We start from the raw sequence: 57,671 nt of genomic DNA, 5'->3' as shown, positions 1-57,671 counted from the left end.
AATGGTGCAAACGCTGCGGTTACGACGTTCGCAGTAACGATTGAAATTAAATACAATAGTATTCTCACAAAAAACACTCTCCCTTTAAAATCTAAGATGAACAACAAAAAACAGCACCTCTAAGAGAAATGCCGCTTCATCTTAGTTTTTTTAGCGAGGGGTGCTACAACCTCGACCGCTATGAGCGGATTTTTATTTAAGATTTATTTATTTTACACTTTTCCTATCAATCTGTCGATACCTTTTTTATATTTACCTAACCTCTCTCTAGACCTCATTTCTAAAAATAATCTCCTTATAATCGGAGTTTTAACATAAACGGAAATAAAGGACTTTTTGGAAAATATCTAGAATAAAATAAGAAATAGGAAAATTTAACTAGATTTTACATAACTAGTTCCGTATGTTCGAGATTGTTAACTGAATTGGAGGTTAAAAAATGGCAGATGAAAAAATGGTAATAGGTGCTGGAACAAACTATCCGCTAAATGGGAAATTAAGCATTCCAAATGAACGGAACGGGTTGATTCCTGGTGTTATATTGGTTCATGGGTCAGGCCCAGGGAATATGGATTCTAAAGCGGGGAATACCTACTTATTTAAAGACCTTGCTGAAGGTTTATCGGAAAAAGGAATTGCCGTTCTTCGTTATGACAAGAGAACATTTGTATATGGTAAAGAAATGAAAGACGATACTAGAATGTCAGCAAAAGAAGAAACGATTGAAGATGCCATACTAGCAGCTGAACTTTTACGTAAAGATTCACGGATTGATCCAAACAAAGTATTTATTATTGGTCATAGTTTTGGCGGGATGCTAGCACCACGAATTGATACAGAAGGTGGAAATTTTACAGGATTGATTTTGATGGCCGGTTCTCCAAGAAAATTTGAGGAAATTATGTTGTCCCAAAATGATGATCTTTTAGATTCATTGAATTGGTTTTTAAAAATGATAGCGAGAAAACAAATAGCATCATTATCAGCAAAGTTTGAAAACATTTACAGCCTTACCGATGAAGAAGCAAAAGCCACCAAAGTGTTAGGAAAATACGTTAGAGCATACTATTTCAAAGAAATGGGCGAACATCCATCCAGTAATTATCTGCGGAATTTGGATAAACCTGTCTTGATTTTACAAGGAGAAAAAGATGTTCAAGCAAGGGTTGAAGAAGATTTCGAGAGTTATAAGAAAATATTGGTTGATAAACGAAATGCGACCTTTAAACTTTATCCTAACTTGAATCATTTGTTTATGCCTTCTATATATGGAAATATTCTAAAAGCACAAAAAGAGTATAAAGTTGCCCAAAATGTAGATAAACAAGTCATCAATGACATTTCCGACTGGATTCACTCTATTGCGTAAATACTTGGATCGTCTTACTCACAAGACGATCCTTATTTTTATATCACAGCTATTATTTTAACGATTAGAGTTTGAGATATTTATAATGGGCGGTATCTGCTGTTTTCTCTCCGTTCCAATCCAAACTAAACCTAGAATAATAACTAATCCACCAACGATTTGTGTAATCCAAATTGCTTCATTAAAGAATAACGCACCCGCGACAGCAGCAGCTGCTGGTACGAAATAACGGAAGAAATTTGCTTTGGCGGCGCCCACGTGTTTCATACAGATATTCCAGACAACAAATGCAGCGACAGTGCATAGTAACACATTATACGCAACGGCTCCCCACGTAATAATGGTGAGATTCCCCCATTGGATGATGTTCCATTTATCAACGGTAAACGGTACCAAAAATACTGATCCAAATAAGACATACCATGTGGTTACCCGCAGAGGTGAGTACTTTTTCATCAGCGGCATGCATGCCAGATTAAATAGTGCACCAATTAAGCTGATACCTAAAGCAATGTAGTTTCCTATCATATATTTAGAACTAATGTCAAAACCGTCTTTTCCCCCTAGAATAATCAACGTTACTCCTACTAAAGCAATAAATCCGCCTATTGCCACTCTGACGCTTATTCTTTCACGCGTAAATAATGGTGCAAAAAGAGCTGCAAAAATCGGCCAAGGTGCAACATTTAATAAAGAAGCGTTTGCAAGGGTTGTATATTTGATAGAGTACATAACCATAATTTCTAAAGCCGTCACGCCAATCAAACCTATAATAGCTAGTTTGAGTAAGTCACGTTTCTCCACTTTTACACTGCCTTCTGTCCACTTTAAAATAATAAATAAGACAGGCAATGCTAGACCAAATCGAAGAAATACAAACACCTCGGCAGGAAACACCTCCATTGCCCACCGTGAAACCCCAAAATTGATTCCCCAAACAATAGACACAAAAATTAATCCTAAATAATAAAACGTAGTCGATTTCATGTTTTCGCCTTCCATTCAGCCTAAAAATAAACACATGCAACTATTATCTCAAATAACTATAACCATGGACTAGTAAAATTTTTCGTAACAGCCAGAAAATTATATATAATTTAAAAGCCGACTATCCTTTCCGATGATAGTAAAGGTAAGCCGGCTTTTATATACAATCTTAAACGCCCCAACAAAAACGGATACTTACAACGCTGTAATCGCATCCAAGGCTATTTTCATTTCAGCTTCCACCGCGTTCGTGACCAAGTCATTGTGTGGATTGTATTCATCTCGAAGCTCGGCATCCGCATAGCCGTCAATCGCCATAATCGCCCCAGACTTTACCCCTTTTAAAGCAGCAATAACAAATAAAGCGGAGTTTTCCATGTCGACTGCTACAACACCCGCTTTTTTATAAAGCTGATGTGGAAATTCGAGGACTCCTGAATAAAAGGCATCAAGTGTGAGGGTAATCCCCTCCTTTACAGGAATGTCTCCCCCCGTTAAAGCTGCCGCATTCATTAATGCCTCGATAACTTTACGATCTGCAACGGCTGGGAATCCAGGAGGAACAATTTGTTTCGTTAATCCATCACAGCTCACCGCAGCGGTGCTGACCACCAAACTTCCCGGTGTAACATCTTTTTGATAAGAACCAGCTGTTCCTACTCGAATGATGGACTGTACGCCGCCCATAATCAGTTCTTCAAAACAAACGGCTGCACCAGGTGCTCCAACACCATGGCTCACTACAGCCACCTGTTTCCCATTCCAGCCTCCGCTGTATGTGTGGTACTCACGATTTTGAGCAAGTAGGACAGGATTATCCAATAACTCTGAAATAATTTTCGCACGACCAGGGTCTCCACATACCAAAACTCGTTCTGGCAGGATATCTGATGTTACTTTTAGATTTGGCAATTGTTTAGTCAAAGTCTTTTCTCTCCCATTCATCCTCTGGTATTGGCAGGTCTTCACCTGAGAATCTTTCCTCTTTAAACGGATCACCATTGATGTGAAAACCGTTTTGTTCCCAGAACCCTGGCTGGTTTTCAACAATAAACTCAATTCCGCGGATCCATTTTACACTTTTCCAAAAATAAAGATGTGGTACCACCAGCCTTAGCGGCCATCCATGCTTAGCTGATAATGGTTCTCCTTCAAAGGAGTGCGCCAAAATAACGTCCTCTTTGAGCAAATCCTCCAAAGCAATATTAGCTGTATAATCTTGATCAGCATGCAGCATTACATACTTACTTTTAGCAGTCACACCAATTTCCTTAAGAAAATCACTGAATTTAACACCAGTAAAACGATTGTCAAAGCGAGACCAGCGGGTTACACAGTGGATGTCAACCTTAATATCGGTCTGTGGCATTTCTTTGATTTGATCATAAGAAAGTACGGCCTCTTCGACCCCTTCACCGAATACCTTTAAATCCCATTTTTTCATATCATACTCTGGCACGTCTCCTTCATGGAGAATCGGGAAACGTTCTGTTAGTGCCTGGCCAGGCGGCAGACGCTTTGCCAGCTTGGGGTCGACGGCTGGAACTCTTGTCTTTTTAATTCTTTCTGCTTTATTCATGAAATTATCCTCCTTGTCCTTACCTAGAGCTTTGCTGCCCTGAAAGCTGTGAATCTGCCCCGCGGTCTTTTAGGAAGAACATCGCGAAGATGGTGATAATATATGGCAGCATCGCTGTAAATTGGGTCGGCATTGAAAAGCCTTGAAGTCTGATGCTCAGTGCATCCATCAGTCCAAATAAAAGACTAGACCCAACGATCCCGATTGGATGGGATTGACCCAACATCATCGCCACTAGTGCGATGAATCCTCTACCTGCCGTCATGCCCTCTGTAAACATTGTTACTTGTCCAAGTGAGAGCTGGGCTCCTGCCAAACCGCAAAGGATTCCACACGCAACAATGGCACCATATTGTAAAAGTGTAACCTTTAAGCCAAGGCTTCTGGCTGCAGCTTCATTTTTGCCCACCGCAAGGACTCGGAAGCCGGTAACGGTACGGTAAAAGAAAATGTACAACAATATCGCTGCCAGGAACGCAATATATACAAGTGGTGAATGACCAGAGAGAAGTTTGCCGACAACGGGAATCCCTTCAATTACCGGAATATCTAATTTCGGAAGGCCTTCCATGTTTTTATCATAAAAAGCCCCTTTTACATCAAAAATGGCTCGAAGTCCAAACGTAGTCAAACCGAGAACTAAAAAGTTGATGGCAATACCTGCTACGATTGGGTTTGCTTTCAAACGAATGGCTGCCAAACCGAATAACAATGAAACAAGTACCGAACCCAGCGCACCTGTTAAAACGGCCACAAGCACACTCCCACTATAGTAATTTCCAACAATGGCAGAAAAAGCACCTGCTAAAATTAACCCTTCAAGGCCAACATTAAAGATTCCAACGCGAGCACATAGGGCCCCTCCTAAAGCTGCTAAAAGAATAGGACTAATCATTCGAATCGCCGATGTAAAAAAGGAGAGATCAAGCAGCTCCATGGATGTCACGACCTTTCTTCTTTACTTTCCACCAATTCATGGTGATTTTAGCTGTTACAAAAAGAATAAGCACACCCTGAATCACGCTGGCAATTTCAAGCGGAACCTCTGTATTACGTTCCATTCCCATTGCCCCTGTTTGGAGTGCAGCAAGCAGAATCGAAGCAACCGCTGTACCAAGAGGATTCGAGTTTGCCAAAAGGGCTGCCATCAGTCCAGTCCAAGCATAACCTGGTACGGTCAGGGAACCTTCCACATAACGATATTGTGAACCGAGAACTTCTACTGTCCCTGCTAGTCCTGCAATCCCGCCGCTAAAGAACATGCTGTACAACAGCACCTTTATTTTGTTGATCCCGCCATACTCAGCAAAAAATGGGTTATAGCCTAGCATTCTTACTTCATATCCCGCTGAGGTGAATCGAAGTATAATAAATAGAATAATCGCTAAAACAATGGCGATCACAAATCCCATATGAACACTCATACCTGGGAATAGCTTAGGCAGCCATGCCACCTGGTCAATCATCGGCGTCTGCGCTAAAGCAGCCGAACCACTTTTGTCTTGAAACGGGTGCGAAACTAAATAACCGGCAAATAATACCGCTACATAGTTTAACAGTAAGGTAGAAATCAATAATTGAACTTTAAATCTCGTTTCCATCCATCCCGCAAGAAGCGACCATAAGCCCCCTGCTAAGAATCCAGCCGCCAATGCAGCTAGTATTTTAATGATTCCAGATCCAGGAACATATAAAGCAGCAAGGGCAGCACTGACAGCACCTAACACCATTTGCCCTTCTGCCCCCATATTGAATACACCAGCACGAAAGGCGATGGCCAGCCCTAAACCGATCAATATAATAGGAGTGGCGCGCGCAAATGTAGCAGTAACAAAGTAAAAGTTACCAAATGCCCCGTCCCACATGACTTTATAGGTTTCTAATACCGAAGCCCCTACTAAACTTATCGCAACAGCACCTGTCAGGAGGCCGATTAACACGGCCGTAAGAGGCTGTACCAACGATTTAAGCAGTTGTTGTAGTTTTCGCTTGCGATTCATTCTAGTTTCCTCCTGCCATAAGTACGCTTAATTTCTCTTCCGTCGCTTCTTTTCGATTAAGGATGTCAACAATTTTTCCTTCATACATAACAGCAATTCTATCTGATAACGTCAGTATTTCCGTTAACTCGGATGAGACGAGAAGGACTCCGTCTCCATTATTTCGTTTCTCTATGATCGCTTCATGAATATATTCCATAGCGCCGATATCTACACCACGTGTTGGTTCTGCAGCAATGAGGAAATCTGTTTCAAATCCAAGTTCACGGGCGACAATTAATTTTTGCAAATTTCCGCCTGATAGGTTTCCGGATTTTTCATCTAAGGAAGGTGTTTTAATTTCAAAACGGTCAATCCATCCTTTAAGAAGCTCGCGGAATCCATTTAGTCGAATGAAGGAAGATTGATTGAAGGTTTTCTTTCGATAATACCCCATTAAACCTGTTTCTTCGACAGTCGCTTCCTTCGCCGCTCCCCATAGGTAACGGTCTTCAGGAATATGGGCAAGACCCGCACTTCTTCGATTTGCTACAGATGTGCCATCCAAGATTGTCTCCCCTAAGCGAATACTGCCATTATCGATTTTTCTTAAACCTGTAATCGCCAGGATTAGTTCGGACTGACCATTCCCTGAAACCCCTGCAATTCCGACAATTTCTCCACGGTGTACGGTTAAAGAAAGATCATCCAAAATGGGTTTCTCCTCTTTCCCGCCAATGGTGAGGTTGTCGACTACTAGAAGAGGTTCACCGTCCAATTGGACTCGTTGTGTAAGCTTTTGGAGCTCACGTCCAACCATCAAGGTAGCTAACTGTTCAACATCTGTATGTTGTTTTAACACATTTCCTGTCACCCGGCCATTTCTTAGCACGGTAATTTGGTCCGCTACCTTCATTACCTCTGGAAGCTTATGGGTAATAAGAATAATACTCTTACCCTGAAGTGCTAAAAATTCAATGGTTTTTAAAAGTTCCTCAACCTCAAGAGGCGTCAACACCGCTGTAGGTTCGTCGAGGATAATAATATCCGCACCCTGATATAACACTTTTAATATTTCAATCCGCTGCTGTTCCCCTATTGAGCAATCCCCTGCTTTTTTCAATGGGTTAACATTGATTTTATACTGATCGCTTAGTTCCTTTACTTTTTCGGCCGCAGCTTTTCTATTAAAGAAACCATTCCGTTTCGGTTCATGGCCAATAACAATGTTCTCTGTTACCGTAAAATCAGAGAATAACATGAAGTGCTGATGTACCATACCAATTCCATTTTCAATCGCATCAAGCGGGCCCGAAAATTTGACGTTCCTGCCATTAAGTATAATTTCTCCGCTGGTCGGCTGTTCAAGACCATAAAGCATCCGCATGAGGGTCGTTTTGCCGGCACCATTTTCGCCGACAATGGCCAAAACCTCTCCTTTTTTCAGATGTATTGAAATCTTGTCATTCGCAAGAAACTCACCGTACTTTTTGGTCATTTCCTTCATTTCTAACACATAGGTCATGGTTTGCCCCCCTTTAAAAATCGAAACCGACTACATCATTGTGCAGTCGGTTTACTTTTTTCAGATTAATTGCTCAGTGGATTTTTGATTTCTCTTTTTCCAGATACAATTTCTTCGTGAAGTGCTTTTACTTGGTCAATCACTTCTTGTCCAACAAAGCTGTTAAGCGGAGTTTTGCTTTCATGTGTTACATATGTTAAGCCAACGCCCTTTTCCTTCAAGCCATACTCGACAACACCTGATTTAAAATTACCATTTGCAAATGCTTTTATCGTTTCATATGCAGCTGCGTCTGTTCCTTTCAGCTGTGAAAGAACCACGTGCTCAGGATCTACCTCAGTACGATCAACGTCCTGACCAGAAGTAAAGAATCCTTGCTCTTTAGCTGCTTCAAATACACCTAAATCTCCGACTGCAGCAGCACCCGCCACGAAGTCTGCCCCTTTAGAAGCTTGTAACAAAGCTAATTCTTTTGCTTTTGCAGGATCTGTAAATCCTCCAACATAGTTTACTAAGAACTCAGCGTCTGGATTGGTTTCCTTTAACCCTTGTTCAAACGCAACTGACCATTTTTTCATTAGTGGAATATCCATTGCCACTACCATACCCACTTTGTCGGTTTTGGTAGAAAGACCTGCTGCAGCTCCTAGTAGGAACGCCGCTTCGTGCTCTCTGAAATTTACACTTTGAACATTTGGAAGATCTACAACCGTATCAATAATCGCAAATTGGCGATCTGGATTCTCGGTTGCTACCTTCTTCAATGCATCCTCTGATTCAAAGGATGAGGTAATGATTAAATCATATCCTTCTGCAACAGCTACGCGAAGGTTTTCTTCGATCGCTGAATGATCCGTAGATTCGATTGTGTTTACTTCCACTCCAAATTCTTCGGCCGCTTTTTTTGCGCCTTCATCCATTTGCTGGAAGAATGGGTTAACCCCAATTTTCTCAGGCAGAACAAGTGCGATTTTCTTCTTATCCTCTTTGTTTGACGAAGTATCTTTCCCAGATGATTCTTGTGCCCCACATCCTGCTACAAGCATGACTAAAGCTAGTACGATAAGTGAAAGTAGTTTTCTCATGATGTTCCCCCTGTGTAATATTTCGTTTTTATTACTATTTGTCTACTAATTTACTAAAAAAGTTTAAATATAGCAATACAAAATCGAACATTTTTTAAATATTTTATTTTAATGTTCGTGTTTTGCTGTTTCAGCCCATAAAAAAACCTCTTCCGAAAGATAGGAAGAGGGTTTATGACGATACTCTTCCTTATCTTTCAGAACGAACTCGTTCTGTAGGATTTGGCACCATACTATATAAATATAGCGGTTGCCGGGCGTCATCGGGCCAGTCCCTCTGCCTCTCTGGATAAGGTAAACGATATGTATGAAACGTAAACATTATAAACATCATAACAATAATAAAAACTAGATTTATTATATTTTAAAAGTTTTAAAATTACAATACTTTTTAAATAGTAAAAAAACAAACTGCTTTTCAACAGTTTGTTTTAGTGGAGAATTATTGCTGCAGCAATTTTTCAATATGTTGTATGGCACCTTTAAGCCGTCTCTCATAATCACCCATCAAGATCTTATAGTCAATATCATGCTTATTTAATAAATCCTTTAGGTGCTGATTGTTTTGGTCCCTAACTTTCTCCTCGCCATGAACACGCAAGCCGTCATCCACCCATTTTACATCGGGCTCCAGGAAAAGCCATAGATCATAATCTTGTAGTTTTGCGATTTCATCAAGTATCGTCTGATCTGCTTCATTATATAGATGGGAGTAAAATTGAGTTACGATGGCTTCGGTGTCGATAAACACAAGCTTATTTGCTTTTTCAATTGCTTTAAATTCTTCCATCTTATGCCCATAAGCAATTCGTTGATAATCTTCTTTCACCATAATTCCGTCGCAGCCGCCTAATTCTTCACATAAAGACCGCCCATATTCCTCTACATAGGTAGTGTTATAGATTTTGGCAAGGTTTCGAGTTAAGGTTGATTTCCCACAGCTTTCTGTCCCAATTAACACAATCTTTTTTATAAAATAAGGCCGAACAATATCAGGAATAAACTCCCAATGTTTAAAGACACCCTCGTTACGAATGGTTGTAGCTGAGATGTTTACTTGTGAGCGCATGGGATCAATCAGTTTATGCTCTGCACCAGGATATAATTCTTTAAACATCTCATTATATTCATGCTCTGAACTAAACACGTAATCGATTGGCTTTCCAATTTTTCTTTTTATGAATTGTGCTCCTTCTGCCCAATCGTAGTTGTCGTTATCTTGATCATCTTCCATGCTTATTACTTTTACATATGGCATATCTTTGGTTAATTGCGAAAGCCAGCGTAACCGGATTTGAGCTGGAATATAGTTCATTTTTGTATTCTTACAAAGCTCTCTGTCTCGTAATTCGCTATGAGATAAAACAACATACAGTTCATCCACCATCGTTGAGGCGTGAACAATGGCATAAACATGACCAAGGTGCAGGGGCAAGAATTTTCCTCCGATAAACCCAATTGTCATTTAAGCCGCCTCCTGAATTTGTTTGATTGATAACTTTCTCCAGTTCACATAGCCGTAAATGCTATTGACCAGAAATGCTGACCACATGACTAACATGGAGACCTCATTTCCACCTTGAGAGATAAGTGCACCCAGCCATAAGAAGATCGATAATATATTGACTGAAATCCATAATAGCCATTGTTCCGTATACCGTTTCAACATCAAAATTTGTGCTGCAATCGATAAAACATTTGTGGCTGAATCCGTCCATACAAGATTGCCGCCTAGGTATTTTAAGAAAAAGCCATATCCAATCGTAAGAATGAGGATCGATAACAACGTATAGAACCAGCCGGTTTTTGTAAGACTTTTTACAATGACATCTTCCCCTTTTACACCCTGTTCGGTTTTGTTCTTTTTCCACAAATAGATTCCGATAAATTGTACCGGAAAATAAAACAGCGCATTTAACATCACTTCACCGTAAAGACCATAGCCATATGCGATATAGGCGTAGGTTAATGTTTGGACAATCCCAAAATAGTAATTAGCGATTTTCCCCTTAGCAACCAAAACGACGCAAAGCATACCGCTTATAGATGAAATAAAGCCTAGTAGTGAGTCTGACCAAGCAAAGAACAAGTAAATGTTAATTAAAGTAAAGGTTAACAACCATCCTATTTCAAATCGCGTCCAATTCTTGAATATCCCCATTTGTATCTCTCCTCTACCCTTTTAATTTATTTCTATAAACAGAAACAATTGGTTGATAATCGGTAAACCGGTACAGCTGCGCTGGTGTTTTTGAATAGGCATTGGATTTCTTTGGTTTTCCGTTTTCCAAAACCGCTTCAATAAAGGGCAATGTGGGTGCTTTCCTAAAAAATGCGGCATCTGTCGAGATGGCTGGATCATCCAATACGGTTAATAAAACGCCTTGCAGCTCTGATAGCACGAATACTTCCGGAAGGAAATGTTTTGCAAGTGTGGTGAGGGCCATATCCTTCTTAATAAACCATAGGGCGTCATCAATAATGCTGCGATGGTCGAATGCAAGATTAAGGGCTAGAGCCTCTTCCATAGAAAAGAGTTGAATATCTTGAGCATCATAAGTAGTTTTGCGGTTCTTTAAGGAAGATTCATTCGCTATGACATAATGAGCATTTGAGATAATCCAGCCTCTTTTGTCCCGACTTGGGGAATCATAAACGCCAAAATGTTTGATTCGCAGTCCATCCACTCCTGTCTCTTCCTTAAGTTTGCGTTCTGCAGCTTGTAATGCAGTCTCATACGGTTGAACGAATCCACCTGGCAGTGCCCACTTTCCTGCTTCAATATTGGGGTTTCCTTCATGATCCTGCTCACTTCTTTTAATCAGCATAATCTTCAAACTTTTTATGGGTGGCCTATATTCCCCATTACTTTCGGATGTTATGGTAAAGACAGCAATATCACTGGTGTAACCATCTGGTGTTTGGAATTTGTTTTTCATATTATTTTTTCACCTCGTTTTAATTAACAATTTGTTAATCGTTAATTAAAATATATTCCAAAATTTGTTTTTCGTCAAGTAACAAATTTATGTGCCAATCCCCGATATACGTTCCAAACCGACCGTGCAGGGTTTAGGGAGCATCAAAAATAGCCTAGAGTCAGTTTCCCCTAGGCTAAGAATTTTTAGTTAGTTTTTGTGTTACCAAGTCCAATTCGTGATGGAAAGTAACATTAAAGCAGCGGCTGCTAATGCAATATTCTTTAGAAATTGATTCATCTCGCCTACTCTGGCGTTCTGATCGGTTTCTTTCCAGAAATTATGCATCATGAAAGCTGAAACAACGAGGAAAATTACTAATAAGTAAAGCCCCCATTCTACCCAGTATGCTGTGAGGATACTTAATCCTCCTGCCAGGAGCATTAATCCGGTTACCACAACAGATAGTCCTGGTGCTGGTACTCCCTTATAGGATGCATACTGCTTCAAACCTTGAAATTGGATGAAATGATTTAGACCTGAATAAGCAAAATAAAGACCAAATACTGCCCGACCAACCAGCCATAGCCAATCCATTCAGACATCATCCTTTCATGAGGTTACTTACTTTCTATATATATATATACATTAATTTGTTTAAATATTCGTTCACTTCAGGATTTTCGTTATGGTGACACCCAAAATTAACCACCTCTGGGGAGACCCTCCTAATGACTATAATCCATTTTACATGATATAGTTATAACCGTAGTCGAGAGACACCAACATGAAATGGTGAGTAATCGCGGCTCATGTATAATGAGTTGAGGAAAGTCCAGGCTCGCCCGGTGCTGAGATGCCCGGAGTGTTCGTGCCATCTGCAAAGGTGGGCAGCAGTCTTTACTGCTGACGGCGGGGAAATGATGCTACGTCCATCATGGATATGCTCTTAGTACCCTGAAAGTGCCACAGTGACGAATTCTTCTGGAAACGGAAGAAATGGAACGGGTAAACCCCGCGAGCGAGCAACCCAAACTTTGGTAGGGGCACCATCCTGAGGGAAATGAACCAAACGGATGGATCGGTCATTTTTGACTGATAGTCATATGATTACACCTGTTGTGCGAGATTGGCATCGTTTGAGCACGAAGGAACAGAACCTGGCTTACAGCCATTTCATGCGCCAGCTTTATAAATATAACATAAGTAATAGTCTAGCCTATACATACCGTGCTAGACGGGGAGTTGGCGGTGCCCTATTACCCGCAATCCGCCATAGCGGGGTTGAACTCCTGCCCGAGGTTTGAACATGTAAGGTCTGCCTTGTAAAAAATAGTGTTGAAAAACTGGGTCCTGCGCAATGGTACCTATGAATCTGGTCAGGTCCGGAAGGAAGCAGCCATAAGTAGTCACTACTATGTGCCGTGGGTCAGCCTAGTTTGAGCTATTCTTTACAAGTAACGCTTGGTTGTTCTCATCAGAGGCAGGTGCACGGTGTTACATATACGAAAAAATAGTGACAGGTTCCATTCAAATTTGAATGGTGCCTGTCACTTTTATTTTATATCCAAATGAGAAATGTTTACTTTTTCTAATAACAATTGTGAGGGTTCGGCCGCATATAAATACAACTTATGCATCGGTCTTGTCATCGCTACATACAATAGTTTAATATCCAACTCTTCTTCACGATACGCTTCTTCCAAAGCTACGATCAGGACGGCATCAAATTCCAATCCTTTTGAAAGATAGGATGGTACGATGACGACACATCCTTTTTTCATATCTTCTTTTTCTTCTAACAGCTGAATTGGCAGATCGCTTTTCTCGAGCATTTTAAATATTCTCAAGCACTCATTGTCGTTTTTTCCAATAATCGCTATGGAGTTGAGCTCTTGCTCTTTCAGTAATTGAATATCTTGTTCGAGTAATTCTTTTACCTTTTGAAGGTTGGCAGGGTTGATTTTTTTAAAGAGTGGTTTGTCTCCGTGACGAATGACCGGTTGTACAATTGGCAAGTCTTTGCCCATAATGGAAAGAATCTCATTCGCTAAATGCATGATTTCAACCGTTGTTCGATAACTTTTTTGTAAGGCATGATAATTCGCATTTGGAAAAATTTCCGTAACTAAAGGCTCCCAGCTGTCCAATCCTCGATAGGAATGAATCCCCTGCGCTAAGTCTCCCACAATCGTAAACAAATCTGTCTCGAATCCTTCTTTCATCGCAGCAAATTGGAAATAGCTGTAGTCCTGTGCTTCATCGATGAAAATACTCTTCATTTTATAGGGTTCATCAATGCCCTCAAGTTTCGCTTTCATATAAAATAATGGAGCTAAATCCTCGAGTTCCATTGCCTTTTTGGCAAAGACCTTTTGATTATAGAGGCTTAGTTTCTTGCAATCTTTTTCTGTGAGCGTGTGTGAATATTTTTGTAAAAGTTCTGGCGATGTCATCAGTTCCTTATATAAGGTGAAAATATCTTTTCTTACGAAAGGATCCATATAATTCTTGATAGCCGCCTTTGACTCCTGCTCTACTGTACGAATTCGTTTTTCTTTTGTATCCATGATGGTGACGACTTTTTCTCTTCTTTTATCTGCGTCCATCCTGGTACTATATAGCGCCTTTTCTAAAGCTTCGTCATACTTTCTATTAATCTTGGTTAGGATGATCGATTTTTTTAATCGTAAATCATTGGCTAATAAATTTTTTATTTTATCCAGCCTTTTATAGATTGGTAAGTAATTAAATTCTTTTAAAAATAGTTTATTAATTTTTTGCCCTCTCATCAGAAGCGATTTTTCAATAATAAAATCCTTTGTTGGTGAAAGATTGTGTTCGATTTCTTTTACATAATTGTCGATTAGTACTTTAAAATCCAAGGATCCCTTATAACCCGACACCCACTGTAACCATTTAGATTTTCCTTCCCCTTTCATAAGGGCCAATAATTTTGAGTTTGGCGTTAATAATTTAATTTTCTTCCCCAGACTACTTCTCATAAAATCAATATAGGTGGTTTGCTTAATCTTGTTTACCCCTAAATCAGGCAAAACAGCAGAAATATAATCAATAAACAATCGGTTTGGTGCAAGAATCATTAATTTTTCTGGAGGAAATCGATATCCTGAAGAATAGAGAAAGTAAGAAATTCTATGGAGTGCAATCGTTGTTTTACCGCTTCCAGCAGCTCCTTGAACGATAATCGGATGTTTAAGAGAGGCGCGAATGACGTCATTTTGTTCATTTTGAATGGTCGCAACAATTTCGGTTAAGCGATTGTCTGCTTTACCAGATAGGGATTTCTGTAATAGCTCATCATGAGTTGTTAAATCGATATCTCTGATTTCTTTTAGAAAACCGTCCTCAATTTCATATTGTCTTTTAAGAGTTAAATAACCACTCTGGGTTTCGCCATAGGCGTCATAGGTGACTTCCCCTAGCCGGCCATCATAGTAAACATTTGCGATCGGAGAACGCCAATCAACGATAATAGGGATTTGATTTACACGGTCAAACAGTGAGGCTTTCCCAATATACAAGATTTCTTCATCGGTATCACCGCTGCTTTTAAAATTAATTCTCGAAAAGTACGGTTTTCCAATGACGCTTGCCAATCTTTCCAATTCACTCTGTGCCAATTCTAAATACTGGGCATTCGTTAGCAAGGTCATGTAACTTAAACTACTATCTGAAGTATCCAGATCAGCAAAAGCTTCCTTCAGATTTTCTACGAATTGTTCTTTATTTCCCTTTGACATTTCCAAAACATTTTTTATGTATTCTTTGGTAAACTCTAAGCGCTCAACTTCTAATTGATAATCCTTGTGGTCACGAACTGATTTTTGTTTTTTGGAACTCATTCTCTTAAACCATCCCCTCTCCCAATCAACATTCAGGTATAGCCGAACAGACACAAAAAGAAACATCTACAACGATTTTGCAGATGCTTTCATTCATAGTGGAGCTATATTTTACCATTTAAAAGTTGTAATTTCAAATTATTTGTTAAATTCTATCAACCTTTGTAATATAAGAGAACAATTAGGAAAATGATCAATCCAATGACGAAAAGAGGCCCAAGTCCTGTGCTGTACACAATATAAATTTTAATATGAAGAACCGCGTGAACGATCAGAATGATGAGTAAGCAAAATAGCAAAAATATGGTTATTTGTACATTTCTATTTCGATTCCGATTCAAAGACTTTGCTCCCTTCTTGAATCTTACAGGGATGGACAGACTTACTTTTATATAAATATTTTACTTATGTTTGAATTATTCCTTCTCATATAACTCTATAATTGAAGCTTGAAACTTTGTTGGTGTTTTTCCGTATATACATAGAATCCTATTAATAAACGATAAAGATGGAGTGGACTTTATGAATCAGGTAGAATCTATAGATTATTTAAAAGATGAATTGAAAAAGATTGAAACGTGGGAAAAGGAACAGAAGGATTTATGGTTTTGGGAAAAGATTGGCCGATTGCCATTCATGCTGCTTGATAAGCTAACCCCAACATTTATTCAGGATAAAATCGGCTTGGCCATCGATGAATTAGGGAATTACATCCAAACAGGCGGACAATACTTAATCAAGGAAGAAAATATACTGAAGAAATTTGCGCCTGATTTGAGAACCGATGAGCTTCAAATTGGATTACTTGAACAGGTTCCGATAAGCAAAATGGATGAAGTTGCCGAAGATCTAAGAAATTCCCGTTCCAAAATGGCAACGGTACAAGGTGCAACGACGGGGATTGGTGGACTGTTTACACTGGCGATTGATATTCCCGTGTTATTAGGATTATCACTCAAAGTCCTCCAAGAGATTTCGATTTGTTATGGTTATGACCCTAAGGAAAAATCAGAAAGAATTTTTATCGTGAAATGCCTGCAATTTACGTCCTCCGATATAGTCGGAAAAAAGGCGATTCTAGAGGAACTTTCATCCTTTAATCAAGGAAAGCAGAATCAACAAATGGTTTCACAATTGCAAGGATGGCGTGAAGTGGTTACCACCTACCGAGATTCATTTGGATGGAAGAAGCTATTTCAAATGATTCCGATTGCGGGAATGATTTTTGGTGCGTTTATTAATCGCTCGTCTATCAATGATGTTGCCGAAGCAGGTAAAATGTTATTCCGAAAAAGAAGAATATTGGAGCGTCTGAATCAGATTGAACAGGGTTAAATCGTCTAGATGTTTTGTCTGCTAAAAAAAGTGCCTGGCACCTTCCAATGGATTGGGCAGTGCCTGGCACTAAAATGATATCTCTTACTGTCAAAATGGACAGATGTATACATCAAATCATTTCTTCAATAATTGAACTTCCCTCAGTAGCTTCAGCGTCATGCCACTTCCATTTTTCATAGAGTCTAATTCTTCCATCCGGCAAGATGGTTGGTGTAGAAATACATTTCCCACCTCTAAGTTCATCCTTTGAATTCACGTGATTGTATCTGAATTCCAAGCTCCCATTTTCCATGACCAACCCAATTAATGTCCCCTGGATGATTTCTCCACCACTGTAGGTTGCCGAGATGATGGAGCCTTCTTGTTTATATTGAAAGATGGTTTGTGAAGAAACTTCTCCATTATCAGTATTTTCAATCGAAACAAACTTACGCCCATTATAATTTATCCTCATTTCCAACCTCTCCTTTTTTAGAATATTTTTTATCATACCATTTATTGCCTAGACATACCTCTAAAAACGAAAAAGATAGAGTCGCAGCTCTATCCTTTATTTTGTCCTCTTATTAAATTTGAGAATGAGGTTTTGTCGTCAACACTGAAGAAAATCCTTTTGATATTTTTTGATTTTCCAAACATGGTTTTATCTACAATTGGTTGGTCTAAAAGTATTTCAAAGGTTGGATCATCTAAGCTGAACAACGATAGATCAAGAACTTCTTTATTCTTTCTATCGTCTTGATAGAGGCTTCCGCTCTTAATCTCTTTAATATTCTCTATCGATATGGTCACCTTAGGACGAACGCCTATTTTCAGGAAAAGTTGATTGTTTTTTATCATGATGGGATTATTGATAACTGCTTTTAAATCAACGATGAGGAAAACAATAACCGAGACTGATAGAATCAAATGAATCCAGTGAAGGATCGGACTCCATTTATATAAAAGATACGATACACCTGCTGTTTCTACTACCATAACAGCTGCCATCGCCCAAATGAAGCCGATATATCCAGATTGTTTGTGATACGTGAAACTGATTTCTTCATAACATTGATTCCCTCCCAGTTCTGCTGTCTGTACCATCATTCACAACCCCACCCTTCCATTTTTACTAAAGGATAATTTTTATTAATATTTTATTTATCTAAACATTTAACATAACTTAATTATAGTGTATATTTATTTTATAATCAATAAAAAGTTAAATACTTACAAATATAAATCGCAGGATACTTGAATTGTCTGAAAACGGTTGATTTGTGAAAAGCTAATAGATGAAATAGGGGGAATTGAATGCAGAAACGTTACCTTTTTGCTCTATATAGCTTTATTCTAATTTTTCTAATATGTGGGTGTGGACAGGAACCGCTGGAATACAAAGATATAACGCAACGAAAAGAAAACCTCGTGGAAAAGCCGGTACGTAAGGAAAAAAAGAACTTGTACCACTGTAATAACTAAAAATTAGAGATAAATCTTAACATAGGAAAACTCGCCACGATCTTTCAGTGAGTTTTCCTCATTTTTACCACTTGGATTCCCTCTAATGGATTTTTTCCTCCTCAATTTAATCGAACCGCACCGTGTCTAAACCATCCACAATATCCTCCAATTCTGTAAGAAAGTTTAGTTGTACAGGAGCAGGGATTTGTTCCATCCATTTTTTTATTTCAGGTAACTCCTCAGCCTCTTCAATATTTTTAGGCTTTGGATCAAGTGTCTCCCACCATTTCTTCAATTCATCGATAAATTCATAAAAGTAGCGTTCAAACCTTTCCGCCCATTCTGCCCCTTCGTCACCCGAAGTCTTTTGCATCATACTCCAAGCTTCCATTGTTGTTTCAAAGTACTCATCTATTTTCTTCATGTTACATTCCTTTCAACCAATTGTTTTATTTTTTGCTACTGTACTTTTATCCCCAAAGTTTCCTCTCAACAATGTCGCCAACTCTTAAAGATAATGTTATTTTTCTCCTTTATTGGTATTTCCCTTAATTTTACCATTTAACTATAAAAATTGAATCAATGTACCCTTAATACATGTGAAATCCCAAAAAGTAAACATAGAAAATAATCCTTTTCTGCTTTAAAATAATATAGAGAATTTAAAAAACTGAGGTGAGTCATCATGTTTGAATTATCCTACATCGAATGGTTTGTCGTTATTTTAAGTACAGTTTTAATAGGATTTACAAAAACAGGTGTATCCAGCATGGGTATTCTCGTTGCCACAATTCTTATGTACGTATTTCCTGCAAAAGAATCTATCGGAATTCTATTGCCTATGCTAGTGGTTGGTGACCTGTTTGCTGTCTTTTTTTATCGTCGAAGTGTGGTTTGGAAATATCTCATTTCATTGATTCCTTGGGTATTGATTGGAATCGTGATTGGTTATTTTGTCCTTAACCAGATCAACAGCGATCAGTTAAAACCTCTGATTGGTATTATCGTATTAGCACTTATTATCTTGCATATCAGTCGTGAACGATTTGGAGAAAAGTTTACAAAGGTACTGCCAAAGTCCTTATGGTTTACTCTTTCCATGGGAATCTTAGCAGGATTTACAACGATGATCGGTAACGCTGCAGGCGGCGTAATGGCCATTTATTTATTAATGAAAGGCTTGCCGAAAAATGAGTTTGTTGGGACAGGGGCATGGTTTTTCATGTTCGTGAATTTGATTAAAATTCCTTTTTATATCAGTTTAGGGTTAATTACCATTGATTCTATTACCTTTAATATGTGGTTGATTCCTACTATTCTAATAGGTGCTTTTATCGGAATTAAAGTGGTACCTCTGATTCCACAAAAAGCCTTCCAGACACTTATTCTTGGATTTGCCTTGATCGGTGCCTTAAGACTTATCATAGTTTAATAGTAAAAAAGTAACCATTCTTTTAGGGATGGTTACTTTTTTGTCTGTTACTTATAGGTAATAGTTCTTTACCATTTCACCCATGACCCAGTTCGTTCTGGCACCTGTCCGTCCGGTGCTTGGGCATTTGCTGCTAGCAGTTGTTAAGTCTGCTACAATCGTTTCCACTAGGGGTTGGTGAACGTGCTGCGGCCGTTCAAAACTCCACTCTTCTGTTCCCTGCTCCGTGGTCAATCGAATGGGTTCGTCTCCAAACGTGGAAAAGGTAATCTTCCCTTTGCTTCCTACAATTTCATTTATATCCTCATTCTCAAATGCAGTAAAACACCATTTTCCTACACCATGAACACCAGATTCAAACAAATATGTACCTGAGACAATATCTTCTGCAGAATAATAACCAGCTTGGTTTGAGGCAAATCCTTGGACTGACTTTATCGGTCCCAGCAAAAAGTCGAGTATATCTAGGGTATGACTGGCTAAGTCAAAAAACAATCCTCCACCCGCCAATTCAGGTTGAACACGCCAAGAGAGCTGTTCAGGTCCTTTCCCCGCTTCCAAATCTTTTTGATATTGTGTGGCAGATACGAACCGAACCTCGCCAATGGCCCCATTTTCCAACATCTCTTTTATTTTTAAAAATCGTGGTTGTGCTCTGCGGTAATACGCCACATATAATGGGACCTCCGCGTTTTCACATGCTGCAATCATTTCTTGGCATTCCGCATAATTGCGCGCCATCGGCTTTTCTACATAAACAGGTTTCCCCGCCTTAGCTGCCTTTATGGTATATTCCATATGAAATCCAGGAGGTGTTGCAATATAGACGACATCGACATCTGGATCGTTAATGAGTGCGTCAGCATCGTCATACCATTTGGGAACATGATGACGTTCCGCATAGTCTTTTGCAAGCTCCCCTGTTCTGCGCATGACCGCAACCAACTCAGAGTTGTTAATTTTTTGGAATGCTGGTCCGCTTTTTACTTCTGTGACATCTCCGCAACCGATAATTCCCCAACGAACTTTATCCAACTTCATGACGTTTCCCCCGCTCTGCAACGTTTCTATTCTACTTCTCTATAAATGTTAATTTCGCTACTTTCTCGTAGTTCTCGAAGCCCTGGTACAATTCTTTTAACATGTTCGGTTTGATTATGTTGATTTAAAGACTCTTCATCGACCCATTCTTCAAGCATAGTAACAATTGATGAGTCATTGATATCCTGATGTAGAGCATAAGTGATACAACCCTCTTCTTTTCTGGTTTCTGCCACTAATTCTTTAGCTTGAATGAGATAATCCTCGACTGACACACCTGGTTTCAATTTGGCTTTTGCTACTACTTTTATCATTTCATTTACTCCTCTCGTAGGGTTGATACGCATTTCTTTCATACCGTTAATTTGCACAACGATAACCACTTCACACTCTATTTTGCACAATTTTCAAACAAGTAACAACTTGTTTCTTGATTTTTTTATAGTTTTCATTAATGAATTAATATATTTGCCTAAAGTGGTCCTTTAGCTCTTTTTCAGAAAGAATGATTTTGCCGTCTAAGTTCTTTGTTTGCAAAACGAATTCTTTTACACCAATAAACTCTGATTCGGATATAAGAAAAAAAGTTGTTCCTTTTTTATGAATACCTTTGTAATTTTTCATTAATTTATATCTCTTCATTTTTATCCCTCAGTCTGTGTGCTTGATTGTTATTTTACAGACTGTTTACAAATCATACAAGAAAAGAGCAGAAGGCATCTGCTCTTTTCTCAGGTATGTTTCTCATTTTGCTGCTTCAAATTGGGGAGGCTGCTCCATCCATTTTCGTTCAATCATTAAATTCATTCCGTCTTCTCCAAAAGCTGCTGTTTTGGTCAGAAAATTGGCGTACATGGCACTAATATCCCTACGCATAGTAGTTGAAATTCCAGCACCATATGCTACCATACCTAGATTGGATAGTACACCGACTATAAATAACATTAATTGATCAGAAAATGGTGCAACTGTTGAATCTGTGACACTTTGGTCCCACGTACTGGCCGTTGGTACTTCACTTTCTTCTAATACATCATGAATGGAGCTTACGATGTGCTTGCACATGTTCTTTCCGCGAAGAAAATACTCGCGAAGTTCGGAATCCTGTGTTACTTTTGAAAAACCACTGCACATTTGCATTCCCATTTCATTCTGGATGATATTAATCATCAAATGTGTGACTTCGGTTCCTAACAATGAACGTCTTCGTCCCAGCCATCCTGTCAGAAAATTTTCTTTGTTAACAAAATCCACTTCAGATGGATAATTCATATACGGCATTCTTACATATATCCCTTTTTCCTGCATTTTACTGACAACATTATTATATAGATCAGACACTTCGTCCAAATGCTTTTTAAATAGCTGTCGAACGTCTTCTCTGGCGGAAACAGTTAAACCCGCTGTATGTGAAGCAACCCCAAATTTGCTGATTTGAAGGATACACTGTATGTAATAGAGATCAGAGAACAGTTTCTCAGCTTCAGGAACAACATGTTTCTCAGCATCGTATCCTTCAGGTATAGCGATTTGCTCCTTTGAAAATAATTGTTCAATTTCTATTATATGTGTTTCGGCTAACCGCTTTGTTTCTTCAATTAGTTTTCGAATATCAGGATCCGTACAGGTTTCTAAAAAGTGCGTCATCATGCAGATTACCACGGTGATATTTATATAGTTTGCCCATAGTGCAGATATCTCAGCACTTGTTAGTTTTACTATTTCTATTTTATTTGTCATCAAAAATCCCTCCATGATAGATAGAATTCCCAAACCAATGTTAGATATTTATACATAAAGGACCAGTAAAGAAGGATTTATTATTTCTAAATAGAACATTATGAAGGTTAACTTTAAAAGGTGGAGGAAAACAATATGGTTATGCAGAGAGTCAGTTTGATTACGATTGGAGCCTATCATTTACCTGAATTACGGTCTTTTTATCAAAGTTTAGGCTGGGAAGAAACAGAAATAAGCTCTGACAATTATGCTGTATTTAAAACAGCCGGCGTTCTATTATCCATTTTTCCTATAGCGGAATTAGCAAAAGACGCAGGAGTGGAATTCGCACAAAAACAAGAAACTTTTCATGGTGTGACGTTAGCTATAAATGTAGATACTGCTAGTCAGGTTGACGAAACAATTGAGGAAATTAGGCAGGCAGGCGGAAAAATTCTTAGAGAACCAAGCGACGCATTCTGGGGAGGAAGAACAGCGTATTTCGCTGACCCCGAAAACAACCTCTGGGAAGTAGCATGGAACCCTTCCTCACTATTCGATGAAAGAGGAGCCTTGATCTCGTTTTAAAACTCCTGAATAACCAGAGCGATTACTAAAAAGTAATCGCTCTTCCATTGTCCGCAAAACAACTGTCCGCCTGAGGTGGACAATGTCCACGAGCGGTGCCTGTCACCGCTTACTATCACCCTTTACTCGCCTATTTTGAGCCCCTTTTGCTTGATTTGTAAAACATGCTCCCTCCAGTCTGCATACAATGATCATGAACTACCATAGTGAGGGGGTGAATTACATGAGTAATGGGCATTCTTCCTGTGGCATTTTGGGTCTTTTCCTTGGATTTTTAACAGGGTTAGTTTGGTTGCTGCTTTGCACTACTGGTGTTATTACTACTTTCCTTACTCTCCTTACTCTAGGCGCACTTGCTAATATTTTTAACATCCTCATTTCCTTAATCGGCTTCCTTGTTGTCATTATTTTTGGTTTACTCATCTTCAAAAAGGTTTGGCGCTTTTACTTTAAAAAGTGAATTCTGCTGTACTTTTTAAAACCAAACTAATTTTTATACGACAGTCTCCTTAAAGAGACTGTTTTTTTGATGTTCGTTAAATACTTTTCAACAAAAATTGCTAATCATGCTATTTCTGTTGATATATGGTAAAATAGAACTAATATCTTCCATTAGGTAAAGGGGTTTAGCCTCCTTTATTGTATAGGAATACAGGTAACACCATTTTACTGTGGGTTATCTTATTTCTGTATGGAAGGTTTATTTTTTATATTTAGGAGGAGTTATAAATGAAACAATTAATGAAGTTTTGCAAAAAGTTCAATCCAAGTTTGGGGGTTATCTACTATGAACCATAGTCTACATCTAACTAAGGATTACTATGTTCAACAGTTGAATTATATAGACGATAATATCAAGGAATTAACGAACCTTTATCTTTCTTCCACTCCTATACAAGAACGATTAAAACACTTTTTTAATTTATATGTGTTAGAAGTTGAAGACTTATTAAAAACGAATAAAAGAAATGAAATTATTTCATTTTTTCCAAAGGTTTTTATCGGGACAAAGGTTACGGTGTTATACGATGAGGAAGATGAAACAGAGGATTATGTAATTTGTTACCCAGAACAGTCAGATCCGGATTTAGGCTATATATCCTTTTTATCTCCAGTAGGCAGGCAGCTGCTTTTTAAGAACCTCGGTGACAAGGTATCTATAAAAATTCCAACCGGGGAACTATTGGTAACCATTAAAGAAATTTCATTTGTCGGCCAGCTTTTGGATTTTGAGCGAAAGACAAAAGAGGCTTAAGGAATGAAAACAAACCTTCCGCCAATTTTGGTGGAAGGTCTTTCGTTTATTTACGTTCCAGTTAGACTTGCCTCAAACATTTCTATAATTTCTATGAATCTTGAAGCTTCCCTAAATGTATGGTCCGCTAAGAGAGGATGTATATTGCTCTTAATCCGACATTCTTCGATTAAGTCTCTTGCTGTTTTCTTGAAATCCCTTAATGAAGCAACCGATACTTTATTTTGGTTTAACATTTGACCAAGCAATGGTTTGGTTTCCGATTGAGGCCGCATGTATTCTAAATCTACTGCCTGAAACAACAATTTATCAAAATCATTACTAAACTCTCTCGCTTGATCTACTAATTTTCTTTCTGAAGGATCTAACAGATGCCCGATAAACTTTGCGTGGTCCGCCATGATTTTTAAGAAAAATACATTTTCTTGTATAACCGTATCTGGTGTCGGGGCTAATTTTCCCTCATTCAATTCTTTTAACCGATTCGCAAAATAGGCAGCCTCTCGGCTAATATGGTCAATCAATAAAGGAAAATTGTTGTGTCTAATTTGACAACGCAACGTTAAATCCAAGACCTTCCTTTTATACGCATAAATCGAAGCTGCTGCCTGATACACCTCAGTATTAAAAGCTTGAACTTGACGTAAGTCAGAATTTACCGTAAATCTAGAAAGCTTCTCCTCAATCCTCTCGAATAAATCCATAAACTGCTGGGCTTCTTCAATTAATTGTTTCTGTTCAAACGTGAACCCAAGACTTAAAAATAATGAATGTTCTTTCATAATCCTTGACCAAAATTTAATTTCGTCTAACGACCGAGCAACAATGGGATTTGCCATAGCTGACCCTCCTTAACTATACACTCCCTCCTATATATATGAGCTGATTGTTAGTCCATATTACCAGTTTCCTTTCTCGGCATTTATTACAGATTTGTGAATAAAAAAAGCTAAGGCAAATCACCTTAGCTTAATAAATAAATTTATTAATATTTCAAACCATGTCCAAGCTTATAGACATTACCATCACTGTCTTTATAAGCATAAGAAAGTCCTTCAGGCATATACTTGTCCTTATCGTAGCCTGGTACATCATTTGGCGATACACAATCCCCATTTTCATCGACAGCAATCACTTCTTCACTTGCCGGTAATGTAATAGGTAATACACCCACTGGCTGGAACTCACCAGCGATTACCTCAAATTGCGGCTTAAAGAAGGTATCGTAACCAGCAACAACTGCATCAGCTAAAGGTTCAGCATTTCCTATGATCCATGGTAATGTAACATTCACGCTGATGACAACCTTACCACCACGCTCATGGATGTTGTCACAAACTGCTTTTAAATGCTCTAATCCACTTAATGTGGTTTCTTGGTATTCCGCGCCATCTAATGCTTTTAACGTTTTATTCTCGCATAATTCTAGTTCTAAAAGTCCAGGTGTCGCATTAAAATAAGATCCTGACTTTGGCTGCAAGAATAAAATGGCTACATCTGCATCTTCATGGTTATCTGTTAACGTAAAAGTAGCAAGTTCCTTGCATTCTTTCCTCGCCTGTTCCGTATACGTAGCTGCAAGTTCTGGATCCTTATGGAAAACTTCCACATAAACCTTCTTATTCGCGAGCTTTTCAGCACTTAAAGGTAAAGTCATATTAGAATTTTTAAGAACGGTTACAGATTTCTTGTGCGCTTCGTATGCCGCTTCCCAATGCTTTGGAGTGCTAACGACTTCAGTCGCATACTCTGGAGATACATACGTACGATCATCAAAGATTCCTAACGTAAACATTTCTGTAAGAAGTCTTACATTCGCTTCGTTGATACGCTTTTCACTAATCCAGCCTTTTTCGATTGCAATTTTAAGGTTTTCAATATCATTGGTATCTGCAACTATATCTGTCCCGGCATTGATGGCTTTTGCAAAACGTTCCGCTTCTGTTTTATCTTCAACGCCCCAGCTCATTTTATTGGTAATACCGCTATCACTATTGATATAGCCTTTAAACCCAAGCTTTCCTCTAAGGATATGTTGTAAGAAGTAGTGATTGAACGTAAAACCAACCTCTTCGAATGGAATATCTTCTCCTTCGAATTCTTGAACCACACTCTTACTGATACTTGGAATTGAATAATATGGCATGATGGAAGATGTTCCATGTTCAACCGCTGCTCTAAATGGCGGTAAATGATATTTTTCTAAACTACCTGGTGTTGGATATAGATTCCATTTTCCTTCTGCATAGTGAGGATCAAAACCATTTTCCCTTGCACCACCACCTGGGAAATGCTTCGTTGTCATGGCAATACTGTTCTTCCCTAACTCTTTTCCCTGGAATCCGTCGATAATACGGCCAATTACTTCAGAAATAAATTCCGGGTCTTCCCCAAATGTACCATATGTACGCTGCCATCTAGGGTCTGTCGCTGTATCGGCCATATACATATACCCTTTTCTGATTCCTGTAGCGTCCCATTCATCATGTGCAATTTGAGCAAATTCACTAATGAGTGAAGCATCGCCGCCATTTTTGATATCTCCCATAGCTGCAGCAGCAAGCCCTAACGTTCCTGGCCATGTTGAAAAAATCCCCACTGCATCGTTCATACCAAAGATGGATTCACCATTTTCATTTCGTGAATTGGAAGTGATTAAGACCGGAATGCCAAGACGAGTTCCCTCTGCTACTTCATTCATTTTATTGATCCACTCTGCCATTTGTGCCGGACGATGATTGTCTCTGTGGATGAAGTGACGTAAATGCATATTTTCAATGGTGTGTGTTGTTCCATAAATTTTCGAAACCGCAAAGATATTTTCACCTTTTTCAACGATTGCTTCATCAAGCACTCCATCATGACTAGTCTTACTCTTATCTTCTTGAGAAAGGCCCATTTTACGCGTATTAATCAGCATCATGCCAATCTTTTCATCGATATTCATCAATGTGACTAGGTTCTCAGCCCGCTCTTTCGGACTTAAACGCCAGTCCTTATAAGGTTCTAGCTTCCCGCTATTATTTAAATCTTTAAATTTTAACCCATCTACCTCGATGATGTTTTTTACTCTAACTTCTAATTTTGGTTGTTTATGATTACTTCCCAATGTAATGCCTCCTAAACTGGTTTAATCCCCTACAGTTAATATTAGCAATTTGGCGAGGCTTCCACACCCAATATTGTTGTCTTTTATATAAAATCGCAACTATCCTATCAAATAATTTTTACTCTATGAGGCAGTTTAGTGAAAGAATGATTTTTTAAAAATAAATGCCCGACCAATTTGGAAGGGCAATTCTCTTGTTATTTTTGTTTTGCAATTTCTATTCTATTGGGTGCAAGCGGAGGTTGTTCTAACCATTTATTTTTGACCATTACTTTAAACCAATTTTTTGTCACCATAAGATTTTGTAAAATAGTTGCCTCATAAGTGGTCACGAGATCTGTACGCATGGCTGTTGCCAGACCTGCCCCATGATAGGTTTGTGCAGCTTGAAATAAAAATCCCATGTGATACATTAATAACTTATCAGAAAATGGAGAGTCCGTTGAAATGGTCACTTCCGTTTCCAATGATTTTGGAACTGGTAAGTTATCTCCCTGGAGTATTTTTGCTAATGCTTTTATTTGTCCATCGGCAGTCTTCTCCGATTGGGATAAAAATTTTTTTACTTCATTGGATTCCGCCACTTGGCTGAATGCAATAGAAAGGGTTTTAGCCAAAATGCTTTTTTTCAGGTTTATAGAAATACTTATAATTTCAGTAGCCGCAAGCGTTCTCCCTTTCCCCAAAAATCCATCTTTAAAATCATAGCTTGAAATGAATTGTGGGTGTTCATAGGCATAATATAATGGGTCTCTCTGAAAAAGTCCTTTATCAAGCAATAACTCAATTGTTTGGTGATACATCTTTTTCGCATCGTTATCGCATGAATCGTAAAAATCCCTTAAGTCTTTTCTAACAGAAATGCTGAATGCAGTGGTATGCCCTAACAATCCATGTAATGTCATAATATGTAAATAATTCAGGCAGAATGCATCTGAAAACAATCTCTGTTTTCCTAAGAATAGGTCGGATTCATTAAATCCAATTGGAACAGGAAATCCTTCATTCTCAATAAAAGCAATAATTTGCCTCTTTTGTTTTTCGAATGTCTTAAGAGCATCATTAAAAACTCTTTTTATTGCTTCATCTTCAATAATAGAGTACATATATCTATTTACTACATCTACCGATGTTCCGTTTACATACTCTCCCCACAAAGAACCAAGTTCAGAAGCTGTTAATTTTAATTTTTCCGCATCCAATTTTTTCACCTCAATAAGTATATTTCCCTATTTTCAGAAGAGATATGACTTCTTGGTTTTAGAGTGAGGCTATACCAGTTCAATGGAGAAATTAAATTGTGAAGAATTGTACTTAAAGAAACCTTATCTATTTGTTAACTGCGTTTATACTCCGTAGCTGTCATTCCTGTTATTTCCTTAAAGATTTTACAAAAATAATTATAACTGCTAAAACCGACCTGCAAACCAATTTCTGTTGTCGATAACCGGCCAAGATCAATAAGAAATTTTGCTTCGTCGATTCGCTTTCTTTGGATATAATCAATCACCGATAGATTCGTTTCTGCCTTGAATTTTTTCGCGAGATACGTTCGATTAAATCCTATTTCATCTGCAACGTATTGTAAATTTATCGAATCATTAAAATGAAGGTTTATATACATTAACGCTTTTTTTACAACCGGACTATACCCTAAAATAGCGAAATGTTTAACCGCCTCACAATATTCATCGATCATACTGACATCAATGGTATTTAATTCAGACATGGCCACCGCTGACTCAATCTTTAGTGCGAATTTTTCCGAAATGGCGTGCAAATATTGTGGTTCAACACCGCCTCTTCCAGCCGCGATCCTATACATGGTATTACCTGAAAAGGTAATATTTTTTCTTGCACGTAATGGGTTCCCTGGCACTCGATATAAAAAATCACCTGTATGATGATCAAGCATTGCTTTCATCGCATTTTCTTTATCGCCGATTTCGATGTAGTACAATAGTTTCTTTTCTGCCTCATACCTTTGTTTTATTTCAATTCCACCTTGGTCATAATCCTCAGGCTCGACATCAAGACGATATTGCTCGCCGCTGTTATTAGATGCAATGATGTGTGCATTAACATGTGGGTTAATCACTACATTGACGATCAAATCACCTATTGCTAAGTAGGTGTGTGCTAATAAAGGTAATGTTTTATAATAGGTTTCTAATGGTTTTAGCCAATTATTATCAAGATTATTTTCCTTTATTACATTCCAGATTATATGGTCAGTGACCCGTTCATTCAAGAAGGGTCCAACCACAACCATCCCCTTATACCGTTTATCTTCGTTTATAGGTACAGCCAAATAAGATAGTTGAAAAGAATCCGTTTGATAACAAAAACTATCTTTATTTGCCTGTCTTAATTCTTTTTGCATTTCCACTAGCATTCTTTTTTGGGCCTCAACGACCATAATAGGTTCATTATCATCTGCAATATGTATGATTGTCTTCAATTCCTCATCTATTGCTTGTACACCTATTTGAAAGGCCTTATTAATTTGCCAGCATTTCCTTATCAGTTCTTCCAACTTAATCACCTAAACAAATCATATCAAATCACTAACTAAGCTAACAAGTTGAAGATTGTCAAAACAAAAAAGTTGGTTCCTACCATTAGTAGAGAACCAACTTACCTGTCGCAAAACACTTACATGATTTCCGATTCTAATGTGAATCCTTCTACGACTACATCATCATCAATTTCCAGCATGAGGCACCGTTTTCCTTGGAACATTATATATTTTACATATTTTAGTTCTTTCGGGCTTAGTGATAAATTTGCAACCTTTGTTTCAATTTTTATCGTCTTAGGCAGTAAACTGCTTGCTTTAAGTTCATGTTTCTCATCGTCCAAGATTGCCTTAAAAGCGTGTTCCACTTTGGCAGTATCGACATTTTCCACACCGCTGACCGTTAAAATTCGTTCGATATCCCGGGAATCCAACATCGGAGCTTCACTTTCCTCTTTTTCTTTGCTCTCTTGGACCACCCGATCAATTTCCTCATACACATTCGAAATGACCTGTGATTCGACTTTGTCACCGATTACTTTATTAAGGATGATTTCGAAGCTGTCCTTTTCTTCTAATGCTGTAATGATTTCCTCACAATTGAGTACCTCTTCCATAAATGTCTCATCTGGTTGATTGGCCTTACCCGCACAATAAAGAATATGGTTCACATCGGCAGCATTGTCATTGAAAGCCGGGAACAAAAAGCCTGTCATCGGAGAAGCTAAATTAATGATTGGATCGAAAGCATTACTCGATCTAAACTCTCTTTCCACATAATCAAATACCAAAGCTCTTTTTGGCTGATCCGTTTTATTCAGACTGCAAAGGATAAACTCGTTTGAATAAACTTCATCATCCCCGCCCTCTTCAGATTCTTGGTCTCGTTTCTTCGTTGCTTTTCGATACTCACCACGAATGAACGTTACCACTGTATCAAATTCATAAACCGTATGAGCGAACATCTTTGCAACGATTTGGTGCATTTGATCAATCCAATCATCGGTAGTTGCTGCCTGCAAACCGTCGAAGAGGATCATTTGGGTACTGTCTTCCACGTCCCGTTTAAATTTTAGTTCAAATAGTTTTGCATCGAGTTGTCCGGTTAACACCTTTTTGAAATTTATTAAAAATAATTCCTGTGACTCTTGGTCTAGCATTTCAAAGGGTGAAATGACGGAATGGTAGATTTCACCAGATTCTTTCTGAACATAGACATTTAGTATCTCTCGTATTTGCATGAGATTGTTGTTTAACTTAAATTGCTTCCGAATATTTGCGATATCTTTAGAATTCATTTCCTCAACTCCCATTCCTGATTATACTGTTCAAAAAGAAAAATAGTAATACTTGACAATTCAACCTTTTTATATCAGAACTCATACCTGAGGACGTAAAATCGACACATTTCTTCATTAGAGAACAGTGTTTTATTTGTGTTAAGCTAGTGTTAAATAAATGTATACGATCGCAATCAGAAAAGAGGGACTTCTAATGAAGGTAAGAGACATCATGATTACAAAAGTTTTTACGGTAAAACCTTCGAATACCATCAAGGAATTACTAGATATACTCAATTCAAATCGAATTGGCGGTGTACCAGTTGTTGATGACAAAGATCATTTGGTAGGTATGGTATCAGATGGAGACGTCTTACGCTACCTTGCTCCAAAACCTCTTGGGATTGCTGGTCTTGTTTATATCATAGAGGCGGAAGAAATTGAAGAAGTATTGCAAGAAAAGCTGGATACACAAGTAAAAGATATTATGACTAAAAGGAATCTTCTCTTCGTATCACCTGATGAAGAGTTTGATAAAACTGTCCGCCTATTATCCCGTCATCATTTCAAAAAACTGCCTGTGGTAAACGGTGCTGGCCGTGTCATAGGTGTATTAAGCAGAGGAGACATCATTCATAATATCTCAAAAAAGATCATCTCTTCCTAAAAAAAGAAACCATTCGAAAAGCAACTTTTCCGAATGGTTTTTTTAACCTCCCTAACTGCGTACAGGTTCTGTTACTTTCACAGCAGCCTGAGATTTCTCCGTTACCGGGCTTGGATTTTTTACAAAGAATGAACCAATTAGTCCCAGTACAGAAATCCCTGTAATAAAGTAGAAAGCATACTTAATCCCTGCAGCTAATATCTCTGGCTGTGAGGCATTAGGAAAGTCCATTACAAAACTGTTTTGTCCACTTGTAAATACCGTGATGGCGATCGCTGTACCAGCTGCTCCTGCTACTTGATTCAATGTATTCATCGCTGCTGAGCCATCTGCATATAATTCACGTGGTAATTGATTCATTGCATTGGTTTGGGCAGGCATCATGACCATCGTTAACCCAAAGAATAAAATCATAAATGCTACTACGACTTGCCATGCAGGAGTTTGGCTTGAAAGAGTGGAAAGAAAAACAAGATTCCCAATCAAGACTAAGATAAAGCCAAAAATGGTGAAACGTCGCGCTCCCACTTTATCGAAAAGAGCTCCGACAATCGGTGACAAAATAAAGTTGACGGCATTACCAGGAAGTAAAATTAAACCAGCCATCGCAGCACTAAATAATAATGCCCCTTTTAAATACATAGGTAATAAAATTCCCGTTGATAAAATAATCAAAATACCAAGGAACATCGTCAGTGTTCCTAATGTAAACATTGGATACTTAAAGACACGTAAATTTACCATAGGCTGCGCCATATTATTTTGACGAATACCAAATAATAGAAGTGCGATAATCCCTGCTAGCAACGGTGCCAAAACTCTTGGAGATGTAAAAGCTTCTTCTGCCATCGAACTCAATGCAAAAATCAAGCTGCCAAAACCAACCGTTGATAATAAAATAGATGAAACATCGATTTTAGGTTTTGTGATTTCGGAAACATTCTCAATTTTCGCCATCGCAACCAAGATCAATAACACATACGCAATAGCGCTAAACCAGAAAATAAATGGCCAGCTTAACGTACTAATAATAACACCTGAAAGTGTTGGTCCTAATGCAGGAGCTAACGTGATAACGAGACCCATAAGCCCCATAACGATGCCGCGTTTCTGAATGGGAAAAATAAGAAGCATTACACTCAGCATGACCGGTAATAAAAGACCTGTTCCAACCGCTTGAACAACACGTCCTAGTAATAGAATACTAAAATTAAAATTTAACGCAGCTAATATTGCGCCTACCAGCGAAATCGTTAACCCCCCTATCACTAATTGTCTAGTCGTAAACCATTTCATTAATAGTGCTGAAATTGGAACTAAAATCGCTAAAACTAATAGGTATCCTGTTGTAAGCCACTGTGCTGTTGCAGCTGGAACTGAAAATTGCTCCATAATATTTGATAATGCCATATTTAATGCCGTTTCCCCAAATAACCCGGCAAACGCACCTAACATTAAGATAAATGCCATCGTTTTAGGATTTTTAACTTGAATTTGTGTACTCATTGAAATCTCCTTTTATCGTTATCTATTGTGCTGAAATGATTGTCGTAATTTCGATTATCAGCCATTATCCAATCCCCGTTGTACACCCCCACTTACAAACGAACTTACTCACTATATCAGAGATTTTTTCTATATGTCAACTTGGTTGACAAAAAATTTATTATGAGTTATTATCAACTTAGTTGACGAAATATATTAGGAGTGAATACATGTATCATATTGGAGACCTGGTTATCTATTCTGCACATGGCATTTGCAAAATTAATGATATTTGCAATAAAACCGTTTCGGGGATTACAAGAAGCTATTATGTATTACATCCAATGGAAAATAAACATCATTTAACCATCAGTATTCCGGTTCATAATGATAAAGTAACCATACTCGATTTAATCCAAAAAGAGGAAGCCTATGAAATTCTAGAATCTTTTAAATATCCAGGGGTAGAGTGGGTTGATAAACCTAACCTTCGTCTTCAACTATATTCTGAGATTTTAAACACTGGTGAAAGAAAAGATATTGCAAAAGTAATTAATACATTGATGAGGAAAAAGATCGATGTAGAACGCCAGGATAAAAAAATGAACGAGCAAGACCGTAAACTTTTGACAAACGCACAAAATATTCTTTTTAAAGAATTAGCGATATCATTAAACACATCTTATCAAGAAATCAATAATAGAATTATAAGAAATATCTTGGATTTAACTAGAAAAACCCCCGCTTATTAGCTTTTTAGCTAAGCGGGGGTTTTGTTCATTGATTTATATCCCAATCTAACTTTAATAAATCTTTTAGAATTTCTACTTGCTCAGTACCTATTTTTTCGGCAATTTTATTCTCAAGCTGGGCTTTAAGTGCCTCATTTTTCTTATAGCACTCTTCACCAAAGGCTGTTAATTGAATACACTTTTCCTTCTTGTTGTTTTCCACATTATCGATTTCAACTAATCCTTTTTCCGCAAGCTTATTAATAAACTTATGTATTGCCTGACGAGAAATTTCTACATTTTTTGTGACATACGAAATAGTAGGCTTTTTTTGATAAATTCTAGCCATGATATACCATTCGGAATTAGAAATATGAATCTCACTTTGATTGTTCCATGCTTTCTCTGCGATTCTTCTGACCATACTATGACGTTCACTTAATAGGTCAATCAGATCTAAATTTTGTAATTCAGAGGTTGGGATCAACTGATTCACTCCAATCATAATTTACACCCCAACTATACAGAAAGCAGTAAGCGTTGTCAATTTAGTTGACATTATATCCTTATCTAGGAGTAGATGATTCAATATCAAACGCGTTATTCGTGCTGAGTGCTTTCCACCAAGAACTAGGTTCTATGTAACTTCCATTTAAGACAACGGTTTCCCCTAAATTTGGTGCAATTAAATTTACTTCTTTTTGTTCAGCAGCACCTATTGCCCTGTCCACCGGATCTGTCCAGCTATGATAAGCCAATGTAAAAGCTCCCCAGTGAATCAGCATCATGGTTTTACCTCTTACATCAAGATGAGCTTGTACCGATTCTTCCGGCTGCATATGGATGTCTGACCAGCGTTGATCATATTGGCCGCCTTCCATTAACGTGAGGTCAAAAGGACCATATTTCTCACCGATTTTCTTAAAATGAGGTCCGTAGCCTCCATCCCCACTTGTATAAATTCTCTGTGTTTCACCAAGAATGACCCATCCATTCCACAAGGTACTATTTCGATTGAACAATCCCCTGCCGGAAAAATGCTGTGACGGAACAGAAGCGATGATTAAACCTTCCCACTTGACTTCATCCCACCAATTACATTCGGTTATTTGGACTTCCTTTACACCCCACTTTATTAAATGAGCAGCAACCCCAAGCGGGACAATGAAATGACCCACTTTTTCTTTTAATTTGATAATGGATGGGTAATCCAAATGATCATAATGATCATGAGTAATTAGGACGATATCGATTTGTGGTAATTTTTCAATCACATATAGAAGATCTTCACTGTAACGCTTACTTCCAACAAATGTGACAGGTGATGGAGACGGCCCAAACATCGGGTCAATCAGTATTTTCTTTTTGTCTAGTGAGAGCAGCATCGTTGAATGACCAAACCACGTCAAGCTGTCTTCATCACTGTAGATTTTGTTCCAATCGATAGAAATGGGAATAGGGTTAGTAGGTCTACGATCCTTTTTTCCTGTAAATGAGTCTTTCATTAGTGAGAGAATCGTAGATACATCCATCTTCATGTCCGTTGGAATTTGATTCACAAATTCTCTATTTTTATAATTGTCGAATTCACGATACCGCACACGATCCTGCACACTTGGACTGCCCCCAAACGTTGGGTGTAACGTAATAAACAGAATGATTCCAATTGCTAAAACAACTAATATGATAAGTAGATAGACCATTATGTATGTTGGTCTCCTTTCGAATTACGCTGATCTTTGAAAAACTAATGATTCCAATCCTATCATATCTACCAAATTTGTAGGGAAGCATGGTAAAAAACACCGCCTATATTTAATGGCGGTGTTCTCCCTCTAAGCGGAGACTTTCCGGTTAGACTGTGAATAGGGCTCGGTTCGGGGAATTTAAGCGGAGCTTTTCCGCTTAAGCAACGAATAATGACTCATTTTCACGTTTTTCGAGTCAATAGCCGGAATCTTTCCCTTTATTTAAGCTATTCTCAGTGCATTTTCCTAATTAGGAGAAGTTTCTCCGCTTTATTAAACCCACGATGAGGTTTGTGAATTATAAATTTGCACCACACACGTAAACCCGTTAACGTTTTAATGGCGGTGTATTTATTTTATTTCTGTCACAGCAAAGTAATTTTCTTCATTATCTGCAAAGTTAAACACTCTGCCGCCAGGAATATTTACAATTTCTCCAACGGTGATATTTTTATCTTGAAAGTCCTTGTAAAGTTGATCTAGATCTTTAGTAAAAAACATCAGAGAAGGAGTTCCAAGATTAAGTTCTGGTGAGAACTTAGCAACCACTTCCTTGTTGTGCAGAACAATACTTGTTTGGGCGTCCTTCGCTGGGGCAATGACAAACCATTTCATTGCACCATTATCGTGCTCCGATAGCACAGTAAATCCAGCTTTCTCTGTCCAAAATTTTACGGACTCCTCCTGGTTATTAACATACAGCATAATTTGACCTACTATATTAATCATATGTTCTCTCCCTTTCTACTTCTCAACTATTCACATTGTAATCAAATATTTACTATCTATTCATCTATTGACCACGATACTAATTATTTAACCATTCTCTTTTTACGTATCAGCGTTAACACAGCCATTTTTATAAATACTTCTCCATTCGGATATCAAACCACATTTTATCCGCCCAATAGGTGAAATTTTCAATTCTTCCAATCTCCTTGTATCCTAGCTTTTCATATAGCTTTCTTGCCTGTGTGTTAAATTCAAATACACCCAATTCCACACGAGTTAATCCAGCCTTCTTAATTTCTTCCTCTAAAAATTGAATGGCCTGATATCCAATCCCTTTTCCCCTGCCAATAGATTCACCAATGGTTATGCCAATCCATGCGGTACCCGCCTCTTTTTTGTGGAGATGATTGGGATCAATCATATAGTTCATTTCACCGACCAACTGGTTACCCAGATAAATCAGGTAGGTATAATGGTGCTCTAGTCTTTGTTTTAATTCATCCAGTGTCATCGTGTCACGTCGATCCAATGCTGCCTGGTTTTGGTTGGGGCGGGTTAATGGGATTAAATCGGGATTGTTTTCCCAGCGGTTAAACACGTCAACAAGTTCTTGGGTTGGTTCTGTTAACTTGAAAAAACTCGTCTTCATGATGGTCTCCTCTTCTAAAAATTCCAATATAATGATAATTATAGTTGAAATTTCTCTTTTATGACTTTTGCTACTTCTTCTGGACTCTTATTTGTATTATTAATTCTGATATATTCTTGTTTTGTAATTTCACCCTCTAAAGAATTCAGCCTGTATTTATCCATCGACTTCTTGAGGTTATTTTCTGACCATTCAATATTTCTTTTAGTGGGCTTATGCTTAAGGCGGTGAGGACTTTTATTCCGCTCGATTCTTTCATTTAGATCGGCTTCCAGCTCTACGAAATAAACTTTGCCTCCTTTAGATTCAAATATCTGACAGACATTATTTATATACTCCCAATCAGATGGATGATCGAATGCCCATACATATGTAAAAATTAGTCCTTCCAGATCACTTTTTGCTACAGCCTCGAATATTTCCCGTCGAAACAAGGTTACTAATCTTTGTCCTTCCTTCGTACCGTAATCAAAAATTGGCGTAACCAGTTCAATCGTCATATGATTATGGAAAAGCTTTAAACCCGTAATTTTTGCTAACTCTTGCCCAACAGTCATTTTTCCAACAGCCTGTGGACCAAATATTAAAACAAGTTTCATATAGCCTCCTATACCATTCTTTACTCATCTAATCTTATTCATTGAATTCTTATTGTGACTTTTTAGTAAGCAAATCATAAACCTTCTGCACATTTGTTTTAAAATAGGTTGAAAAATACCAATTTTGATAGGCCTTTGGTACTGAAATATTATCCAAGCTGCCATTCTTCTGAACAGTTTCCTCCACGAGTAACATAATATCTTTGATGTACTCTTGCACTTCAACAATTTCTTTCTTTGAACAAACTTCTCCATGCCCCGGAATAATTGTTTCGATATCAAGTTGTTGAACTTTTTCTAATATATTTAGCCACTCGGAGGGATTTGCATTATTAAATACAGGTTGGTGCTTTGCAAGGACCAGATCCCCCATAACCGCAATTTTATCATCAGGCAGGTACACAAATGCATCACTTTCCGTATGACCGCCCCCATAAGTAATGACATGCACCTTTCTTAAACTGCCATAAATACACAATTGGTGATCAAACGTAAGGGTTGGCAATGTATAAACCAATTGAGGAAGTATCTTCATGTACTCGCGATCACTAGCAAGTTCCCATTGCATTTCCTTTTGTAACATTTGGTCGGTTTCTTGTGCTATTTTCCTTTCAATTTCGTTCAATGCCCGATTAATTGTTACTGGGTCTACCAACTGCTGACTTATCCTATCTTTTCCGAATGTGGCCATAATTTCACGAGTAGTTGAAGTAGAAATAATATGGGCCTTAGGAGCAAACACTTGATTTCCGCTCGTATGATCGCTGTGCCAATGTGTGTTGATTACATAGGAAACTGAATTTCCAGTGAGGAATTCGGCTGCTGTCTTTAAATCCTCTGCAGCTTGTATAGTTGTGAAGGAATCGACTATAAGCGTTGAATCTCCTAAATCAATGATTGCGGCATTCCCTACAGAACCCGTACCAGGTACCGAGAGTGCTGCATACACACCATCAGCAACTCGAGTCAATTCAAAATGCTTTGAACCTTGTAAAGTCTCCATTACTTTATTTTTCATATGGTACCTCTCTTCAAATTTCGTTTTATACTAAAGGGCGGTTCAATGACGCTGAATAGCGTATGATTACTCGGAGGTATTTTCATCCTCTTATATCCAAATAGTACCATCTACTAGTCTAATAATCTAATTTTAACACGAAAAAAAAACACAAACCTTTTTGGTTTGTGCTAGCAATTAATTAGCCTCTAATAACCGTTCCACAGTCAAAGATAGCCTGGTTTTTCCCATTATGCTTTGCCTTATATAATAACTTATCCGCACGACTGACCAGTTCCACTTGATTCGAGATTCCTTGTTGATTGGTATATAAGCCAAAGCTCATCGTGATGCTAAAGACGCCATTATCACTGCTAAACTGAACCTCTCTTAATTCTTTGTAGACTTGCTCCAAGCATGGAATAATTTTCTCCTTATCTGTTGTATGAAAAAGGATCGCAAATTCTTCTCATCCATAACGGAAGGACCTGCCTAGTGAGGGGGGAATGGTGTTTTGAAGTATTTCGCCAATCTTCATCAATACTTTGTCCCCTACCACATGACCATGCTGATCATTTATCATTTTAAAATTATCAATATCTGCTAGAACGACAGACATTTCTTTCTTATTAGTATCAGATAACGAGTTTTTTAGAGATTCTTGAAAATGTCTATGATTATATAAACCTGTTAAATAATCACGAACAACTAAGTCCTTGTAAATATATTGAAGTTTTTGGTGATTGCGCTCTCTATTTACAATCAAGGCTCCCAAAAAACCGATTACAATCAAGAATGTGACATTCAATAGAAACATTACAATGGATAGATTAGATAAAGGGAGACTAATCCAAAACAAAATCGTATAACTTATCACCATAACTGTACAAGATACAGTGGCGCCAAGAATCTTCCAATAAATAGTTGAATGCATAATAAGCAGGTAAGCTATTGGGAATAGCGGACTCACAACTCCTCCAGTTAAACATAAAAGCCACATCAGTGCTATATAGTCAAAAAGTATTCCCGTTTTCATGAGTAGATTAAACAATGTTTCTTTCCCAGGTGCTAACCATAAGGCAACCTGAGTAATGGACATATAGGCAAAACCAAAAATGAGTAAATAATTAAAGGTATGTAATTCGAAGTTCACAATGGAGGCAATAGGTGGATAACAAAAAACAATGCATGACACTACTAAAAAAATCCACCTAACAATTGAAAATATTTGCTCTGTCACAAAATCAGTTAGTAAGAATGTATCTTTCATTTTAACCAGAATCCTTTTTTAAATTATTGTTCCTAATCGTTTTTATGGTCCTAGTTAATACGACCTTTTTATTTTGATATTTCTTTTACAATTATCATACAAGTTTTACATGACAAAATAAACAGAAGAATTTGTCAATATTTTACTTATTCCCTCGCATTAGTTATTTTGTTTTATTTATTTTCCAATTTACCTGAACACCACCTTTTAAATCATCACCCTTCACAATCACTCGGTAAACACCTGTCTCTGGAGCAGTAAACTTCATTACTCCCTCATTCACTTCTGCCATTCCCACCAACTTATCCTTAGGGTTAAGAACATGGTAGCCATATCCTCCTCCATTCCGATTATCATACTTAATCGATATATTAATAGTTTGACCTGCTTGGATCGTAATTGGTATATCATGTTTCCCATCAAAGTACTGAAATGTTGCTTTAAAAGTTGTATCTTCTTTTACTTCATTCCACTGGATCTTTTTTGTAAAATCAATATTCATTAAGATCATTAAAAATATGGGTACCAAAATGGCACATGCAAATTGAGTCCCTTTTGAACGTTCAGATAGATACGTTCCCAAATAGAATAGTAATGAGCAAAACGCGCCGATTGTACCTGCAATCAATGTAAACACATTAACCCCATTAATCAGAAAAATAGCATATCCCGCAACCACATATAGAAGAATTTTGAACCTTTTATTGATTCTTGGTATCTTCCATTCTAGGAAATCAATCAGAAGAGAACAAAAAATACCGTAAAGATAAATAACCATCCAAATATACTTACTGGAAATGGCCTCACCAAATTCAAACATATCAAAGCCATTTTGAAGCAGCAGAAAAATAAAAATAACAACCATCGTTAAACCTGCCCCAGCCAACTTTGTAAAAAAACGTATGGTTAATTCGTTAAGTATCATCTAATCCTCCAGTCATTTAATCGGATTTTGCTAATGAATGCTATTAAAAATTATAACAGAAATTCCAATTGTTCTCCTAAATATCCAAATTTTAGTATGTATTTTTACTTTCTGCAAAAAATAATTCTCGTGTTACATCTAACACAAAATAAATCAGTAGAGGTGACTGTGATGAAAAAAGATAACGATTCAAAAGGGGAACCCACTCTTGCAGAGGGTATTAATACAGAGGATGTGTTAAACCAAGATGCCACCCAGGAGGAAATTGAGAACGGTGAATCAACGAATGTAACTATCCTTACTTTAGATGAAAACGATCCAAGTTAGTGTGAAAAGATTTATTCTATCAATGCAAGCACAGCGATGCCTAATTAGCATCGCACTTTTTTTGCCCTTATTGCATATTTTCTTACCTTAATCCTTTTTTTCCTTTACTTCTACTATAGTAACTGGCTGCATACCAAATGAAATATTAAATGCAAAAGTATACAATAGATAGTAAGAGATCTAAATTAAAGGATGTTTCAAATGAATTGGAAACCAGATAGAAAATCAAAAATACCTATATATAAACAACTTGCATTATACATTGAGACAGGAATTGCTGACGGCACTTTTCCACATGATAAACCTTTACCTTCTGAAAGAGGTTTGGCTAAGGAACTTGGTGTAAACCGAAGCACGGTTATTGCTGCCTATGACGAATTGGAATCGAATGGACTGATTGATCGAAATCGAGGCAGCGGAACGACGATTCGTAAAGATATTTGGGGAATATCAAAGAAACGAATCCCTAGCTGGAACCGGTATATTAAGGCGGGGTCATTTTTGCCGAATTTGCCTGTAACGCAGCGAATACATAAAGAAATGGCAGAGCATAATCTCATTAACTTGGCTAGCGGGGAATTGTCTCAGGATCTTTTTCCGATGAAAACACTTAGAGAAATAACTTCAAACAGATCCTTTATTGGATCATTAGGGTATGACCACCCACAGGGCAATGCGATACTCCGAGAAACCCTTTCCAAGCATGTTAAACATTTTCGCAGTATAGATACGAACCCCTCTTCTATATTGATAACGTCTGGTGCACAACAAGCTTTGCATCTCGTGGTTCAGTGTTTATTAAAGCCTGGAGACGCAGTGGCGATCGAGAACCCATCCTATCATTACAATCTGCCTGTATTTAAATCAGCAGGAATCAAGACCTATTATTTAACCGGCGATCAAGAGGGAATAAACCCAAATGATATCACGACATTGTATAAAAAACATAGAATTAGAATGATATTTTTAAATCCTATCTTTCAAAATCCAACAGGTAGTTTATTGTCGGAAGAAAGGCGAAAAAAGGTCCTGGAGATATCATCAGAATATGGAATTCCTATTGTCGAAGATGATCCGTATAGCTTAACAGCGTTTACAGGAGAAAAGCTTCAACCCCTAAAATCATTGGATCACTATGGAAATGTGCTCTATATAAGCTCACTAACAAAAATTGTTGCATCAGGCTTAAGGATCGGCTGGATTATTGGACCAAAGCCGGTAATCGAACGGTTATCAGATGCCAAGCAGCAAGTGGATTTCGGACATGCGAGTTACACACAATGGATTGCCAATGATTTTTTAGATTCCAATGATTTTGAGTCACATATCGATCATTTAATTAAACAGTTAAGAAGTAAAAGAGATCAGATTGTCACTAGCCTTCAGTCGTTTCTAAAAGAACAGGTAGATTTTTATATTCCTGAAGGCGGGATTCATCTATGGTGCAGGATAAAAGAGGACTTTAATGAAACGCAATTATTAGAGGAATCGATTAGGAGAGGTGTGATTTATGTACCTGGCTCCACGATGGGATCTGAGAAAGGATTTGTCCGATTTACTTTTTCACGGGAAAATGAAGAAAATATTCATGAGGGAATTAGAAGGTTTTCAGAGGCTCTTCAAAGAGTTGCAAAATAAAGGATCAGGATTCAAGCCTGATCCTTTCATTTTATGTTAACCAAATGTAGATTCCAAGAGCAACTAACGCGATAAAAATAATCACTACATATATTAAGGTTAAATTTGTCGTATTCCTTTTTGTGGAATTTCGATAATTTTCGTCGGGCTTTCCTGTCAAAGCCAGGGTGGAAACCACTGCAATAATTAAAATAAGAATTACTAAAACGGATAAAATCCCCATGCTTGCACCTCGTCTATTTTTTTAGTGCTTTCCTCAAATTATATCATAGCGCAACTGGAGCAATCTTTAACCATCCAATCCCCCTAAAAATTGACCATCCACTTTTGACCAACTTACAAATGACTCAACCTTCCCATTAAAATCGTATTATAGTATTTTCCATCTGACAGCAATTTATCGTTTATTAAAGTGCCTTCTACTTGAAAGCCATATTTTTGATATAACTTTATTGCTTTTCCATTGGTCTCTAGAACATTCAAATTCATTTTCTTAATCCCATTTGTGTCTGCCCACCGGATTGACTCTTCCAAAAACCTTTTAGCTATCCCGAAACCCCAGTAGTCTTTCAAAACACAGACGCCAAATTCTACTTTATGTGAAGAGCGCTTTAATTGGCTCCCCTCACATCTGCAAAAACCTACTATCTTATCATCGACTTCTGCCACCAAAAACAGGTGGTTCGTACGTTCTGTATCTTCTTTAATGATCTTTTTAAAAGCTGTTTCATCTATGTATGCCTCGCCTTGTTCTCTATCCATATTCTCTGTTTCACCATCAATCTGCACTCGAACTTCCGACAGGCTTTTCGCGTCTTTCTCCTTTGCAGACCTTATGGAATAACGTAACCCATTGTTCGTAAATTGTTTTGAATGAACAAACAAAAAAGTTTCCTCCTCACTTCAACTATTGAAAACCCATTCAATTATTCTAATCTTCTAATTTTAAACTGTAAATAAAAAAGTGCAATGGACAAAACTTCATCCAATGCACTAGGGTTATTTTATAAACTTACTGATTCAGGCTGAAGCTGGAACGCTTTTTTCAATGCTTGAACATATTCCTTTTTGGCTTTTTGGCCCACTTCTGAGGTTGGATTTAATAATTCAAAGCCGTGGTAGGCACCAGGATAAAGGTGGAATTCGACAGGAACGCCTGCTTGTGCCAATTTTGCAACATATTCAATGGTTTCATCACGGAATGGATCTAACTGCCCTACACATGTATATGTCGGTGGCAGGTTTGAAAGATTCTTTGCTCGAGCTGGTGCTGCATATGGTGAAATTTCTCCGTTTGCATGTTCGCCCAAATACATTCTCCAACCTGCTAGGTTATTTCCACGGTTCCAGATTGCTCGTTCGTCCGTAATTTCGTAACTGGATGGTGTTACATTCCGGTCATCAATCATCGGGTACAACGGCATTTGAAACGAGATTGCCGGACCTTTGCGATCACGGGCTAACAAACTTAATGCAGCCGTCAACCCGCCCCCTGCACTTTGACCCGCAACAGCAACACGGGACACATCAATTTTCAACTCATCAGCACCATTCGTCATCCATACCAATGCAGCATAACAATCTTCAAGTGGTGCCGGATATGGGTGTTCAGGTGCAAGACGGTAATCAACGGATACTACTACACATTGAGCTTGTTCTGCGAAAAGCTGGCAGTCTCCGTCAGAACCATCTGCGTCTCCTAGTACGTAACCTCCGCCATGAATAAACAATAATGCTGGAAGTTTCGCCTCCCTTCTAGGTACTGGTTCATAAATCTTAACCTTCATTTCTTGCCCATCGCCGCCAGGTATGTTGCGTTCTCTAATGTTAACGCTTTCAGATTTCTCAATTAGAATAGCCGGTGCTTGTCTTGCAGCCTCTAACCCCTCAGGAAGACGAAGCGGCGGGAAAACCGTAAGTATTTCTTTCAATTCAGGTGCTACTCTGCTCATAAAATCCATTCAAAAACACCCCATGCATTTCTTTTCTATGAAAAAAATCATAGCTTGTACAATAATCCTATGCTAGTACCAGTAAAGTTATAACAAAGTAGTAGATAGTTAGACCTTTATAAGAATGATAGACTGAAAGTGAAAAGGTCCACCCACTATTTCTTTCGGAACTACGTGAAAATAATCGATTGTAAAAAACTCTGATAATAATTCTTTTATCGAATTATCTTCAAAAAAAGAAAAAAACCTCTTTGGAGTATAAGAATCTTCTTCCCAAATCCCATCATGATTTTCCCCTCCATATACTCCCATATAGAATATTCCAGATGGTTTTAGAACTCTTCTAATCTCTAGAAGCACATTTTTAATGTCCTTCTTTGAAACATGGAGAAGACAATTTAGTGCCCAAATAGAATCAAAGTGATCATCAGGGAAAGCAAGATGAGCAAAGTCCATCACCTTCGCGTTTAACCCTTTCTCCTTACACAATTTAACCATCTCTGGAGAAATATCGGTACTAGTCGTAATTAAACCTTGTTCTTTAAAATATAGACTGTCCTTCCCTGCTCCCGCACCAATCTCCAACAGATTAAGGCATTTATTTGTTTTTAGTTTTCCTAAGAAGATCTCACGTTCATTGACCTTCCAGTCTTGTAAAATATATAAATCTCTTTCTTTCGCATTTTGGTTATATGAATCTGCTATCTTTTCTTGAATTGATTTCTCCATTTTTGTTCCCCCCGATAGGATTTTACCCTTAAAATACATAGATTAAAATTCGACGGGTGGTTAGTATAACCCTTCTTTAAAACGTAATGACTCTACTTAAATGAGTATAGCTGGGTATCCTTTTGCTTTTAACTCTTCTACCAATGCCTTTGCACGATTGATATCTGAAAAAGCTCCTACCTGAACACGGTAAAGTCCATCATTAATTGAAATAACAGCAGGTCTTTTTTTTAGTCCGTAATGAGCAACAAGTCCATCAACAACTGCTCTTGCTGCTTTCTTCTGGTACTCTGAGGTCCTCATTTTCATCGCTTCGTTTAGGTTAGTCATAAAGGCAAATTCTACTATTAATGCCGTCATTTTCGTTTCTCTTACTATTTGGAAATTAGTTGTTTTTACTCCACGATCATAAAATCCTAATTCTCTTATAAGGTTGGTTTGTATTTTCCCCGCAAGTGCAGCTGCCTCTTTTGGCCACGTCGTATAAATATACGTTTCTGTTCCTCCCGCATTGGTCCAACCATCTCCGTACGCATTTAGATGGTAGTCGATATGGACATTGGCTCCCCAGGTGTTTATTAATTCACAGCGTTTGTTTAACGGAATATCAGTTTCCCCAGTAGGATCATCAATCCGTTTTTGACTTACACCTTCATAACTTTCGAGTTCCATCATGACAAGCTTTACAATCTCACTTGTAACCTGCCATTCTTTATAGCCGTCGGGTGACTGTTTTCCTGGTGTGATACGTGCATGTCCTGCTGCATGAGAAATTTTCAACATAAGTAACCCCTCCTTTTTTTTGAAAGGCTCTGTTAAAACTGAATGTTGATTTCACTGTGTTTGGAAAATAAGCGGAGAATATCCGTTTAACTAGGGAAATACCCATATTTCGGCTATTATAGGCGGAGGTTTTCCGCTTAATGTATCCAAATCCTTGGAATTTGTCTTATTTAAAGCAGTTAACCGGATTATCTCCCCTTATATCTGCTTCCTAAGGTTCCTCTACAGATAATAGTCGGAAATTCTCCGCCTATGAATTCTCACCCCTTCACGAAAATCAACAATGAAAAATAACAGAGCCTTTTGAAAAAGAACTTCTGAACTTCTATTTGTTCCCTTTCCTTCACCATTTATATACGAAAGTGAATTATTAATGGACAGGTCAAAAGTTTCTCCGAAACGTAAAAAAGCATGAATTATTATTTCCCCTGTTATTTTTATCACACCTTTCACTTTCTAACGAATGTAAAATTATACTGAATCGTTAATAAATTAAAGGAGGGTATTGTATTGTTAAAGTTATTTCTGTTCGTCTTAATCCTTATTACTTTGGTGGCGTTGAGTATTTTTATTGATGGGGTGCTGGAGTTACATAAGCAAGAAAAAGAAGACAAAAAGAATATCATCAGAGATGGAATGGAAGGATATTTAGATAAAACCTTTGGATTTGGCAATGTAACCATCTTCAAATCGATTCTTTGTGCCGATGGTAACACTAGATACTTAGTTTATTTGCCAAAGTATGAATGGTTTAAATCTCCGAAATACGAATGGTATGAAGTTTATGCCTACCAAAACGGATATAAGCACGAAGCCGTAAATGGCTAATAGTTACAAAAGAACACCTCCAGTGTGAGGTGTTCTTTATTCGGCTGTTTTTCTATAACCATCCCTCATCTATCGTACTATTGTCGGCGAGAGAGAATGCAGCATTCGTGATGGCTTGTGCTAATGTTTTACCATTGTCGCAAACATCATTAAAACATACTTCATATTTTCCTATTACAGAATATGTATATCCAAAACCCTTTAATCTCTCAACAATGAAGAGTGCGTGTTCAAGGTTTTCCTCCGGCTTAAAATCATAGATAAAGTTTTCTTTTTCTTGGTCATACCATCTGTCCCAGCGATTCAATTTCCAGCCTAGTATTCTACGTGCAATTACTTCTGTTTTGTTCATATGCTACCGACCTCATTTATGTTCTAGATAATTATATTTTACCATTCCTCTATATAACCATCTATTTCAATATTGTGTCACATGGATACAAAAAAGGACCAATTAAGGCCCTTTTGTTTAAAAATTATTTTAGTAACTTCTCAATATCATTCTCAACTTCAGCAGGTAACGTACTTGGAAAATAGCGTCTAACCACATTACCATTTTGATCAATTAAAAACTTAGTAAAATTCCATTTAATATCGGAACTCTCAAGAATCTCAGGAAAATTGTTACTGAGATGCTGATACAATCTACTGTCAGTATCCAAGTTACTATCCTCTGGTGCCTGCTCACGTAAATACTTGAAAAGTGGATGTGCCTGCTCCCCGTTTACATCAATTTTTTTAAACACAGGAAAACTTACTTCATAGTTAACCGAGCAAAATGCTTGGATTTCCTCATCCGTTCCAGGTTCCTGCCCGCCAAATTGATTACAAGGGAAAGCTAACACGGAGAATCCCTGATCTTTGTATCTTCTATATAATTTCTCTAAACCCTCATATTGCGGGGTTAAACCACATTTACTTGCAGTGTTTACAATTAGTAATACTTTTCCCTTATAGTTCTCTAAACTAATATTTTCATCATTTGAAAGTTCAGCTTGATAAGTATAAATTGACATATTCGTTACCTCCATACCTTTTATCATTTTGATAGCAATCTATGTACTATTCCACAAAGCATGATAGTAACCCTGCAAATTCATAGAAAAAGTATCTACTTTGTGAAAAAAGCAAAATCAAGGGGAAGACTAACTTTTTCAGCTTTATTTTCATTATGATAATTTTTAAGCTTACCTTCATAAACGATTTGAAATTTGGGTGCACGTTGCAAATCATCAGGGGTTATCAGTGACAGTGGTTTATCAAAAGCGATGATGTTAGATTCCTTAAGTAGATAAGCAACAAACTGAGAACAAAAGAAGGCATTTTTTCTCTTTATTGGTTTATTGAACATAACGCCAAATAATCCTAAAAAATTGTAGCGATAATCTTTCTTCTGTGCTTCAAATGGTTTTAAGTAGTGTTTTATTTTTTGAATTTGATCCTCTGTTACTGTCATGGAATAAATGGCACAGTCTGCTTGTTTAAATAAACCTGCCTTCACATCTTCCTTAACAAATCCTCCAATAAACGGGTTCCGTATCGTTTTTCTCCCGAAGCTATAGACCTCGGATAACTGTCTATCAAAAGCAATGGATGCATGATTATATGGTTTTTTCGTATAAAGCTTTATTAATTTTGTTAATAAGGAACCTGTATTCGTTACAAGAATATACACCTGTTTTTCGGTCATGATTTAACCTCCTTAAAAGTCCTCAAGAAACCCTCTATGTCATTACTATACATACAAAAACTTAAGAAAAGTTTTATAGAATCCTTAAGATATTCTTAACTTTCAGGAGAATTCGTTCACTCTTACTAACAAAAAAAATAATCACCTTTCTTGTGAGATAGGTGATTACATTGAATCTAACTTGACTTCCTTTATACGATATAAACCTCTTTCCATTTTCGGACACTATTAATAAACCAGGCTCTAGTTGCTTTTTTCAAATCGGCGTGTGTAAGTGACTTTTCGCGTATTTTTCCAGTATTTATTAATTTGTCACGATAAGTTCCAGCTAGTAAACCGCTGCTTATGGGTGGAGTCCATCGTACACCGTCAATTTCCAGGACAACATTGCCATTTGTAAATTCAGTTAATTCACCATCTTGATTCCAAAGCAGGACATCAAATGCTTCAGCAGGCTTTTGTTTTTGAAACTTTTCGTATATCTCTCTATTAGTGGTTTTATGATACAGAAATGGATTGGTTTTATCGACTGACTCGTCTGCTAGAATGACCTTCAATACTGTATCATGCTGAATGATAGGTTGACCTTCTATTGTGTATTCCCCATCTTTGGAAAAGAATAATCGAACCTTCATCATCCCGTTACCATTTTTATCTCGAAACTCGTTTAAGGATCTTTTTATCCTTTCAACTTCGTTTGGAAACCCAAAATACCGAGATGAATTCTCTAGGCGTTGAAGGTGCTCTTCAAGCAAAAAATAATTCCCATTGTCTAGTAACAAACTCTCTAACAATTGGAATTCCGCTGTTTTTTGCTCTAACAGCTTTGCTTTTGTCAGTATCTCATGGTATTCCCCTTCCGAAGTGGAATCCCATGTTACTCCTCCACCTACGCCATAAACGGCGTTGCCTGTTGAATGGTCTATCAATACTGTTCTAATCGGCACGTTAAAAATTGCTTCTTTACTTGGTGTAATATAACCTATTGCACCGCAGTAAACCTCACGTGGTTCATTCTCTAAGTCTCTTATGATGTTCATCGTGCTAACCTTTGGTGCGCCTGTAATCGATCCGCATGGAAAAATGGCTTTGAAGATATCAACTAAGGTCGTGGTTTCTGATACCTTTGCAGAAATCGTAGACGTCATTTGATGAACGGTTGGGTATTGTTCAATTTCAAATAACTTCTCCACTTCAACCGTCCCTGGTTCAGCAACCATTCCGAGGTCATTTCGCAGCAAATCAACAATCATTAGATTTTCCGCACGATTTTTCTCAGAATGTAGTAACCAATCTGCGTTTTTAGCATCTTCTTCAAATGACGTCCCTCTTTTAATTGTGCCTTTCATCGGACGAGTGGTAATTTTTCCATTATCCAAGTGAAAAAACAACTCTGGTGAAGCAGACAAAATACTATGTTCACCAGTATGGATGTAAGCACAATAATTTGAGCTTTGTGCTTTTTTTAACCTATTATAGTATGCAATACCATCACCGCTAAATTCAGAATGGAGACGGATCGTATAATTTGTTTGGTATGTATTTCCCAACTGGATCGATTTTTTAATAGAGGATATCGCTTGATTATATTCCTCCATTGCAATTGCAGGTTTCCATTGAGATACGGAAAAATCTGCTTCACTGCTAATTTGTTGATATTCTGCATTTGAAAAAATACCAAACCAGAGCAAAGGAAAAGATCCCCCGCTCTTAACGGTAAAGGCTGAATCAAATGCTGGAGCACTTTCATATGACAAAAATCCTGCTGCATAATACCCGTTTTCCACAGCTTCTTGTACAAGTTGAAAGTTCGGTATCACATCTTCCACCTTGTATGCCTCAATCACTCTGACGGGGTGTTGAAACGTTAATGGTTTTATTTTTCCGTTTGAATCGGCAAATTCAAATGCTAAAAGAGGTTCTTTTTGGTTCATACGTTTACCTTTCACCCTTAGGTTTTCTGTTTTTTTAAAAGAAAAGAAACCTCTTTTAGTTTATTTTTCCTTGTTTCTTTCGTCAACTCTTTCAGCTAATTCTCTAGCTAACTCGGTAGCATAGTTTGGTCGGAGTTCCCTTGGTGACAAGGTTTTTTTAGGTGTATGATTTGGTCTTGTGCGTCTCATGTAGCTCATCACAAAATAAATGAAAGAGAAAATGACGACCATGCTGCTTCCAGTTACGAGACCAGCTGTCTGCCCTGGAATAAAAGGCATGCATACTAGAACAATGATTAAGCTTATTAATGCAATCCAAGATGTAATAGGAAACCCCGGCATTTGGCAGATTCCACCCGGCGGGCACCCCTCCCTTTTCCGAAAGCGTATATGACTTGCCATAATGACAGCATAGGTAAAGATGAGTGCGAATCCGCCTGAGGTTATTAAAACAAGATAGGCTCTCGGAAATAACAAACCGAAAAATAACCCAATCAGCATCGACAGACCGGAAAATAAAATACCTTTGTAGGGAACATCGTTTTTGTCCTTAAGCCACTGTGGAGCATGACCTTCATCAGATAGAGAGCGGATCATTCTTCCTAGTCCAAAAATACATGCCAACATAGCTGAGAGAATGGCTGAAATCAATACCAGATTTAGTGCCGTACCTGCCCAGCCAATTCCCCATCGGTTTAATGAAGCAACCATAGGACTGACGTTTTCACTAAGATCAGCCGCAGGTATAAGTGGGAGCAGCACTGCTGCATACAGGATATATAATCCTACCAGCGAAAAAACAGTATAGCGAATCGCTTTCGGAATCGTTTCAGTTGGATTATCGGTCTCAGTTGCAGCTAATCCAATGATTTCAAAGCCTGCGTAGGCAAAAACAACTAAGAGCATGCTTCCGGCGATTCCTCGCACCCCGCCAGGCATGATTGGTTCCCTAGCTAACTCACCAGCCCCAATAGCTGGGGTTCCTGGCAGTAAACCTGCAATTAATACCAATGCTGTTAAGATAAAAAAGATAATCGCAAAAATTTTAACCGCAGATAAGCCACTTGCCAACTTGCCGATTTTATCTGCACCTAATAAATTTAGCAGGGTAACAGCTACTATAATCGATCCACCTAACCAAGCTATTGAAATATTCGGAACCCATTCACGAACTAATAATGAAATGGCTGTTGCTTCACTCGACATCGATAGAACGGTTCCAGTCCAATATAGCCAGCCCACAACAAACCCTGTTCCTTGTCCAAGTTCCCTTGCTGCAAATGTACTAAAGGAGCCTACTGTTGGTGCACCTACCGTCATTTCTGACAAAGCATATAGAATAAGATAGACAAGCCCGCCAGCTAAAACATACGATAGTAAGATAGATGGCCCTGCTGCATTAATTGCCACAGATGATCCTAGAAAAAAAGAACCCCCAATGACGCTCCCTAACGCCATCATCGTAAGCTGCCATGCTGACAATCCTTTTCGTTTACTCTTCATAGCTTGTTCACCCATTTTACAATTTCACCCAATTTCTAACATAATCTAACGTTATTATTTACTTCATTTAGAAAAGGATTCTATGGGATATCTTGCTAGTATTTATAAACTACATTGTTTAGTTGGGTTACTGGTTTTACCTATCGTTTTTGAACAAGCTCTTAATTGACAATAAATTTACAATTTAACAACCGTGTCTTAACAATCCTCCCTTATACTGAATGTAAAGAGTATGAATGTGGGAAGGAGAATGTAGCATGCGTGAGTTCATGTTCAGAATTATCATTTTGATTCCAATTTGTACTTTTATGTAATAAATCCCTTCATTTTAAAACCTACTATGCCTAATAAAACCAGCACAAACCCCATCAATATTATTCCAACGAATTTGGCAGCTGTTCATAAGCTAGTTTCATAATGATGTCCTTGTGTTGCGGGTAAATTTTCATTAATTCTTCCTGTGTAAAAAGTTCAAAGTCCTGAAATTCAAACCCTGGAGAAACCATACATCCAACTAGCGAACAAGTATCCTTCTCCGAAACAGAAGACCCAAATATTGAGTTTTTCTTCACTAAGGCTTGTGGTACTTCACCTGCCTCAAGATCCAACCCTAACTTTATTTCCTTATATTGACCACTTTCATCAATCACGTGGATACTCAAAGAACTCCCCACGTGATAGTACCACAGCTCATCGGATTTAAGTCTGTGAAAATGGGACACATCATTCGATGTTAACAGAAAATAAATACTGGTATAAAGCCTGCGTTTGCCTTCCAAATTCACCGATAATTCCTTATCACTAATTTGTTCTTCTGATTGAAATGTTTCTTTGTAATAACCACCCTCAGGATGTGGTATAAGGCCTAGCTTTGAAACTAAATTATTTAAATCATTAATATGCATGAAGTAATTCCTCCATTTTAAATTTATTTGTACATCTTAATTTCCTTTTGTATACGAAAAGAAAGCTGCCTTAATGGCAGCAATATCTTCAGCAGTGTACCCCATAACTAGGTCACACTTTTTACTCTAACTTTTCATAGGTTTTTAAGCGGCTAAACCAATGAGCCAGTAAATAAAATGAGGTAAGGATTAAGAAAGAATATGTATATGACCAATCTATTTTCTTGTATAAATCGAATTTAGCCAATGCAGGTATACCCACATATGCACCAAGCACTCCGAAAAAGACTGCTTTTAGATAGGGATTAATGTTGGGCTTATATTGCAACAAAAGCATTACAAACACCGGTAAAACAGAAAGTCTGAACGAAAAGTTTATTGTAGCTACTGGAACTACCTTGACAGGATAAGCCCACATTCCAAAACTCACTCCAACTGTATCAAGGATTTCTGATAAAACCATCACCAATAGACCTGCAGAAAATAACCGCGCGGTGCTTTCACGATTTCGGACTATTCCCCAAATCATCCAAGGGACGACTATCATAGCTAATGCGGCCCACCACTGCCAAGTAAATAAAAAGGCATTCATAACGGATTCAACAATTAACTGGTTTGCCTCATTGAGTAGTTTAGTTGCTTTGTCTACTTGTTTTAATCCTTCTTGGTAAGTCATCGACTAACCACCTCATTGCGATTTCATGTCTTGTTAGTTTACACTGCAGCTCCTTCAGCTATTCCCCTGTCAATAGTGTTATCGTACAAACTACCCAAGAATTTAAAACGACAGTGAGAAAAACAATTTTTGCTTACTAAAAAAGGCATTTCCCAAGAAAGTTGCCTTTTTGTTTTCCTATTTTAATACTCTTTTCAATTCTTCAATAAAGCCAAGTACCACTTCTTCTTTTGTTGCCCACGATGTTACAAGGCGTATTGCAGAGGAATCAGCCTCTACTTTTTCCCAGATATGAAAAGCATAGCTGTTTTGAAGCTCGCTGATGACAGCATTCGGCAGAATCGGAAAGATTTGATTAGAAGGTGAGTGGGTCAAAAACTTAATATCAGCTTTTACAAACTCGTCTCTAATCTTACTTGCCATCTGGTTCGCATGTGTGGCCAAATCAAAGAACAAATTATCCTGAAAAAGTTCAAGAAATTGTATGCCCATCAATCTTCCTTTGGCAAGGAGCGCCCCTTTTTGCTTAATATGATAACGAAAATCTTCCTTTAAAGAATCGCGGCAGATTACTAGTGCCTCACCAATCAGAGCTCCATTCTTTGTTCCGCCAATATAAAACGCATCTACGAGTTTAGGGAGATCACTCAACTGCAGGTCATTCTCCTCTGAACATATTGCAGAGCCAAGCCTTGCACCATCCATATATAAAATTAGTTGATTACGTTGGCAAAAGTCATGTAACTCCTGAAGCTCCCTTTTAGAATAAATGGAACCAATCTCAGTAGAGTTCGATATGTAAACTAATTTCGGCTTCACCATGTGCTCATCCGGATGACCGTCAAGGACTCCCTGTAAATCGGATGGTGAAAGTTTTCCATCACTTCCCTCAACAGAAAGTATTTTATGTCCAGTTGCCTCGATGGCACCTGTCTCATGCCCAAGAATATGTCCGCTGCTAACAGCAATTGCCGCTTCATGCGGTCTAAGGAAAGCTGAGATCGCGATCAGATTGGTTTGTGTTCCACCTGATATAAAGTGAATATCTACGTTTTCACTTTCGATTTTTTCCTTTATTAGTTTTATCGCTTCCTTCGAATATCGATCCTCTCCGTACCCCTCATCTTGCTCCAGGTTCGTTTCTAGCAGTGCATTTAGAATCCGAGGGTGTGCCCCTTCGCTGTAATCGTTCTTAAAGCTATACATTTGCTTGCCCCCATTTTAACTTTTTCGATCTACCGTACTATCATACCAAGATTTCTTTTTGTCTACCAAAATAAAGGCAAAAAAAACTAAGCATCACTAACACATCATCTACTCTTTTTGGTATTATTCCCATATCAGTATTTCATTTTAGTTAATTAAGGGAGACCAACGAAGTGGAGATTTATAAAAGAAGAGGGAATTTAATTAAAATGCACCCTGCTCAAATCCTTGTTCTAGGCTTTGGTGCGCTAATATTATTGGGGACTTTTCTATTTATGCTGCCAATTGCTACTTATGAAGAGGGGCGTGGACTAAGCTTTATTGATGCTTTATTTGAAGCAACCTCAGCCGTTTGTGTAACCGGTTTGGCTGTGGTCGATACGGGAACAACCTTTACCTTGTTTGGAGAGATCGTTCTCCTCTGCTTGATTCAGGTTGGCGGCTGGGGGTTTATGACCACAGGAATATTTATGTTCATTATCTTAGGTAAAAAAATTGGATTAAAGGAACGCTTATTGCTGCAAGATTCACTAAATGTGTTTTCACTTGCAGGTGTTGTCACTTTAGTTAAGCGAATTATTTTTATTACATTTATTGTTGAGATGCTGGGGGCAACTGCTTTAGCGATTCGCTGGTCATTTGAAATGCCGATTGAGAAAGCCATTTATTATGGAATTTTCCATTCGATTTCTGCATTTAATAATGCTGGTTTTGGGCTTGAACCGGATAATTTAAGTAAATGGGCTGGTGACCCTACAGTAAACATCGCTATCACTTCCCTTTTTATTACTGGGGGCATTGGTTTTACCGTAATACTTGATTTATGGTCCAAGAAATCTTTTCGTAAACTATCTTTGCATTCCAAAGTTGCGTTACTCATGTCACTTTTTTTAAATATTATAGGATTTCTGATCATCCTGATTTCCGAGTATAACAATTCAGCTACGATTGGAAGCCTAGCGTTTGAAGATAAACTTTGGGCTTCCTATTTTCAAGGAGTCGTAACTAGGACCGCTGGTTTTAATACGATTGATATTGGTGCCATGAATCTTTCCTCTCTTGTTTTTATGATGGCACTGATGTTTATTGGTGCATCTCCAGGATCAACTGGTGGTGGAATTAAAGTAACCACTTTCGCTATTATTATATTAGCTTTTTGGACAGTAGTGACAAATCGGGACAATGTCAACCTTTTTAAAAGAAGAATTCCATGGGAATTGGTTAATAAATCTTTATCGATTGTTGTGGCAGCTATATTTTTTATCTTTCTAATCTTCTTTTTACTAACTTTTACTGAAAAAGCAGATATGAGTAAACTTCTTTTTGAAACTATTTCAGCCTTTGGAACAGTCGGATTGTCAGCAAATTTCACACCAGAACTTTCTCCATTCGGAAGGGTTTTGATTACGATTATGATGTTTATAGGAAGACTTGGACCATTAACTATGGCATTTGCTTTATTGAATCCTAAAAAAGAAGCAAAGGTAAAATATGCAGAAGAAAAAATATTAATTGGGTAATTTAAAACACACCGTTTATGATTTAAACGGTGTGTTTTAAATTTTTATAAGTTTTCCAAGATTTCTTTAATTTTTTTCAAGTCCTTCATGTTGGCTTTCTTCATCATGAAAGACATAAACGGCGTTATTATTTTTGAAAAGCCCATTGGATTTCCTTTATTTCTTAAAATCATTCGTGTTTGATTATCGCTAATAGCTTTCCATGTATAAGTAGTCTCCATTGGGAAAGGCCCTTGGGAGGTCTGCATCACTAACTTCTTTCCTGGAACAAACTCTACAATTTCATACACATAGGCAAGTTCTCTCCCTAGAAACTTCGCCTTAAAAGCAATTTGAGAACCAATCGAAAGTGGTTTAGGAGATCTCCACTCTGCTGAATGAATATTTACATACCATTCTGGTGCATGATCGGGGTTCGAGGCATACTCTGAAACTTGTGAAATAGGACGATTAATATTTATTTCTGTGATTACATCTACCATAGTGAATCTACTCCACTTTATTTTCTACATAATTTTTAAGTAAGGTTCCAAGAAGATATTCCCACCCTTTCGTGTGTTCTTGTTCCCATTGTTCTTGGATTACTCCTGATGCAGTATGTGAAAGTTGAAGAACAGTTCCTCCTTCTCTCTCCTGTAGCCGATAGGTATAAGCACTATTCACCGCCCCTTGCATACCAAGGTGTCCGAATAGACGAATTTCTTCAGGAGCGTTTACAAAATAAACATTACCCCAGATGGCTCCGTCATTTTCACCCCATTTTTCAATAAATTGGCCTCCTGGTACGGGTTCAAATGTAAAGTGAGAAGGTACGCCTTTAGGTGCTATTCGAAATTCCCACCAATCTTCCACCTTTTCTGTTAATGCTTTAAAAACTTCTTCCCTCGATGCGTTAATAAATATCTCCTGCTCAATACGAAATTCACTCATTTTTTCTTTTCCTCCTAATAGTTCTACTGCTGAACGTAACTTTAATAGAGAATTGGCCGTTGGCTGCATATATTTACCTACCCAGCGGTTATGCATCTCTTGAAGTGGTACTGCATTAAGAAAGTTCCGTTTATATTTGCCTTCACGACGAACCACTACCAAATTCCCTTCTTCTAAAATCTTTAAATGTTTCATTATGGCATACCTAGTTAC

At 37.9% G+C, this 57,671-nt stretch carries 61 protein-coding genes, 2 other RNA genes, 1 pseudogene and 1 riboswitch (2 of these 65 running past the window's edge); of the genes and pseudogenes, 15 read left to right on the top strand and 49 right to left on the bottom strand.

The window, feature by feature from the left end; all coding sequences use genetic code 11:
- Positions 1-68, bottom strand: the beginning of a protein-coding gene (locus tag BANA01_RS08125; RefSeq protein WP_063252520.1) for a VUT family protein. The gene continues 469 nt to the left of window position 1, outside the view; 68 of the gene's 537 nt are visible here — the first part of the coding sequence; it begins with the start codon at positions 66-68; the stop codon falls past the left edge of the window.
- A 371-nt stretch (positions 69-439) separates the two neighbouring features.
- Here BANA01_RS08125 and BANA01_RS08120 point away from each other — a divergent pair, with 371 nt between their 5' ends.
- On the top strand, positions 440-1,369 hold the full coding sequence (locus BANA01_RS08120; protein ID WP_063252518.1) for an alpha/beta hydrolase family protein: 930 nt from the start codon (positions 440-442) through the stop codon (positions 1,367-1,369).
- A 57-nt stretch (positions 1,370-1,426) separates the two neighbouring features.
- Here the strand turns inward: BANA01_RS08120 and BANA01_RS08115 are convergent, their stop codons facing one another.
- The 11 genes from BANA01_RS08115 to BANA01_RS08065 all read right to left on the bottom strand — a co-directional run bounded on the left by BANA01_RS08115 (position 1,427) and on the right by BANA01_RS08065 (position 12,039).
- A complete protein-coding gene (locus tag BANA01_RS08115) occupies positions 1,427-2,356 on the bottom strand; it encodes a DMT family transporter (protein ID WP_063252516.1) in 930 nt (309 codons plus the stop codon).
- A gap of 195 nt (positions 2,357-2,551) precedes the next feature.
- On the bottom strand, positions 2,552-3,280 hold the full coding sequence (locus BANA01_RS08110; RefSeq protein WP_235847085.1) for a nucleoside phosphorylase: 729 nt from the start codon (positions 3,278-3,280) through the stop codon (positions 2,552-2,554).
- Positions 3,273-3,935: a sulfite oxidase-like oxidoreductase gene (locus BANA01_RS08105; RefSeq protein ID WP_063252512.1), complete on the bottom strand. Its 663-nt coding sequence runs from the start codon at positions 3,933-3,935 to the stop codon at positions 3,273-3,275. The genes BANA01_RS08110 and BANA01_RS08105 overlap by 8 nt, the downstream gene beginning before the upstream one ends.
- Before the next feature lie 19 nt (positions 3,936-3,954).
- Positions 3,955-4,872, bottom strand: coding sequence for an ABC transporter permease (locus BANA01_RS08100; RefSeq protein WP_063252511.1), 918 nt, complete (start codon positions 4,870-4,872; stop codon positions 3,955-3,957).
- Positions 4,859-5,935 (bottom strand): ABC transporter permease, encoded by a 1,077-nt coding sequence (locus BANA01_RS08095; protein ID WP_063252509.1) that lies wholly within the window; start codon positions 5,933-5,935, stop codon positions 4,859-4,861. Before BANA01_RS08095 ends, BANA01_RS08100 begins: the two co-directional genes overlap by 14 nt.
- A 1-nt stretch (position 5,936) precedes the next feature.
- Entirely contained in the window at positions 5,937-7,439 is a 1,503-nt protein-coding gene (locus tag BANA01_RS08090) for an ABC transporter ATP-binding protein (protein ID WP_063252507.1), read from the bottom strand.
- Positions 7,440-7,504: 65 nt separating this feature from the next.
- On the bottom strand, positions 7,505-8,524 hold the full coding sequence (locus tag BANA01_RS08085) for a BMP family lipoprotein (protein WP_063252505.1): 1,020 nt from the start codon (positions 8,522-8,524) through the stop codon (positions 7,505-7,507).
- Positions 8,525-8,711: 187 nt separating this feature from the next.
- A riboswitch (SAM riboswitch) is annotated at positions 8,712-8,820 on the bottom strand.
- A 146-nt stretch (positions 8,821-8,966) separates the two neighbouring features.
- Positions 8,967-9,989, bottom strand: a complete 1,023-nt coding sequence (gene nadR, locus BANA01_RS08080) for a multifunctional transcriptional regulator/nicotinamide-nucleotide adenylyltransferase/ribosylnicotinamide kinase NadR (RefSeq protein WP_063252503.1) — start codon at positions 9,987-9,989, stop codon at positions 8,967-8,969.
- A complete protein-coding gene (pnuC, locus tag BANA01_RS08075; RefSeq protein WP_063252501.1) occupies positions 9,990-10,685 on the bottom strand; it encodes a nicotinamide riboside transporter PnuC in 696 nt (231 codons plus the stop codon).
- A 13-nt stretch (positions 10,686-10,698) separates the two neighbouring features.
- Positions 10,699-11,463, bottom strand: a complete 765-nt coding sequence (locus BANA01_RS08070) for an NUDIX domain-containing protein (protein WP_063252500.1) — start codon at positions 11,461-11,463, stop codon at positions 10,699-10,701.
- A gap of 201 nt (positions 11,464-11,664) precedes the next feature.
- On the bottom strand, positions 11,665-12,039 hold the full coding sequence (locus BANA01_RS08065) for a DoxX family protein (RefSeq protein ID WP_063252498.1): 375 nt from the start codon (positions 12,037-12,039) through the stop codon (positions 11,665-11,667).
- A 194-nt stretch (positions 12,040-12,233) separates the two neighbouring features.
- On the opposite strand from BANA01_RS08065, the gene rnpB reads away from it, so the two are divergent.
- Both rnpB and ffs read left to right on the top strand, forming a co-directional pair.
- An RNA gene (rnpB, locus tag BANA01_RS08060) (RNase P RNA component class B) lies at positions 12,234-12,615 on the top strand.
- 55 nt (positions 12,616-12,670) lie between these two features.
- An RNA gene (gene ffs, locus BANA01_RS08055) (signal recognition particle sRNA large type) lies at positions 12,671-12,937 on the top strand.
- Positions 12,938-12,998: 61 nt separating this feature from the next.
- On the opposite strand, the gene helD is transcribed toward ffs, so the two are convergent.
- Positions 12,999-15,308 (bottom strand): RNA polymerase recycling motor HelD, encoded by a 2,310-nt coding sequence (helD, locus tag BANA01_RS08050; protein WP_034676530.1) that lies wholly within the window; start codon positions 15,306-15,308, stop codon positions 12,999-13,001.
- A gap of 522 nt (positions 15,309-15,830) precedes the next feature.
- On the opposite strand from helD, the gene BANA01_RS08045 reads away from it, so the two are divergent.
- Positions 15,831-16,643, top strand: a complete 813-nt coding sequence (locus BANA01_RS08045; RefSeq protein ID WP_063252497.1) for an EcsC family protein — start codon at positions 15,831-15,833, stop codon at positions 16,641-16,643.
- Positions 16,644-16,755: 112 nt separating this feature from the next.
- On the opposite strand, the gene BANA01_RS08040 is transcribed toward BANA01_RS08045, so the two are convergent.
- Both BANA01_RS08040 and BANA01_RS08035 read right to left on the bottom strand, forming a co-directional pair.
- Positions 16,756-17,100, bottom strand: coding sequence for an avidin-fold protein (locus BANA01_RS08040; protein WP_174524406.1), 345 nt, complete (start codon positions 17,098-17,100; stop codon positions 16,756-16,758).
- An 89-nt stretch (positions 17,101-17,189) separates the two neighbouring features.
- Positions 17,190-17,735: a hypothetical protein gene (locus BANA01_RS08035; protein WP_034676522.1), complete on the bottom strand. Its 546-nt coding sequence runs from the start codon at positions 17,733-17,735 to the stop codon at positions 17,190-17,192.
- Positions 17,736-17,942: 207 nt separating this feature from the next.
- Between BANA01_RS08035 and BANA01_RS29460 the strand changes: the two genes are divergently transcribed.
- Positions 17,943-18,110 (top strand): hypothetical protein, encoded by a 168-nt coding sequence (locus tag BANA01_RS29460; protein WP_157411740.1) that lies wholly within the window; start codon positions 17,943-17,945, stop codon positions 18,108-18,110.
- Positions 18,111-18,216: 106 nt separating this feature from the next.
- On the opposite strand, the gene BANA01_RS08030 is transcribed toward BANA01_RS29460, so the two are convergent.
- Positions 18,217-18,516 carry a hypothetical protein gene (locus BANA01_RS08030; protein WP_063252495.1) on the bottom strand — a complete coding sequence of 100 codons (300 nt, stop codon included), beginning with the start codon at positions 18,514-18,516 and terminating at the stop codon, positions 18,217-18,219.
- Between the two features lie 261 nt (positions 18,517-18,777).
- Here BANA01_RS08030 and BANA01_RS08025 point away from each other — a divergent pair, with 261 nt between their 5' ends.
- Positions 18,778-19,524, top strand: coding sequence for a sulfite exporter TauE/SafE family protein (locus tag BANA01_RS08025; RefSeq protein WP_034676542.1), 747 nt, complete (start codon positions 18,778-18,780; stop codon positions 19,522-19,524).
- A gap of 51 nt (positions 19,525-19,575) precedes the next feature.
- Here BANA01_RS08025 and BANA01_RS08020 read toward each other — a convergent pair whose 3' ends face one another.
- The 4 genes from BANA01_RS08020 to BANA01_RS08005 form a co-directional block, all read right to left on the bottom strand.
- Positions 19,576-20,565 carry a Gfo/Idh/MocA family protein gene (locus tag BANA01_RS08020; protein ID WP_034676540.1) on the bottom strand — a complete coding sequence of 330 codons (990 nt, stop codon included), beginning with the start codon at positions 20,563-20,565 and terminating at the stop codon, positions 19,576-19,578.
- A 26-nt stretch (positions 20,566-20,591) separates the two neighbouring features.
- Positions 20,592-20,969: a putative quinol monooxygenase gene (locus BANA01_RS08015; RefSeq protein ID WP_235847084.1), complete on the bottom strand. Its 378-nt coding sequence runs from the start codon at positions 20,967-20,969 to the stop codon at positions 20,592-20,594.
- A 55-nt stretch (positions 20,970-21,024) separates the two neighbouring features.
- A complete protein-coding gene (locus BANA01_RS08010) occupies positions 21,025-21,189 on the bottom strand; it encodes a hypothetical protein (RefSeq protein WP_235847083.1) in 165 nt (54 codons plus the stop codon).
- 120 nt (positions 21,190-21,309) lie between these two features.
- Entirely contained in the window at positions 21,310-22,305 is a 996-nt protein-coding gene (locus tag BANA01_RS08005) for a DUF3231 family protein (protein WP_034676536.1), read from the bottom strand.
- A gap of 135 nt (positions 22,306-22,440) precedes the next feature.
- On the opposite strand from BANA01_RS08005, the gene BANA01_RS08000 reads away from it, so the two are divergent.
- From BANA01_RS08000 to BANA01_RS07990, 3 genes are all read left to right on the top strand, one after another.
- On the top strand, positions 22,441-22,872 hold the full coding sequence (locus tag BANA01_RS08000; RefSeq protein ID WP_034676534.1) for a VOC family protein: 432 nt from the start codon (positions 22,441-22,443) through the stop codon (positions 22,870-22,872).
- Between the two features lie 223 nt (positions 22,873-23,095).
- On the top strand, positions 23,096-23,332 hold the full coding sequence (locus BANA01_RS07995; protein ID WP_063252493.1) for a hypothetical protein: 237 nt from the start codon (positions 23,096-23,098) through the stop codon (positions 23,330-23,332).
- A gap of 327 nt (positions 23,333-23,659) precedes the next feature.
- On the top strand, positions 23,660-24,127 hold the full coding sequence (locus BANA01_RS07990; protein ID WP_063252491.1) for a GreA/GreB family elongation factor: 468 nt from the start codon (positions 23,660-23,662) through the stop codon (positions 24,125-24,127).
- A 50-nt stretch (positions 24,128-24,177) separates the two neighbouring features.
- On the opposite strand, the gene BANA01_RS07985 is transcribed toward BANA01_RS07990, so the two are convergent.
- From BANA01_RS07985 to BANA01_RS07965, 5 genes are all read right to left on the bottom strand, one after another.
- A complete protein-coding gene (locus BANA01_RS07985; protein WP_034676548.1) occupies positions 24,178-24,966 on the bottom strand; it encodes a DUF2935 domain-containing protein in 789 nt (262 codons plus the stop codon).
- Positions 24,967-25,112: 146 nt separating this feature from the next.
- A complete protein-coding gene (locus tag BANA01_RS07980) occupies positions 25,113-27,236 on the bottom strand; it encodes a glycoside hydrolase family 3 protein (RefSeq protein ID WP_052106420.1) in 2,124 nt (707 codons plus the stop codon).
- Positions 27,237-27,433: 197 nt separating this feature from the next.
- Positions 27,434-28,438, bottom strand: a complete 1,005-nt coding sequence (locus BANA01_RS07975; RefSeq protein WP_034676544.1) for a DUF3231 family protein — start codon at positions 28,436-28,438, stop codon at positions 27,434-27,436.
- 134 nt (positions 28,439-28,572) lie between these two features.
- Positions 28,573-29,772: a helix-turn-helix domain-containing protein gene (locus BANA01_RS07970; protein ID WP_052106422.1), complete on the bottom strand. Its 1,200-nt coding sequence runs from the start codon at positions 29,770-29,772 to the stop codon at positions 28,573-28,575.
- 119 nt (positions 29,773-29,891) lie between these two features.
- The gene (locus BANA01_RS07965; protein ID WP_034676554.1) at positions 29,892-31,052 is read right to left on the bottom strand and encodes a DUF4317 domain-containing protein; all 1,161 of its coding nucleotides are present in this window, start codon (positions 31,050-31,052) and stop codon (positions 29,892-29,894) included.
- Between the two features lie 160 nt (positions 31,053-31,212).
- Between BANA01_RS07965 and BANA01_RS07960 the strand changes: the two genes are divergently transcribed.
- A complete protein-coding gene (locus BANA01_RS07960; protein WP_235847082.1) occupies positions 31,213-31,701 on the top strand; it encodes a CBS domain-containing protein in 489 nt (162 codons plus the stop codon).
- A 51-nt stretch (positions 31,702-31,752) separates the two neighbouring features.
- On the opposite strand, the gene BANA01_RS07955 is transcribed toward BANA01_RS07960, so the two are convergent.
- Positions 31,753-33,207, bottom strand: a complete 1,455-nt coding sequence (locus tag BANA01_RS07955) for a DHA2 family efflux MFS transporter permease subunit (RefSeq protein WP_063252489.1) — start codon at positions 33,205-33,207, stop codon at positions 31,753-31,755.
- Between the two features lie 209 nt (positions 33,208-33,416).
- Between BANA01_RS07955 and BANA01_RS07950 the strand changes: the two genes are divergently transcribed.
- Positions 33,417-33,938, top strand: a complete 522-nt coding sequence (locus tag BANA01_RS07950; protein ID WP_063252488.1) for a CarD family transcriptional regulator — start codon at positions 33,417-33,419, stop codon at positions 33,936-33,938.
- A gap of 25 nt (positions 33,939-33,963) precedes the next feature.
- On the opposite strand, the gene BANA01_RS07945 is transcribed toward BANA01_RS07950, so the two are convergent.
- From BANA01_RS07945 to BANA01_RS07905, 8 genes and pseudogenes are all read right to left on the bottom strand, one after another.
- Positions 33,964-34,422 (bottom strand): MarR family winged helix-turn-helix transcriptional regulator, encoded by a 459-nt coding sequence (locus BANA01_RS07945; RefSeq protein WP_063252486.1) that lies wholly within the window; start codon positions 34,420-34,422, stop codon positions 33,964-33,966.
- Positions 34,423-34,483: 61 nt separating this feature from the next.
- Positions 34,484-35,620 carry an MBL fold metallo-hydrolase gene (locus BANA01_RS07940; protein ID WP_052106423.1) on the bottom strand — a complete coding sequence of 379 codons (1,137 nt, stop codon included), beginning with the start codon at positions 35,618-35,620 and terminating at the stop codon, positions 34,484-34,486.
- A 396-nt stretch (positions 35,621-36,016) separates the two neighbouring features.
- Entirely contained in the window at positions 36,017-36,394 is a 378-nt protein-coding gene (locus tag BANA01_RS07935; protein ID WP_034676556.1) for a VOC family protein, read from the bottom strand.
- Positions 36,395-36,524: 130 nt separating this feature from the next.
- Positions 36,525-37,046: a GNAT family N-acetyltransferase gene (locus BANA01_RS07930; RefSeq protein WP_034676606.1), complete on the bottom strand. Its 522-nt coding sequence runs from the start codon at positions 37,044-37,046 to the stop codon at positions 36,525-36,527.
- Positions 37,047-37,084: 38 nt separating this feature from the next.
- Entirely contained in the window at positions 37,085-37,645 is a 561-nt protein-coding gene (locus BANA01_RS07925; protein ID WP_034676565.1) for an AAA family ATPase, read from the bottom strand.
- Positions 37,646-37,694: 49 nt separating this feature from the next.
- Positions 37,695-38,663 carry an MBL fold metallo-hydrolase gene (locus BANA01_RS07920; RefSeq protein WP_034676564.1) on the bottom strand — a complete coding sequence of 323 codons (969 nt, stop codon included), beginning with the start codon at positions 38,661-38,663 and terminating at the stop codon, positions 37,695-37,697.
- A 181-nt stretch (positions 38,664-38,844) separates the two neighbouring features.
- Positions 38,845-39,522: pseudogene (locus tag BANA01_RS30300) on the bottom strand (GGDEF domain-containing protein).
- A 553-nt stretch (positions 39,523-40,075) separates the two neighbouring features.
- A complete protein-coding gene (locus BANA01_RS07905) occupies positions 40,076-40,837 on the bottom strand; it encodes a hypothetical protein (protein WP_063252482.1) in 762 nt (253 codons plus the stop codon).
- A 171-nt stretch (positions 40,838-41,008) separates the two neighbouring features.
- On the opposite strand from BANA01_RS07905, the gene BANA01_RS29845 reads away from it, so the two are divergent.
- Together BANA01_RS29845 and pdxR are read left to right on the top strand one after the other, a co-directional pair.
- Positions 41,009-41,164, top strand: coding sequence for a hypothetical protein (locus BANA01_RS29845; protein ID WP_169803661.1), 156 nt, complete (start codon positions 41,009-41,011; stop codon positions 41,162-41,164).
- A 201-nt stretch (positions 41,165-41,365) separates the two neighbouring features.
- Positions 41,366-42,802, top strand: a complete 1,437-nt coding sequence (gene pdxR, locus BANA01_RS07900) for a MocR-like pyridoxine biosynthesis transcription factor PdxR (protein WP_063252480.1) — start codon at positions 41,366-41,368, stop codon at positions 42,800-42,802.
- 31 nt (positions 42,803-42,833) lie between these two features.
- Here pdxR and BANA01_RS07895 read toward each other — a convergent pair whose 3' ends face one another.
- The 5 genes from BANA01_RS07895 to BANA01_RS07875 form a co-directional block, all read right to left on the bottom strand.
- Complete coding sequence (locus BANA01_RS07895) at positions 42,834-43,025, bottom strand: hypothetical protein (RefSeq protein ID WP_034676567.1); 192 nt, start codon at positions 43,023-43,025, stop codon at positions 42,834-42,836.
- 113 nt (positions 43,026-43,138) lie between these two features.
- Positions 43,139-43,687, bottom strand: a complete 549-nt coding sequence (locus BANA01_RS07890) for a GNAT family N-acetyltransferase (RefSeq protein ID WP_063252477.1) — start codon at positions 43,685-43,687, stop codon at positions 43,139-43,141.
- 119 nt (positions 43,688-43,806) lie between these two features.
- A complete protein-coding gene (locus BANA01_RS07885) occupies positions 43,807-44,763 on the bottom strand; it encodes an alpha/beta hydrolase (RefSeq protein WP_063252476.1) in 957 nt (318 codons plus the stop codon).
- Between the two features lie 99 nt (positions 44,764-44,862).
- Entirely contained in the window at positions 44,863-45,483 is a 621-nt protein-coding gene (locus BANA01_RS07880; RefSeq protein ID WP_063252474.1) for a class I SAM-dependent methyltransferase, read from the bottom strand.
- A 96-nt stretch (positions 45,484-45,579) separates the two neighbouring features.
- Positions 45,580-46,266: an N-acetylmuramoyl-L-alanine amidase gene (locus tag BANA01_RS07875; protein WP_052106424.1), complete on the bottom strand. Its 687-nt coding sequence runs from the start codon at positions 46,264-46,266 to the stop codon at positions 45,580-45,582.
- 510 nt (positions 46,267-46,776) lie between these two features.
- Between BANA01_RS07875 and BANA01_RS07865 the strand changes: the two genes are divergently transcribed.
- On the top strand, positions 46,777-47,094 hold the full coding sequence (locus tag BANA01_RS07865) for a hypothetical protein (RefSeq protein ID WP_034676582.1): 318 nt from the start codon (positions 46,777-46,779) through the stop codon (positions 47,092-47,094).
- A 52-nt stretch (positions 47,095-47,146) separates the two neighbouring features.
- Here the strand turns inward: BANA01_RS07865 and BANA01_RS07860 are convergent, their stop codons facing one another.
- From BANA01_RS07860 to BANA01_RS07825, 8 genes are all read right to left on the bottom strand, one after another.
- Positions 47,147-47,446: a BC1872 family protein gene (locus BANA01_RS07860; protein WP_034676580.1), complete on the bottom strand. Its 300-nt coding sequence runs from the start codon at positions 47,444-47,446 to the stop codon at positions 47,147-47,149.
- A 124-nt stretch (positions 47,447-47,570) separates the two neighbouring features.
- Positions 47,571-48,110 (bottom strand): glutathione peroxidase, encoded by a 540-nt coding sequence (locus BANA01_RS07855; RefSeq protein ID WP_034676578.1) that lies wholly within the window; start codon positions 48,108-48,110, stop codon positions 47,571-47,573.
- Between the two features lie 95 nt (positions 48,111-48,205).
- Entirely contained in the window at positions 48,206-48,784 is a 579-nt protein-coding gene (locus BANA01_RS07850; RefSeq protein ID WP_034676576.1) for a hypothetical protein, read from the bottom strand.
- Positions 48,785-48,975: 191 nt separating this feature from the next.
- Positions 48,976-50,718: an aminodeoxychorismate synthase component I gene (gene pabB, locus BANA01_RS07845; protein WP_034676625.1), complete on the bottom strand. Its 1,743-nt coding sequence runs from the start codon at positions 50,716-50,718 to the stop codon at positions 48,976-48,978.
- Between the two features lie 60 nt (positions 50,719-50,778).
- On the bottom strand, positions 50,779-52,221 hold the full coding sequence (locus BANA01_RS07840; protein ID WP_034676623.1) for an amino acid permease: 1,443 nt from the start codon (positions 52,219-52,221) through the stop codon (positions 50,779-50,781).
- A gap of 374 nt (positions 52,222-52,595) precedes the next feature.
- Complete coding sequence (locus BANA01_RS07835) at positions 52,596-53,126, bottom strand: cupin domain-containing protein (protein WP_034676574.1); 531 nt, start codon at positions 53,124-53,126, stop codon at positions 52,596-52,598.
- A gap of 121 nt (positions 53,127-53,247) precedes the next feature.
- Positions 53,248-53,802, bottom strand: coding sequence for a CBO0543 family protein (locus BANA01_RS07830; protein ID WP_034676572.1), 555 nt, complete (start codon positions 53,800-53,802; stop codon positions 53,248-53,250).
- A 177-nt stretch (positions 53,803-53,979) separates the two neighbouring features.
- Positions 53,980-55,008, bottom strand: coding sequence for a threonine aldolase family protein (locus BANA01_RS07825; protein WP_034676570.1), 1,029 nt, complete (start codon positions 55,006-55,008; stop codon positions 53,980-53,982).
- A 209-nt stretch (positions 55,009-55,217) separates the two neighbouring features.
- Between BANA01_RS07825 and BANA01_RS07820 the strand changes: the two genes are divergently transcribed.
- Entirely contained in the window at positions 55,218-56,528 is a 1,311-nt protein-coding gene (locus tag BANA01_RS07820; RefSeq protein WP_174524408.1) for a TrkH family potassium uptake protein, read from the top strand.
- Positions 56,529-56,572: 44 nt separating this feature from the next.
- Here BANA01_RS07820 and BANA01_RS07815 read toward each other — a convergent pair whose 3' ends face one another.
- Entirely contained in the window at positions 56,573-57,010 is a 438-nt protein-coding gene (locus tag BANA01_RS07815; RefSeq protein WP_034676586.1) for an SRPBCC family protein, read from the bottom strand.
- Positions 57,011-57,017: 7 nt separating this feature from the next.
- Positions 57,018-57,671 carry the 3' portion of a helix-turn-helix domain-containing protein gene (locus BANA01_RS07810; RefSeq protein WP_063252470.1) on the bottom strand. The gene runs 120 nt beyond the window's last position, so 654 of the gene's 774 nt are visible here — the last part of the coding sequence; its start codon lies off the right edge, out of view; its stop codon occupies positions 57,018-57,020.

Origin of the sequence: Neobacillus niacini NBRC 15566, assembly GCF_001591505.1 — a bacterium.
Classification (GTDB): Bacteria; Bacillota; Bacilli; order Bacillales; family Cytobacillaceae; genus Neobacillus; species Neobacillus niacini.
The sequence above is the reverse complement of the archived record's forward strand: the minus strand, read 5'-3'. Positions and strand labels throughout refer to the sequence as shown.

Coding starts and splice junctions, on each gene's coding strand:
- BANA01_RS08120 (WP_063252518.1), top strand. CDS start 440: ATGGCAGATGAAAAAATGGTAATAGGTGCTGGAACAAACTATCCGCTA.
- BANA01_RS08115 (WP_063252516.1), bottom strand. CDS start 2,356: ATGAAATCGACTACGTTTTATTATTTAGGATTAATTTTTGTGTCTATT.
- BANA01_RS08105 (WP_063252512.1), bottom strand. CDS start 3,935: ATGAATAAAGCAGAAAGAATTAAAAAGACAAGAGTTCCAGCCGTCGAC.
- BANA01_RS08100 (WP_063252511.1), bottom strand. CDS start 4,872: ATGGAGCTGCTTGATCTCTCCTTTTTTACATCGGCGATTCGAATGATT.
- BANA01_RS08095 (WP_063252509.1), bottom strand. CDS start 5,935: ATGAATCGCAAGCGAAAACTACAACAACTGCTTAAATCGTTGGTACAG.
- BANA01_RS08090 (WP_063252507.1), bottom strand. CDS start 7,439: ATGACCTATGTGTTAGAAATGAAGGAAATGACCAAAAAGTACGGTGAG.
- BANA01_RS08085 (WP_063252505.1), bottom strand. CDS start 8,524: ATGAGAAAACTACTTTCACTTATCGTACTAGCTTTAGTCATGCTTGTA.
- nadR (WP_063252503.1), bottom strand. CDS start 9,989: ATGACAATTGGGTTTATCGGAGGAAAATTCTTGCCCCTGCACCTTGGT.
- pnuC (WP_063252501.1), bottom strand. CDS start 10,685: ATGGGGATATTCAAGAATTGGACGCGATTTGAAATAGGATGGTTGTTA.
- BANA01_RS08070 (WP_063252500.1), bottom strand. CDS start 11,463: ATGAAAAACAAATTCCAAACACCAGATGGTTACACCAGTGATATTGCT.
- BANA01_RS08065 (WP_063252498.1), bottom strand. CDS start 12,039: ATGGATTGGCTATGGCTGGTTGGTCGGGCAGTATTTGGTCTTTATTTT.
- helD (WP_034676530.1), bottom strand. CDS start 15,308: ATGAGTTCCAAAAAACAAAAATCAGTTCGTGACCACAAGGATTATCAA.
- BANA01_RS08045 (WP_063252497.1), top strand. CDS start 15,831: ATGAATCAGGTAGAATCTATAGATTATTTAAAAGATGAATTGAAAAAG.
- BANA01_RS08040 (WP_174524406.1), bottom strand. CDS start 17,100: ATGAGGATAAATTATAATGGGCGTAAGTTTGTTTCGATTGAAAATACT.
- BANA01_RS08035 (WP_034676522.1), bottom strand. CDS start 17,735: ATGATGGTACAGACAGCAGAACTGGGAGGGAATCAATGTTATGAAGAA.
- BANA01_RS29460 (WP_157411740.1), top strand. CDS start 17,943: ATGCAGAAACGTTACCTTTTTGCTCTATATAGCTTTATTCTAATTTTT.
- BANA01_RS08030 (WP_063252495.1), bottom strand. CDS start 18,516: ATGAAGAAAATAGATGAGTACTTTGAAACAACAATGGAAGCTTGGAGT.
- BANA01_RS08025 (WP_034676542.1), top strand. CDS start 18,778: ATGTTTGAATTATCCTACATCGAATGGTTTGTCGTTATTTTAAGTACA.
- BANA01_RS08020 (WP_034676540.1), bottom strand. CDS start 20,565: ATGAAGTTGGATAAAGTTCGTTGGGGAATTATCGGTTGCGGAGATGTC.
- BANA01_RS08010 (WP_235847083.1), bottom strand. CDS start 21,189: ATGAAAAATTACAAAGGTATTCATAAAAAAGGAACAACTTTTTTTCTT.
- BANA01_RS08005 (WP_034676536.1), bottom strand. CDS start 22,305: ATGACAAATAAAATAGAAATAGTAAAACTAACAAGTGCTGAGATATCT.
- BANA01_RS08000 (WP_034676534.1), top strand. CDS start 22,441: ATGGTTATGCAGAGAGTCAGTTTGATTACGATTGGAGCCTATCATTTA.
- BANA01_RS07995 (WP_063252493.1), top strand. CDS start 23,096: ATGAGTAATGGGCATTCTTCCTGTGGCATTTTGGGTCTTTTCCTTGGA.
- BANA01_RS07990 (WP_063252491.1), top strand. CDS start 23,660: ATGAACCATAGTCTACATCTAACTAAGGATTACTATGTTCAACAGTTG.
- BANA01_RS07985 (WP_034676548.1), bottom strand. CDS start 24,966: ATGGCAAATCCCATTGTTGCTCGGTCGTTAGACGAAATTAAATTTTGG.
- BANA01_RS07965 (WP_034676554.1), bottom strand. CDS start 31,052: ATGAATTCTAAAGATATCGCAAATATTCGGAAGCAATTTAAGTTAAAC.
- BANA01_RS07960 (WP_235847082.1), top strand. CDS start 31,213: ATGTATACGATCGCAATCAGAAAAGAGGGACTTCTAATGAAGGTAAGA.
- BANA01_RS07955 (WP_063252489.1), bottom strand. CDS start 33,207: ATGAGTACACAAATTCAAGTTAAAAATCCTAAAACGATGGCATTTATC.
- BANA01_RS07950 (WP_063252488.1), top strand. CDS start 33,417: ATGTATCATATTGGAGACCTGGTTATCTATTCTGCACATGGCATTTGC.
- BANA01_RS07945 (WP_063252486.1), bottom strand. CDS start 34,422: ATGATTGGAGTGAATCAGTTGATCCCAACCTCTGAATTACAAAATTTA.
- BANA01_RS07940 (WP_052106423.1), bottom strand. CDS start 35,620: ATGGTCTATCTACTTATCATATTAGTTGTTTTAGCAATTGGAATCATT.
- BANA01_RS07935 (WP_034676556.1), bottom strand. CDS start 36,394: ATGATTAATATAGTAGGTCAAATTATGCTGTATGTTAATAACCAGGAG.
- BANA01_RS07930 (WP_034676606.1), bottom strand. CDS start 37,046: ATGAAGACGAGTTTTTTCAAGTTAACAGAACCAACCCAAGAACTTGTT.
- BANA01_RS07925 (WP_034676565.1), bottom strand. CDS start 37,645: ATGAAACTTGTTTTAATATTTGGTCCACAGGCTGTTGGAAAAATGACT.
- BANA01_RS07920 (WP_034676564.1), bottom strand. CDS start 38,663: ATGAAAAATAAAGTAATGGAGACTTTACAAGGTTCAAAGCATTTTGAA.
- BANA01_RS07905 (WP_063252482.1), bottom strand. CDS start 40,837: ATGATACTTAACGAATTAACCATACGTTTTTTTACAAAGTTGGCTGGG.
- BANA01_RS29845 (WP_169803661.1), top strand. CDS start 41,009: ATGAAAAAAGATAACGATTCAAAAGGGGAACCCACTCTTGCAGAGGGT.
- pdxR (WP_063252480.1), top strand. CDS start 41,366: ATGAATTGGAAACCAGATAGAAAATCAAAAATACCTATATATAAACAA.
- BANA01_RS07895 (WP_034676567.1), bottom strand. CDS start 43,025: ATGGGGATTTTATCCGTTTTAGTAATTCTTATTTTAATTATTGCAGTG.
- BANA01_RS07885 (WP_063252476.1), bottom strand. CDS start 44,763: ATGGATTTTATGAGCAGAGTAGCACCTGAATTGAAAGAAATACTTACG.
- BANA01_RS07880 (WP_063252474.1), bottom strand. CDS start 45,483: ATGGAGAAATCAATTCAAGAAAAGATAGCAGATTCATATAACCAAAAT.
- BANA01_RS07875 (WP_052106424.1), bottom strand. CDS start 46,266: ATGTTGAAAATTTCTCATGCAGCAGGACATGCACGTATCACACCAGGA.
- BANA01_RS07860 (WP_034676580.1), bottom strand. CDS start 47,446: ATGAACAAAACAGAAGTAATTGCACGTAGAATACTAGGCTGGAAATTG.
- BANA01_RS07855 (WP_034676578.1), bottom strand. CDS start 48,110: ATGTCAATTTATACTTATCAAGCTGAACTTTCAAATGATGAAAATATT.
- BANA01_RS07850 (WP_034676576.1), bottom strand. CDS start 48,784: ATGACCGAAAAACAGGTGTATATTCTTGTAACGAATACAGGTTCCTTA.
- pabB (WP_034676625.1), bottom strand. CDS start 50,718: ATGAACCAAAAAGAACCTCTTTTAGCATTTGAATTTGCCGATTCAAAC.
- BANA01_RS07840 (WP_034676623.1), bottom strand. CDS start 52,221: ATGAAGAGTAAACGAAAAGGATTGTCAGCATGGCAGCTTACGATGATG.
- BANA01_RS07835 (WP_034676574.1), bottom strand. CDS start 53,126: ATGCATATTAATGATTTAAATAATTTAGTTTCAAAGCTAGGCCTTATA.
- BANA01_RS07830 (WP_034676572.1), bottom strand. CDS start 53,802: ATGACTTACCAAGAAGGATTAAAACAAGTAGACAAAGCAACTAAACTA.
- BANA01_RS07825 (WP_034676570.1), bottom strand. CDS start 55,008: ATGTATAGCTTTAAGAACGATTACAGCGAAGGGGCACACCCTCGGATT.
- BANA01_RS07820 (WP_174524408.1), top strand. CDS start 55,218: ATGCACCCTGCTCAAATCCTTGTTCTAGGCTTTGGTGCGCTAATATTA.
- BANA01_RS07815 (WP_034676586.1), bottom strand. CDS start 57,010: ATGGTAGATGTAATCACAGAAATAAATATTAATCGTCCTATTTCACAA.